We start from the raw sequence: 55,834 nt of genomic DNA, 5'->3' as shown, positions 1-55,834 counted from the left end.
TTGTGTGCCGCTCGGAGCAGCCGATCCCCGAAAAAGAGCGCGAGAAGATCGCATTGTTCTGTAACGTCCGCAAACAAAGTGTGGTCGCGGCCTATGATCTGAAATCCATCTATGAGGCCCCACTGGCCTACCACGATCAAGGCCTTGACCAAGCGGTTCTGGATGCCTTTGACATTGCCCCAGCCCCGCAACCGAAGCTTGAGATGTGGCACGACGTCTATGACCGCATCCATAATCCCGAAGGCAAGGTAAAGGTCGCCATCGTCGGAAAATACACCCAGCTTGAGGATGCCTATAAATCCATCGCCGAGGCGCTGACCCATGGTGGTATGGCCAACCGTGTCAAAGTACAGATCGAATGGGTCGATGCCGAGCTTTTCGATAAAGACGATGCCGCCCCCTATCTGGAAGGGTTCCATGCGATCCTTGTGCCGGGCGGTTTTGGTGAACGCGGGACAGAGGGCAAAATCAAAGCGGCGCAATTCGCCCGCGAAAAGAAGATCCCCTACCTCGGGATATGCCTTGGCATGCAGATGGCCGTGATTGAGGCAGCGCGGAATGTGGCCGGTCTGGCGAAAGCGGGGTCTGAGGAATTCGACCATGAGGCGGGCGGAAAGCGGTTCGAACCGGTCGTCTACCACCTCAAGGAATGGGTACAGGGCAACCATACCGTGGCGCGCAAGACCGATGACGACAAAGGCGGCACGATGCGTCTGGGCGCTTATGACGCCACGCTGACCGAAGGCTCGAAAGTTGCGGGAATTTACGGCACCACGGCGATCGAAGAACGGCACCGCCACCGCTATGAGGTGGATGTGAAATATCGTGATGTGCTGGAAAAGGCCGGCCTGAAATTCTCGGGCATGTCACCGGATGGCAAGCTGCCCGAGATTGTCGAATGGTCCGATCACCCATGGTTTATCGGGGTGCAGTTCCATCCAGAGCTGAAGTCAAAACCCTTCGCGCCACATCCGCTTTTCGCGGATTTTGTGCGGGCGGCTGTCGAGACCTCACGTCTGGTGTAGGAGACCAAATCCTCTCAGAGGATTTGGTCCAGATTTTTTAAAAAATCTGGCGTTTAGAAGCCGAAGGTGATCTTGCGTGTGAGCACGATGCTCCCGCTCAACATATCGTCGTTTTCGCTGATCGGGCTATCGGCGGCATCCTCGCGCAACTGGTTATAATTGATCGTCCCGATCACTTCCCAGTCATCGTTGATCGCATAGGTCGCCTCGGCCATTGCGCCGGCGCTGACCAGCCCGCCTTGGGCGTCAAAATCGGTCAGACTTGTCGCGCCGGAAACACCGAAATAGGTCTGCGCATAGTCATCATCACCGATAAGCACCCGCGGCCCTGCCTTGAAAGTTAGCTGGTCTGTCGGCCTGTAATAGACGTTGCTGCCGATCTCGCTCACGAAAGACCCGTGTCCGATCACGCCGTAACGCAGCACGGCAAACACATCATAGTAGGGGGCCGTGAATTCCAGTCCGCCACCAAGTTCCAGCGAGGCGTCAATATCCTCAAGCCCCGCAAGCTCACTGAAATCATCGGCATTACGCTCGCCGATAAAGCGCAAAGACCCTCTCACCCCCAGCCCGTAGTTATCGCCACCACCGAGCGACACGCCGCCAAGCTGCAGGCTTTCCAGCCTGAATTTCCCACCCACACCGGGCGCGGTTTCGTCGCTGCCAAAGTACTCGGGCGCAAATGACGGCCCAAGACCGAACCGAAAGGTCACACCATCCGACGCATCTTGCGCTATTGCGAACTGCGGTGCGGTGATGGCGAAAGCAGCAAGGATAACCCGTTGTAACATATCAATTCCTAATGTTGTTGAACTCATGGTAGCGCTCATGCACACACAAACAACCCACAAACGCGCGAGCACGGCCACGATGGACAGGCCCACACCGCTGCGCTAAGCCGATGCCAGCCACCCAAGGACCGTCACACGCCCTATGCTTTCATATCAGCACATCTATCACGCCGGAAATCTGGCCGATGTCCACAAACACAGTATGCTGGCCTGGGCGCTGAGCTATATGACGCGCAAGGACAAACCGCTGTCCTATCTCGAAACCCACGCGGGGCGCGGTCTTTATGACCTGCAAGACGCCGCCGCGTTGAAAACCGGCGAAGCGGCCAAAGGGATCGCACTTGCGCAGGACTGGTTTGCGCCTGATCACCCGTATGCACAGGTTCTCGCACGCATCCATGCCAAATACGGGGAAAACGCCTATCCCGGTTCCCCCCTGATCGCGGCTGAAAGCCTGCGTCATCTTGATACGATCCACCTGTCGGAATTGCATCCGCAAGAATTCGCCGCCCTCAAGGACACGATGGCCCCCTATGGCGGAGTCTTCCGTCAGCAGGACGGCTGGGAAATGGCTATGTCGGTCTGTCCGCCCGACCCGAAGCGCGGGTTTTTGCTGATTGACCCCTCTTACGAGGTGAAGTCCGACTACGACACCATCCCGGCGACAATCGCCAAACTGCATCGCAAATGGGGCGTGGGTGTCATTATGCTGTGGTATCCGATCCTGACCGATGCGCCCCATAAACCTATGATCCGTGCTCTGCAGGCGTCTTTGCCCGATGGGTTCACGCACGAAGTGCGCTTTCCCCCCGCGCGGGAAGGCCACAGGATGGTCGGCTCTGGTTTGTTCGTCGTAAACGCCCCATATGGATTGGCAGAGGAAGGGCTGCGCCTTTCTGCCCAGTTTGAAGATAAGCTCAAGGACCCTATGTAAGCGTTATGTTTCAAGATATTCTAAGGCGCCTGACCGCCCCCGCACCCGCTCCCCTGAACGAAATTGACAGCCGCGTCGCGCTTGGCGCGCTTCTGGTTCGCGTCGCGCGCACAGATGGCGATTACGCACAGGTCGAGATCCAGCAGATCGATCAGGCGTTGATGACACGCTACAGTCTTTCGGCCGCTGATGCCGCGGCACTCCGCGCCGAATGCGAGGAACTGGAAGCGCAAGCCCCGGATACCGTACGCTTTACCCGCGCCATCAAAGAGGCAGTCTCCTATGAAAACCGGCTGAGCGTGATCGAAGCGCTCTGGTCGGTCGTGATGGCCGACGGCGTGCGCGATGATGAAGAGGACAGCATGATGCGGATGACCGCCTCTTTGCTGGGGGTCTCCGATCAGGACAGTCACAGCGCACGGATCAAGGTGAGCGGAAAATAACGGCACTCATGGGGAAAACCGCGCCCAAATTACGCTGACGTGGGGTCAGTGCGCGCCAAAGAGTTGCAAATGCCCCTGAAATAGGCACAACTCGTGACCACAACAACGAAAAGCTGCCCCGCCCCGTGAACACGTCTGCCCCAGTCATCGAAATCCGCAACCTTCACAAAGCCTATGGCGATCTGGAGGTATTGAAGGGTGTCGATATCACGGCTCCTGCAGGGCACGTCGTATCCCTGATCGGGTCGTCCGGTTCCGGCAAATCCACACTCCTGCGCTGTGCGAACCTGCTCGAAGACAGCCAGCAAGGCGATGTCCTCTTCTGCGGGGAACCTGTGATCTGGAAAGGTACCGGCGCACGCCGCCATCCGGGGGATCATGCGCAAATGATCCGCATCCGCACGAACCTGTCGATGGTATTCCAGCAGTTCAATCTATGGGCACATATGACGATCCTGCAGAACGTGATGGAAGCCCCCCTGACCGTGCTCAAGCGCGACCGCGCCGAGGTTGAGGCCGCCGCGCGCAAATATCTCGACAAGGTCGGCATTGGCGACAAATGCGATGCCTACCCCGCCATGCTTTCGGGCGGTCAACAACAACGGGCCGCGATTGCGCGCGCCCTTTGCATGGAACCCAAGGCGCTGCTTTTTGATGAGCCGACAAGCGCCCTGGATCCCGAACTTGAACAGGAAGTCGTGAAAGTGATCAAGGATCTGGCCGCCGAAGGGCGCACCATGATCATCGTCACCCATGACATGCGACTGGCCGCTGATGTCAGCGATCACGTCGTTTTCCTGCACCAAGGCAAAATCGAAGAGCAAGGCGCACCCGCCGAACTTTTCGGCAACCCAAAGACCGAACGGCTTCAGGGCTTCCTGTCGGCCACGGTTTCTTAACCTCATCAACCCGGGAGATCATTGATGAAAAACCTTATCCTTACGACGGCCGCACTCGCCGTTGCTGGTTCCATGGCCCTTGCCGACGCGCATTCCGTTGTCCGTCTTGGCACCGAGGGGGCCTACCCTCCGTACAACTTCCTGAACGATGACGGCGAAGTTGACGGGTTCGAGCGCGCTTTGGGCGATGAGCTCTGCCTGCGCGCCGAACTAACCTGTGAGTGGGTCACAAACGAGTGGGACAGCATTATTCCGAACCTCGTATCCGGCAACTATGATGTCATCATCGCAGGCATGTCGATCACGGACGAGCGGGACGAAGTCATCGACTTCTCTGACAACTACACACAGCCCGATCCGTCCGCCTATCTGGTGACCTCCGAAGATGTCGATCTGGCCAATGCGGTTATCGCAGCACAGACAGGCACAATTCAGGCAGCATTCATTGCCAGCACAGGTGCGACTTTGCTGGAATTCGCAACACCTGACGAGACTGTCGCAGCGGTGAAAAGCGGTGAAGCTGACGCCGTTCTTGCCGACAAAGCCTTCCTTGCGCCAATCGCTGAATCCGATGCCGAAGTGATGCTGATGGGTCAGGAAGAGCTGATCGGTGGCGGTGTAGGCCTTGGCCTGCGCGAAAGCGACGGTGAACTGCGTGACAAATTCAACGCAGCGATTGCGTCCATGAAAGCAGACGGCTCGTTGAACGCGTTGATCGCGGAATGGGGCGTGGGCGAGCAATTCTAAGCTGCCTCACAATACACCACAAAGGGTCGCCAGTTTGGCGGCCCTTTTTCGTTCAGCTTTTGGCAAACCGTTGCGGACGGTAAGGCGCGATCATCGCCGCATCCGCGTTATCCAGACGACCCGCAATATCCTTGGCAATCAGCTCTGCGATAATCGGCCCAAGCGTAATGCCGGAATGCAGCACGGCGACATAAACCCCTTCGGCCAACGGCCCCACGACGGGCAAACCATCCTGCGGCACCGGTCGCTCTGCGCGGATAACCTCGGCCCAGCGTGCATCAGCCAATCCATCGCAGAGACCGCGTAGCCGCCCCGTCGCAGCATCGGCGGCATCATCCGGCATCTGCGACAAATTCTCTGTATCATCGCCTTGGTGTCCGACCGAAATAGGCATCAAGATCTGCCCCGAGGGTTCCTGTCTGATCTCACCGTCGGGTGTGGCCAGAATATGCTGCAGGATCTTTTCTTGCCGGTTGGTGCGCAGGATATAGGCGGGGCGCGGCACGAGCGGGATCGTGCAATCAATGCTCTGCGCCAGCGCTGCCGTGCCTGTCCCGGCAGCGATGATCACCTGATCGGCTGCGATCACGCCCTGCGTTGTTACAACCCCCACACCACGTCCATTGCGCAGCGCGATCCCTGTGACCGCCACATTGCTGATCACCCGTGCGCCCGCATCCTGTGCTGCGGCCAGAAACGCCCTTGCCAGATCACCCGAGGAGGCAGCCCCCTCGCTGGGGAAGAAAAGCGCCTGTTTGGGGGTGGTTTTCAGTGCCGGTTCGCGCGCGGACACGGCCGACCCGCTTAACAGTTCCACAGGGTACTCAAATCCGCGCAACTGCGCGTATGTCTCTTCCATCGCAGCCTCGGGCATGTCCCAACACAAACACCCCTGCCACACAACAGGGGCCGCGACGTCTTTCATGACGCGGTGCCATGCCCGAATACCTGCCGCGCGGAGACGATGATGGTCGTCGTTCAGGTAAAAGCTCGCGTTGATCCAGCCAAAGGCGGCTTGTGTCGCGTCCGGTGCGCCGCTTGTGACAACCGTAACGCGTGACCCCGCGCGTGACAGTTGCAGCGCCGTCGCGCCCCCGATGATGCCAGCGCCCACAATAACGACAGACTGTTCCATTTTTAGCATCTCCTGCTGCCGCAAACCCGCATTGCGCCGCGTAAATGCCCGCCGCGCGTTGACTTGGCGCGACAATTGTTGGACGGATTAACAACCCAACGCAATAAGACGATTGATGTTTAGTTACTGTACGGATCCCGCCACCCTTGAAGGCTTCCAATGGCTTAGCTGCTACCTGACGACAGGCAAGCACATGTCCATGTACTACGCCTTTGGTACGGTCCTGCTACTGCTTGCGATCACGGCCCCCACAGCGCTTGCTTTTGGTTTTGCGGGCGCGTCAGCGGCGCGCAGTACTGTGGCCCCGCTGCGCTGGATGGGCAAAACCTATATCGCCATCGTGCGCGGCATCCCCGACATCGCGTTTTTCCTTTTCTTCGTGATCGCGCTTGATCAGGCCTTCGAGTATATCCGCCACCGCATCAAATGCCCCGACTGGACCGAGCCGGTGCGCCAAGGCAACGATTTCGTGGTGTGCACGGCCGCCAAGCTGCCCTTGGGCAATGCCCCACAATGGGTGCATGAGACCTACGGCTTCATGTTGGCCGTGCTCACCTTTGCTATCGTCTTTGGGGCATTTGCCGCAAACGTCCTGTTTGGTGCCATGCGCGCCGTGCCAAAAGGCCAGTTGGAAACCGCTGAAGCCTACGGCATGAACCGCCGCCAGACGTTCTGGCGCGTTCTGGTCCCGCAAATGTGGGTCTATGCACTGCCCGGTCTGTCGAACCTCTGGATGGTGCTGATCAAGGCCACGCCACTGCTGTTTCTGCTGGGCGTAGAGGATATCGTTTACTGGGCCCGTGAACTGGGCGGTGCCAAGCAGCCGCAATTCACCGACTATCCGCACCCTGACTGGCGGATGTGGTATTTCGGGGCGCTGCTGATTTTCTATCTGTGTTTTACGAAAGTCTCCGAAGTCGTGCTTGACCGGATCATGGCCAAACTGACCCATGGACAAGCCACCACTGCCGGTGAACGCCAACGCAAGGCGGCCGCATAATGAGCTGTTGGGAAACGATCGCCGATTACGCGCTGCGCAGCCAAGGTATTGGCGAGCGTTTGTTGCCGCGCAGTGACTTTACGCTTTGCCAGCAGTTCACGCTGATCGGGTCGGGCATGATCTGGAATATCTATTTCGGGGTCGTGGCGCTCTGCTTAGGCTTTTTTCTGGCAACAGCCGTGGCGATGGGCAAGGCCGCACAGAACCCGCTTTTGCGCAAGCCTGCGGAATGGTTCATCTTTGTCTTCCGCGGCTCACCGCTGTTTATCCAGTTCTTCTTTGCCTATTTCGTGTTTCTCAGCCTCAAGAACGTCAGTCCCTTCTTTGATCCGCTTACCTCGGCCTGGGCCGGTGCGCTGGTGGTCCTGTTCCTGAACACCGCCGCCTATTCGGGCGAGATTTTCTATGGTGCGCTGCAATCCATCCCCAAAGGTGATATCGAGGCGGCAGACGCCTATGGACTATCAGGTTGGACGCGCTTTCGCCGCGTCATCTGGCCCACCATGCTGCGGCTCGCATGGCCGGCCTATACCAACGAGGCGATTTTCCTGTTCCACGCCACGACGCTTGTGTTCTTCTCGGGCTTTCCGGCAACGCAACAACGGGGCGACGCGCTTTATTATGCCAATTACTTTGCCGACAAGACCTTTAACCCGTTCGTCCCCTATCCGATCCTCGCAGGATATTTCATCATCCTGACGCTGATCGTCATCGGGCTTTTCGGCTTGGTGAATAGCCGCTTGAATCGGCATCTACCGCAGGATGCGCGCAGGAAAATCAAAGTGAGGCCACAGATTATCCGATGAGTTGGCTTGATGATCACCCCGAAATCCGCAACTTGCGCTGTGGCGCCGCCGATCTCAACGGCCAGCCACGTGGCAAACGCATGCCGCGCAAGTTCGCCCAGAAGCTCGAAAAAGAAGGCACGCGCTTTCCGCTGTCGGTCCTGAACCTTGATATCTGGGGCGAGGACATCGACGACAGCCCGTTGGTGTTTGAGACAGGCGATGCCGACGGCCTGCTGCTGCCGACCGAGCGGGGCTATGTGCCAATGCCTTGGCTGCGCGCGCCAACGGCCATTTTGCCGCTCTGGGCGTTTCATGATGATGGTTCGCCTTTCTCTGGCGATCCGCGCCACGCGCTGGCCCGTGTGTTGAACCGCTACACCGAACACGGTCTGACACCGGTCGCTGCAACCGAGATGGAGTTCTATCTGGTCGACGACAGCGGCAAGGAAATCCAGCAGCCCAAATCGCCGCGCTCTGGCAAACGCCGTGCAGGTGCCGAGATCCTGTCCCTTCGCGCGCTCGACGCGTTCGATGAGTTCTTCAACCAGCTATATGACGCCTGCGGTGCGATGAATATCCCCGCCGAGGCCGCAATTTCCGAAGGCGGGATCGGCCAGTTCGAGGTGAACCTTGAACATGTGCCCGATGCACTAAAGGCCGCAGATGATGCGTGGCTGTTCAAGATGCTGGTGCGCGGCCTTGCCCGCAATCACGGAATGGCGGCCAGTTTCATGGCCAAGCCATATGATGACTACGCGGGCAACGGGCTACACACGCATTTTTCGGTGCAGGACAAGGATGGCAAGAACATCTTTGCCAATGATACATTTGAAGGCACGCCCCTTTTGCAAAACGCGATCGCCGGCTGTCTGGCAGGCATCCCCGATCTGACGCTGATCTTTGCGCCCCATGGCAACAGCTATGAACGGCTGGTGCCTGGCGCACATGCACCGACCAGTATTTGCTGGGCCTATGACAACCGCACCGCCACTGTGCGCGTGCCGGGCGGGAGCTATGGCGCGCGGCGGATCGAACATCGTCTCGCGGGTGGTGACGTGAACCCCTACCTTTTCCTCGCTGCTGTCCTTGGCTCGGCGCTGGTAGGGATCGAGGACGGCATGACACCCCCTGCCCCGATCACCGGTAACGCCTATGACCAGAAACTGCCGCAGGTGCCCAGCACCTGGGCGGACGCGATTGGCCGGTTTGAACAAAGCGCGCTTGCGCGGCGCATCTTTGATCCGCAATTGGTGGATAATCTGGTCCGGACGAAACGGCAGGAAATGCAGTATTTTGCGGAAATGTCGCCCGAAGAACAGCTCGACCATTATCTTGATCTTGTCTAATTCTATCCCCACCTGAAGGTTAGAGGTGCACCAATGAAGATCGGCATTTTGCAAACAGGCCATGCGCCGGATGAGCTGCTGCCAACAAACGGCGATTATGACCGGCTGTTCCAGCGACTGCTGGATGGAAACGGCTTTGCATTCACGACCTATAACGTTGTGGATATGGAGTTTCCCGCCAGCATCACCGATTGCGATGGCTGGCTGATCACAGGCTCCAAACACGGCGCCTATGAGGATCACCCCTTTATTCCACCGCTTGAGGCCTTCATCCGCGATGTCTATGCCGCCGATATTCCCTTGGTGGGCATATGCTTTGGCCATCAGATCATCGCGCAGGCGCTGGGTGGGAAGGTGGAGAAATTCACCGGTGGCTGGGCCGTCGGGCACCAGACATATGATTGGAACGGCGAGACGGTTGCGCTCAACGCTTGGCATCAGGATCAGGTTGTCGCCGTGCCCCAAGATGCGCAGGTGATTGCCAGCAATGATTTTTGTGCCGCTGCAGCCCTCGTTTATGGCAAGCGCGCCTTCACGACACAGCCGCACCCGGAGTTCGGCGCGGATTTCATCGCAGGTCTGGCCCAGCACCGTGGACCAGGCGTTGTGCCTGATACGCAACTGGCGGAAACGCATGCAAATTTGGAAAAGCCCATCGACAATGCACGGATCGCGGCACAGATCGCCAAGTTCTTCAAAGAGCGCACGGTGGCTTAAGGCCCTATGAACCCGCTCTATCGCAACGACCGCCCCGGCATATTGCCCGATAGCTGGTATGTCGCATCAACCGATATCCCGCCCGAACGCCCGCCCCTGAAGGGCGCGGTCGCGACCGACGTATGCGTCATCGGCGCGGGCTATACCGGTTTGTCCGCAGCCCGCCATCTGGCGGCGAAAGGTCTGGATGTCATCGTGCTTGACGCGCATCGCGTGGGCTTTGGTGCCTCGGGGCGCAATGGCGGACAGGTTTGCAGCGGCTATGACAAGGACCAGTCCACGCTGATCAAACATGTGGGCCGCGACCATGCCAAGGCACTCTGGCAGTTGGCCGAAGAGGCCAAGGCGGACCTGCGCAACCTCTGCGCCCAAATTCCCGAGGCGCGTTACACAGCAGGGTTGGTCCACGGCACGGTGACTGCCAAAGAGGCAGCACACGACGCCGCTGAAGTGGAGCTGTTGGCACGCGAATACGGCTATGCAGACGCGCGGATGTGCGACACCGAAGAGATGCGCGCACTGGTGAAATCCCCGCGCTATCATAGCGGTTTGCTCGATATGGGAGCAGGCCATATCCACCCGCTGCGCTATGCTCTGGGCTTGGCACGGTTGGCCGAGGCGGCGGGAGCGCGGATTTACGAACGCTCCGAGGTGCATCAGATCACCAAGGGCGACCCAGCGATAATCGCCACGAACAAAGCCCGCATCAAAGCCCGCCATGTGATCCTTGCGGGCAATGGCTATCTGCCCAATCTGGAACGCAAGGTGGCCGCGCGGGTGATGCCTTTGAACAGCTTTATCAGTGCCACCGAACCGCTGGGCGACCGTGCGGCAGAGATCATGGGGCAGGATCTGGCTGTCAATGACAGCCAATTCGTGGTGAATTATTTCCGCCTGTCCGAAGACGGACGACTGCTTTTTGGCGGGCGTCCAAGCTATCGCATCGGATTTCCGCAAGATATCGCGACCGTCATGCACGAACGGATCGCAGCCGTCTTTCCCCAGTTCAGGGGCGTTAAGATTGACTACGCGTGGGGCGGCACTTTGGGTGTCACGATCCCGCGTTTGCCGGCGGTGGTGCGCGTTGCACCCAATATCGTCTCTGCGGGTGGCTATTCAGGTCATGGTGTCGCATTGTCAGGGCTGGCAGGCAAAGTCATGGCCGAAGCCGTCGCAGGACAGGCGGGCCGGTTTGACACGCTGGCCGGTATCAACGTGCCGCCGTTTCCCGGCGGTACTGCATTCCGCACGCCCCTTCTGGCACTGGCAATGACATGGTATTCCATGCGTGACCGTTTGGGGGTCTGACCCTAGGCTGTGCTGATGGCTTGGCCCTGTAAGAACAGCATCGCCTGCGCGGGCTGATACGCCGGTGCAAATACGTGGTCATGGTAAAGAGCGGCTTCAACAGCCGCCCTCGCTGAAGTGAGGCTACTTGCCCAGCTTCGAAAGCTTTTCCTGCAATGCGGCAAGCTGATCCTTGATCTCGCCCAGATCGTCGCCGTCTTTGTCCTCGGTGCCTTCTTTTTTGCCCGCCCCCGACATCATCCCTCCGGTCATCGCCTTGAAGAATGCTTCTTGCTGGGCGCGCATCGCTTCAAACCCGGGCATATTGGCGATCGGGCTGGCCTTGCCGATATTCTCCATCGCCTTTGTCTGGCCTTCGCGCAGCATGTCAAAGCTTGCCTGCAGGAACTGCGGCACAACGGACGCGGCCTGGCTTGTGTAGCTGCGCACGAGATCGGTCAGCACATCTACCGGCAAAACGCTTTCACCACGGCTTTCGTGTTCCGCAATAATCTGCAACAGATATTGGCGCGTCAGGTCGTCGCCTGATTTCAGATCAACGATCTGCACCTCGCGCCCCTCACGGATAAATGCGGCGATGTCTTCGAGGGTCACATAGTCGCTGGTCTCGGTGTTGTAGAGACGGCGGCTTGCATAGCGTTTGATCAGCAGCGGTTTGTTGGTGTCGGCCAAGAAACGTTCCTCCACAGAGATGTTGCAGTGCAGAGAAGCCTATGCCGCGTCTGCGCAAAAAGAAAGCAAATAGCGCAAAACAAAAAACGGCCCGCCTGTGCGGACCGTTCTTTGAAAATCTAACCCTCAGGGAGGCAAGGGTGATTTTACATTCGCTTACTTCGCAGCAGCAGTTGCCTTCTTGGCAGCAGCTGTCACTTCGTCTGTTGCTTTCTTCGCAGCAGCAGTCATCTCTTCGGACATGTCTTTGCCAGCGGCAAGAACCAGTTCCATTGTCTGTGTCTGAACTTTTTTCGCGATTTCAGCGAAAGCAGACATGTGCTCGGCAGCGGATTCAGCAGACGCAGATGCGAAGTCGGTCATTGCTTTTGCATAGTCAGCAGGCTCGGCCTTTGCTTTGGACATGGCTTCGATTTTTGCCAGTGTGTCCTTTGTCCATTTTGCAGACAGCTCGGCAGATTTGCCAGCAGCGTCAATTGCAACAGCGGACATTTTTTCAGCCAGGGCAGTCTGGTTCTTGAACTGCTCTTCCATTGCTTTTGTGTCGACAGGAAATGCGCCTGTCATGTCTTTGAAGATCGCTGTGAAGTCTTGTGCTTTAGCAGCCATAGTCGTCGCCTTTCGGTTTGTCGGTGCGGTGTATTCCGCGCTAATTCGATGACACCAATATGCATGCTGCGATGCAGCATTTCAAGTATTTTCTCTGCACTGCAGCATATTTTTTCTGCAACTGCATATTCTCGAGAAATTTGAACTACTTATTAACCACGTAGGTTCCTGGTGCGGGCGCTAACACCGGGTGATCGTCGTCTCCAACGCTTCTGGCAGTGACTTTTTTGCCTGATTTTTTTGACAACCACGCATCCCAGCGCGGCCACCAGGACCCTTCATGCTTCTCGGCACTTGCAAGCCAGTCATCCGCCGTCAGCCCGAGCTCGGGGTTGGTGTAATGGCCGTATTTGTTCTTGCTGGGCGGATTGATGATCCCCGCGATATGCCCGCTCTCTGACAGGATGAACATCTTATCCTTGGATCCCATCTGCGTCACACCGGCATAGCTGCTTTTCCACGCGGCGATGTGGTCCGTCTCGCAGGCGATCGCGCATAAGGGGACAGAGACATCTTTGAGATGCACAGTCTCGCCCGCGATCTCGAAGCCTGTGGTCGCGAATTTGTCGCTCTGACACAGCCCGCGCAGATACTCGACCGCCATACAGGCCGGAAGATTGGTACCATCCCCGTTCCAGTAGAGCAGATCAAAGGCCGGTGGTGCTTTGCCCATCATATAGCTCTTGATCGCAGGTCCATAGATCAGGTCGTTTGAGCGCAGGTAGGAAAAGGTGCGCGACATGAAGAACGAGTCGAGTATGCCGTTTTCGCGGACCTCATTCTCGATCCCGTCGACGAAATCATCATCAAGAAACACCCCGACCTCACCCCGATCCGAAAAGTCGGTGAGCGTGGTAAAGAATGTCGCGGCATTCACCGAAGTGTCCTTGCGTTTCTTCATCAATGCCAGCGTGAGGGCCAGCGTGGTCCCTGCAATGCAGTAGCCCACGGCATTCACTTTCTTCACACCGCATATCTCTTTGACCTCTTTGATCGCGGTCATATAGCCTTCGTCGACGTAGTTGGTCATCGAGGTTTCGCGATAGCCCGCATCCGGGTTCACCCAAGAGACGACAAACACGGTATACCCCTGATCCACTGCCCATTTGATCAGGCTGTTTTGGGGTTTGAGGTCAAGAATATAGAATTTGTTGATCCACGGCGGAAAGATGATCAGCGGGGTTTCGTATACTTTTTCCGTCGTTGGCGTATACTGGATCAGCTCGAACATATGGTTGCGATAGACCACCGCACCCGGTGTTGTTGCGAGGTTCTCACCCAGCTTGAACGCTTTCTTGTCGGCCAGGGTGACCACAAGGTCGCCGTCGTTGGCCTCAAGATCCGCGATCAGGTTTTCCAGCCCAGCAACAAGGCTCTCGCCCTCGGTTTCAGCCGCCAGCGCCAGCGCCTCGGGGTTGGTGGGCAGAAAATTTGTCGGGCTGATCATATCGATCAATTGCTGGCTGAAATAGCGCAGCCGCTTCTTTTCCTCAGAATCAAGCGTGTCGATATCATCAACCGCCTGCTGCACCGCAGAAGCGTTCATCAGGTACTGTTGCTTGATGAAATTGAAATAGGGGTTGGTGTCCCAAAGCTCATGCGAAAACCGGCGGTCTTTGGGTGTTTCATCCGTGGGCGGCGCGAGCTTGCCCTGCGCCAGAAGGTGCTGCGCTTCGACGTAGTGCTTGACCGATTTGCCCCAGAATTCGAGCTGGTGCTCGATCAGCTTGGCGGGATTATGCATCATTTCAGTCATATAGGCTGTCGCTGCCTTGACGTAGAGCTCCTGACTTGGCCCTTGCAGCGCAGGGGCCACAGAGCGGCCCTGCGCCATCACCTTCAACAAACGTTGAGTGAGCTCCTCAACCCGCGCAAGATTGGCCTCGAGTTTTGCAACATTCTCGCCAACAAACTCTTGCGCTTCTAAATCGTTTGTTGTCATTTTAACGTCCTTGTGCATATGCTGCAGGTGCAGCATGTGCTGCCCCTACCATCGGAGTTCGAATACATGAAGTATATGATGACCTACGACCTGATGGAAAGCATGCGCAACACCAATCAGTGGTTTGGATCAACGGCGCGCGCTTTTGCATCCTACCCGATGATGTCATGGGGCGCGAACCCTGCGATGGATTGGCTCAAGGCATGGGGCGAAGTCACAGAGCGCACTTTTGCGCGTATGGTCGCCAAGCCTGACTGGAATATTCCGGTACAAACAAATCTGGATGGCACCGATATGGTTGTGACAACCGAAGTGGTTGTTGAACGCGCCTTTGGTGATCTGATCCGTTTCCGTGTCGGCACCCGCCCTGACCGGACCCGCAAAGTTCTCTTGGTGGCCCCTATGTCGGGGCACTACGCCACACTTCTGCGCAAAACCGTTATCAGCCTGCTGCCCGATTGCGATGTCTATATCACCGACTGGCACAATGCCCGCGACATCCCTGTCAGTGAAGGCAAATTCGATATCGAGGATTACACCCTCTATCTGATGGATTTCATGCGCGAGATGGGCCCGGACACGCATGTACTGGCAATCTGCCAGCCTGTGCCGCTTGCACTTGCGGCAACTGCTTATCTGGCAGAGCTTGACCCGGATGCGCAGCCGCGGTCGCTCACCCTGATCGGTGGTCCTGTCGATCCAGATGCAAACCCCACCGAAGTCACCGATTTCGGACGCTCTGTCACCATGGGGCAGTTGGAACAGACCATGATCCAGCGCGTCGGTTTCAAATATTCAGGCGTGGGCCGCATGGTCTACCCCGGATTGCTGCAGCTTGCGTCGTTTATTTCAATGAATGGCGAGACCCACGCCAACGCCTTCCGCGATGAAATTATCCGTGTCGCAAAAGGCGAGGCCTCGGACCACGACCGGCACAACCAGTTCTACGACGAGTATCTTGCTGTCATGGATATGACCGCCGAGTTCTATCTGTCGACGGTCGAGCGCATCTTCAAAGGCCGCGAAATTGCGCGCAATGAATTTGTGGTTGCCGGTCACAAGGTGGACTTCAGCAAGATCACGACCGTCGCGGTCAAGATTGTTGAAGGCGAAGACGATGATATCTCGGCCCCTGGCCAATGTCTGGCGGCACTCGATCTGCTTACCGGTCTGCCCGACAGCAAGAAGGCAGCGCATCTTGAGCCCGGTGCGGGCCATTACGGGATCTTTGCCGGGGGTAGCTGGCGCAACAATATCCGGCCACTGGTTCTGGATTTCATTGATGCCAACGCCGAAGGGCCAAAGGGCAAATCCGGCAACGTCGTCGCGATCAAGTAACCGTGCCTGCCGGCGCTGCCGGTCGCAGCATCATGGGTTGCTTCATCCAGCGCTGTAACGCGTCTGTTGTGGCATCGGGTGCCTCAAGTGTGGGCAGATAGCCCGCGCCTTCGATGATTTCCAACTGGGCGTAGGGGATCAACTCGGCCAGAAACTCATGGCGCTTCAGCTGATACTGCCCGTCATGGCGTCCGCAAATCACCGCCGTTGGCTGCAGGACCTGACGCAATGTGCCCTGTTGGTCCTTGCGGCGCTGCAAGGCGCGCGCCTGCTTGATATAAATCTCGGGGCCCAGCGCATCGCCCATTGCCGTCAGTTCGCGCACCAGTTCAACCTTGTCCGTGGACGGGGCCATCCATGTCGAATTGATCTCATGCTGCAGGACATCTTTCCAACGGCCCGCGCGGGCGGCAATGATGTGCGGCTCGCGCGCGGCAGCGGCCTCGGGTGTGTCGGCTTGCGGGCTTGTGCTGATCAAGGCAATCCGCGTGACGCGGTCTGGCGCCCGCCGGATCACTTCCATTGCGACCATCCCCCCAAAGCCCATGCCACAAAGAGCAAACTTTGGCGGCGACCAGCTGAGGATCTGGCTTGCGATCTCTTCGATCCGCTCGCCACAGGTGGGGGGCGCAATCATGACGGCATGCGCCTGCGACATCACCTGCATTTGCGGCGCAAAAACGCGCGCGTCAGATAACATCGCAGGGATCATCACCAGCGTTTCACGCGGCATTGTGTAAAAGCCCTAACAAACTGCTCAACCTTTATAGGTTTTTTAACACTTTGGCGTGGGAACCGTTGTTCTGCAAGTGTTTCAGCGCGCGCAGAGCCCTTGCACCCAAGCGATAACCTGCCGAGCGAGCGGTTCAGTCTGGGCGGGCGAGAAGATATCTCCTGCCATCACATGCCCCATCGCATCGTCTGCGGGCGTTTGTGCCAACCGTACAACCTCTGTTTCCGCCCCCCAGCGTGCAATAAGCTGACGGGTGTCATCAGGATGCACCACCTGATCGGCTTCGTTGAAGCAAAAGAGCGCGGGCGTCTGGATGATCGCGAGGTCCGCCTTGCGCGCAGCACGCACTGCATCAGCCATGACATGGACCGCCGCGATCGGCACATTCAGCGTCCAGTAGGCAGCGTGGCCTGCGTTGATCGGCTTGATCTTGCGCGAGGCCCCGGCGACATACTTGGCCCAATCCCGTGCGGCGGGCAGATCGAGCAAGCGCTGCACCACACGGTTGCGCAGCCCGAAGTTGGGCGAGACATGCACCATTGCTTTCACCTGTACACCCTCGGCCAGCGCAAGCGTCGCCAAGGTGCATCCGGTGGAACAGCCGATGATTATGACTTCCTCCCCCAGGGTTTGCGCAATCGCAATGGCCTCGGCCACGTCACGGCGCCAATCGGCCAGCGTCGCCTGCCCCATTGCATCGCTATCCTGCCCATGGCCCGTCAGCCGCGTGAAATGCAGGTTTGCGCCCAGCGCTTTGGCCACCAGATCGGGCAGCGGGCGCAACTCCTGCCCTGTTGCCGAAAACCCGTGAACATAAAGAACCGCCATCCGCGTGCGCGTGGCAGGCGCACCCGCCCAGATGATCTGCTTTTCGCAGCCTGCGCGCAGCTTGGGCACCTCCGCCTCTGCCGCGGCGAGTGTGGCCTCTATGGTCGCCAAATCAGGCAAGCGCACGCCCAGCCATGGGGCGGTAGATCACCACCAGTCCAAGGATCGCCACGATTAGGATACCAGCCGGAATGAGCGTGATCGCCATTTGCAATGCCTGCAGCGCATCTGCGGACTGCGGCACCACACCACCCGTGGCCTCTTGCCAGCCCGCCGCCGCCAGTGTCAGACCCAGCACCGCAGGGGCCACTGCATTCGCCAGCTTCTGCCCGAAGAGCCAGACCGCCGAAAATGCCCCTTCGATAGCCACACCGCTGTCGCGGCGGGTGATGTCCATCAGATCAGGGTAAATGGCCCAGGGGATTTGCTGATAGGCCCCGTTTGTCATGCCTGCCAGTACGAACATCCCTGCGATGACGGTCACATTGACCGAAGGCAACATCGTATAAAGTGCATAGAGCAGGACCACGTAGAGACTAAGGCCCAGCACCAGTGCGCCCACTTTGCCAAGCCTGTGAGAAAGAAGCACCCAAACGGCCTGACTGAGGATAGAGCCGACAACGAAAGCCGCGAACATCAAGCTGAGCGTGGTCAATGCGGCGGCTGCCCCCGAAAGCAGCGTGTCACCGCTGTCGATAATCAGATAAAGCGCTGCAAAGGGCAGCCCTGCCGTAATCATCGCAATCGCCAGTGTCATGACACCGTAAAGCAGGACCAGAACCACAAAAGCCTTGTTGGCAAAGACCAGCCCGAACATGCCTGTCAGGTTCACCTGTGCTGCCTGTTCAACCCGTGGTGCCTTGCGGATCGACCAGAGCGACAGCCAGACCGCCCCGATCATCAGCGGTGTGACCAACAGGGCCGCCATGGCATAACCCATCGATCCCGCCAGACTGGGGATCACAGCGCCACCGATCAGAATACCGATGCTCGCAAATGCCATGCGAAACCCTGTCATCGCAGACCGTTCCTTGGGATTTTGCGTGATCTCGCCCGATTGCGCGCCATAGGGAATGGCCACCATCGTAAAGCCGATTGTCGCCACAACAAAGAACGCCACGACCCAGGCCAGATTTGCGCCCATGCCAAGACCTGCAGGCACCGAAAACAACCCCACCATGCCCAAAGACATCACCAAGACGCCAAAAAACATCCATGGCGCGCGCCGTCCAAAACGGCTTTGGGTCCGGTCGCTCAGATAGCCGACAAGCGGATCGGTAATCATGTCAAAAACCAGAACGGCGGTCGTGACAAACCCTGCGATGCCAACAGGCACCCCCAGATAGGCCGTCAAATAGGTCAGAACGAGAAGCTGCTTGACCACAACAAAGACGACCACGCCCATGTCGGCCAGCCCCCAGCCTGCCTTTTGTCCCAAGGTTAACGCCATACTGTTCCCTCCCACGGGTTTGCGGCAGAGTAAGCAGAGCTGTGGTTTTTCCCAAAGCGGAACGTGGCGTCAGTCGTAAGGTGGGTGTTCACCCACCTGCCCCAAAACATCCGCGACCGCGGCAATGATGAGATTGAGACAGGTCTCGTCCGAAAACCTGTGATCAGCCCCTTTCACAAGCGTCAGCCGCATTTCGGGGCCTGTGGCATGGTCCAACAGGCGCAGGGCCACGGACATATCCACATCGGCGTCGGCTGTGCCCTGCAAGAACCGCACCGGAAAAGGCAACGGCAGCGGATCACGCAAGACCAGACGGGTGCGGCCTTCTTCGATCAGACGGCGGGTGATGATGTAGGGCGCGCCGTACTCCGAAGGCAGGGCCAGCTGCCCCGCCATCAGTTCGTCCTTCTGCGCATCCGAAAACCCCGCCCACATGCTGTCTTCGGTGAAATCGGGCGCCGCGGCGATGGTCACCAAACCCGCCACCCGCTCGGGCATCGCCCGTGCGATCAGCAGGGATATCCACCCGCCCATACTGGACCCGACCAGCACAACTTTACCCGCCAGCAACCCGATGGCTGCGCAAGCATCCTCGAACCAGTCACCGATCGCACCGTCGGTAAACGCTTCGCTGCTTTCGCCGTGACCCGAGTAGTCAAACCGCAGGAATGCACGGCCCTGCGCGCGGGCCCATTCCTCCAGAAAGACCGCTTTGGTCCCGCCCATGTCGGACTTGAAGCCGCCAAGGAACACGACAGCAGGGCCGGTCCCGTCGGTCAGGTGATAGGCGATCCTGCGCCCCTGCGGTGTGACAAGTTCTTTAGGCATTCTGCACGTCTTCCAAGCCGGTTGAGATCAGGGCTGCAAGAAAACACATCGCCGCGAAAAGGCCAATCACCAAGGGCACGCTGAAAGCTGCAAGCACTGCAAAAAGCGCCCCTGCCGTCAAAAGCACGACACCGACGATTGTATTTGACACTGCCGTGTAGCTGGCCCTGACGGCTGGATCAGCCATATCCACCAGATGCGTCGAACGTCCCTGCCGCACGCCGTTATGCGCGATCATGACACCAAAAAGCATCACCGGGATCACACCTGTCACCGTGCTGATGCCTATAAGATCAAGGACAACAACAAGCGCCAGTATTGCGCCTCCCGCTTTTCCCGCAAACCGCAGCACCGTCGCAGACGAGCGGTCAGACAGCCGCCCCCAGACATAGGACGACAGCAACGACGCCACCGCCGACGCCAGCACCAATATGCCCAGCTGGCCCAGCGCGCTTTCGGGTTGCAGCATCACCAGATAGGGCGGCGCAAGCGCTGTTCCCACAAGCAGGCTGCGCACGATGATAAAGCGGGTCAGCTGCGGGTCGTCGCGCAACAGCGAAAACTGTGCGACAGCATCTGTACCTTCGCCTTCCATGGATACTTCCCGCAGCGTCGCAAACAGCGCCGCCGCGCCGATCCAAAGACAGGCCGCCAGGCTGATCGCCCCGATCACCAAAGAGTAGCGCCCACCAACGCCCAACACCAAAATCAGCGCAAAAAGGATGACGCCGACGGCAGCGGCAGAACTGGCAAAACCGGTTGCCGTCCCACGGCGCGATTTTGCAACGGTCTTGCCCAGCACATCCTTGTAGCTGGCCGAACAGACCGAACGCGCCAACGCCAGCAACGCCAAGAGCCCCACGATGGTCGCGCCCGCCGCCGCCCCCTCCAGCGTGAGCCCTGCCAAAACGATCAGCGCCGCCGCAATGCCTTGCATAAACGCGCCACCCGCCCAAAACCATTTCCGGATTTTGCGGCGCGCGATGACCGGCGCCGTCCAGAGTTGCGGCAAAAGCGCGCCCGCTTCACGCACGGGGACAAGCAAACCAACCCAGAACGCGCCAGCGCCGAGGTTGGTCAAAAGCCAACTCAGCACCAGTTTCGGGTCAATCAGGCCATCCGCAATCTTGGACGCACTCAGCGAGAGAATATGGCGCAGAAAACTGCCCGCCTCGGCCTTGGCCGCAGCATCAGGCAGGTCCGTGTCGTCGCTGGACCCGTTCGTTAGTGTGGCAAATAGTTTTTGGGATAGTGTCTGTGTCATTGTGCTCTCCGGCCCAATGACCTAGCGCGCCGCGCATGGATTTCACGCAGAATGCCTTTAGCCGGTCAGCTTAGCCGCCGACATAGACAGCTTTTCTCGGACGGTAAAAGATCTTCTGGTCGTGCAGACGGCCCAGCAGTTCTTCGTTTTCGCGCTGGTCCTGTTCAATCACGCGGATTGATTCCAGATGTGCCGGATTTTCTTCGGTCAGGGCCAGACGCATCCGCGATAATTCGCGGCCACGGGCACGCAGCGCCTCTTCGATCATGTCGACATCGCGAATGCTCAGATCAAACGTGCGATTGTAGCTTGGCATGGACTTACCCCCACATCTAGGTTTCGGATCGGAAACTCATGTCGTGTTTACCGCCATTTGTGTCGCAGTCAACGTATATCTCTGCATACAAATCATGAGGCAAACGCAAAGCGCTTGACCTCTGCGCACCGCAACGCCATGAAGCGCGCACACATAACCCGCAACCGGGCGTTTTGTAGGCGCCAAACAGACGAGGAGCTTGCCCTAAGATGGCACAGATTTCCCTGACATTCCCCGATGGTAATAGCCGCTCATATGAGGCAGGCGTCACAGCCGCCGATGTGGCCGCTGATATTTCCTCCAGCCTGCGCAAGAAGGCGATCAGTGCGACCGTGAACGATCAGCACTGGGATTTGCAGTGGCCGATCGAGGCCGACAGCAGCATCGCCATCAACACCATGAAAGACGAAGCGCCCGCGCTGGAACTGGTCCGCCACGACCTCGCCCATATCATGGCGCGCGCCGTGCAGGAAATCTGGCCCGAGACCCAAGTCACCATCGGCCCTGTGATCAAGGACGGCTGGTACTACGACTTTGACCGCAAGGAACCGTTCACGCCCGAAGACCTTGGCGCCATCGAAAAGAAGATGAAAGAGATCATCAACAAGCGTGATGAGGTCCGCACCGAGATTTGGGAGCGGGATGTCGCGATCCAGTATTACAAGGACCGTGGCGAGCCTTACAAAGTCGAGTTGATCGAAAGCATCCCAGGCAATGAACCGCTGCGCATGTACTGGCACGGCGACTGGCAGGATCTGTGCCGTGGCCCGCATTTGCAGAACACAGGCCAGGTGCCGGCCGACGGGTTCAAGCTCATGTCCATTGCCGGTGCCTATTGGCGCGGCGACAGCGACCGCGCGATGCTGCAGCGGATCTATGGCTGCGCCTTTACTAATAAAGAGGGGCTCAAGGCGCATCTGCATATGCTGGAAGAGGCCGCCAAGCGCGACCACCGCAAGCTGGGGCGCGAAATGGACCTGTTCCATATGCAGGAAGAGGCACCGGGTCAGGTGTTCTGGCATCCGAACGGCTGGACTGTCTATACAGAACTGCAGGACTATATGCGCCGCCAGCAACGCAAGGGCGGATATGTCGAGGTGAACACCCCGCAGGTCGTGGACCGCAAGCTTTGGGAAGCCTCTGGTCACTGGGAAAAATATCAGGACCACATGTTTATCGTCGAGGTGGACGAAGAACACGCCCGTGAAAAGGCGGTCAATGCGCTGAAACCGATGAACTGCCCCTGTCACGTGCAGATTTTCAATCAGGGTCTGAAATCGTACCGCGACCTGCCCTTGCGTATGGCCGAATTCGGATCTTGCAACCGCTATGAACCGTCTGGCGCGCTGCACGGGATCATGCGGGTGCGCGGATTTACACAGGATGATGGCCACATCTTCTGCCGTGAAAGCCAGATCGAGGAAGAGACCGCCGCATTCATCGCATTCCTGAGCGGGATCTACAAAGACCTCGGGTTCGAGAAATTCAAAGTGAAGTTCTCTGACCGCCCCGAAAAACGGTCGGGTTCAGATGAGGTCTGGGACAAGGCCGAGGCCGCCCTGCTGGCCGCCACCCGTGCGGCAGGAATCGAGCCGGAACTGAACCCCGGTGAAGGTGCGTTCTACGGGCCAAAGCTGGAATTCGTCCTGACCGACGCGATTGGCCGTGATTGGCAATGCGGAACGCATCAGGTGGACTTTGTGCTGCCAGAGCGGCTGGATGCAACCTATATCGGCGAGGACGGTGCCAAGCACCGCCCCGTCATGCTGCACCGTGCAACGCTGGGATCGTTCGAGCAATTCATCGGCATCCTGATCGAAGAACACGCAGGCAAGCTGCCGTTCTGGCTGGCACCCCGTCAGGTGGTTGTGGCGACGATTGTCTCCGATGCCGATGACTACGCGCTGGAAGTCGTGGCCGCATTGAAGGCCGCAGGCGTGCGCGCCGAGGCGGATCTGCGCAACGAGAAGATCAACTTCAAGGTCCGCGAACACTCGGTCGGCAAGGTGCCGGTCATTCTCGCACTTGGCGCGCGTGAAGTCGAAGAACGCACAGTCACCGCGCGGCGGCTGGGCGAGAACAAAACCTCTGTAACATCTCTGACCGAAATTGTTGCAGAGCTGGGTAAAGCGGCCACGCCACCTGACCTTTTGTAACATTCCAGCGCTGGAAGCTGTAACAAACCCGCCGATACCCCTATCGGCGGGTTCTTTGTTTTTTATAGAAAATTACGGATGCGGCAGGCTGTCGCAGGCAAAAACAGTCTCACGTCACCTCACGCGGGCGCGATGCACAGCCCTGTGAATAGCGCGCAGGCGAGATTGGCCGCTAGGGTTTGGTCATCGCCGAACACTGGCGAGAGATTATTGCTGACCCAACTCAAGGAGATTTTTCATGTCCAACACTACAAAAACACTTTTCCTCGCGAGCGCCGTTGCCACCGCTGTTGCCGGCCTTGCAACAACTGCCGCAGCACAGGAAAACGTAAAATGCTTCGGCGTCTCGCTGGCTGGCGAGAACGACTGCGCCGCAGGTCCGGGCACGACATGTGCGGGCACGTCTACCGTTGACTACCAGGGCAACGCCTGGACGCTGGTCCCTGCCGGCACCTGCGAAACCATGGAACTGCCTGCAGCTGACGACGGCATGGCACGTATGGGTTCACTCGAAGCCCTTGACCGCGATCTGCCTGCATAAGCTGACCAAAGCGTAAGGTGGAACCTGTTCCACCTTACGTCTCCTCCGCCCAAAGGTGCCTTGCCATGTTCGACGCCACACAAAACCCCACCCTGCCCGCACGTCCCGGCGTGGGCTACAAGCCCCAGCATTACAGCGACATCATGGACAACCCCGGGCCGCTCGGTTGGCTGGAAGTTCATGCCGAAAACTATATGGGCGACGGCGGCCGCCCGATTGCGCAACTACGCCACCTCGCCGAACGCTTTCCCATCTCTGTTCACGGCGTGGGTCTGTCGATCGGTGGTGAAGGGGCACTGGATGCCGACCACCTTGCCCGCCTCAAGCACCTGATTTCATGGCTGAACCCTGCCAGTTTCTCTGAACATCTGGCGTGGTCCACGCACGACAGCCATTTCTACAACGACCTGCTACCACTCCCCTACACCCCCCAGACGCTCGACCGTGTCGCCTCTCACATCAACCAAGTCCAAGACACGGTCGGGCGCCCCATGTTGCTGGAAAACCCCTCCAGTTATCTGGCATTTGCCGAAAGCACGATGTCGGAAACCGATTTTCTGCGCGCACTCACACAGCGCACAGGCTGCGGGCTGCTGCTGGACGTCAACAACGTCTTTGTCAGCGCCACCAACCTCAAGACCTCACCACAAGACTATATCGACGCCTTCCCGCTCGCCGCTGTTGGCGAAATCCATCTTGGCGGACATGACGAGGATGAAGACGAAACAGGCGCCCCCCTCTTGATCGACAGCCACGGCAAAGCGGTGGTTGATCCGGTTTGGGCCCTGCTGGATTACACGCTGGCCAAATGCGGGCCCAAACCGCTCTTGATTGAATGGGATACGGATGTGCCGGAATGGGCCGTTCTGTCCGGTGAAATAGCCCGTGCCGACCGCGCGCTGGCTCTGGTGGCAGTATGACCGTCACACAAGCCGCTTTCAGGGCCGCGATGCTTAATCCGGCATCAGCCGTCCCCGCTGGCATCGTCAACCCCGATGGCAAAACCGCCAGCAAACGCTTTGACGTCTATCGCAACAACGTGGCCGTTGGCCTCTCTGACGCGCTCGAGGCCGCATTCCCTGTCGTGCGCAAGCTGGTCGGCGATGAATTCTTTCGGGCGATGGCTGGTGTTTACCTGCGCCAGCATCCGCCCAAGACCCCGCTGATGATGTTCTACGGTGACGCGATGCCCCGGTTTCTGGCCCGCTTCAAACCAACGCAATCCTTTAGCTATTTGCCCGATATCGCCCGCATCGAGCTTTCCATGCGCCATGCCTATCATGCCGCTGATACAGCACCGATTGCAGCCGAGGCGCTGACGGCTCTCGCGCCCGATGCGCTGATGGGTGTGCGGCTCCGCATTGCTCCTGCCATACAGACGATCAGCTCAAACTATCCAATCCACGCAATCTACCGCGCCAACACAGAACCCGACGCGCCCAAACCGGTGATGCGGCCCGAGGCGGTGATGATCGCACGGGCCGGTTTTGATCCGACATTGCATCTGATCAATGCCGCCGCTGCAACCTGCATTGATGCGCTCAAAGCGGGGGAAACCCTAGGCCAGACCATCGCGACCGCAGATGACAGTCTTGATCTGGGTTCTGTTCTCGGGTTGCTTCTGGCGCAGGGCGCTGTGACTGAAATTTACTGAAAGGCCCATTGCAATGACCACTATGCCGCTTTCCCAGTTGGCCCAGCCGATCAACCGCCTTGGCGATGCGATACTACCAATCCTCGCACGGCTGGTTTTTGCCGGTGTCCTGCTGATCTATTATTGGAATTCAGGTTTGACCAAACTGGGCGACGGAATTTTCGGGTTTCTGCAACCTTCGGCCGGGGCCTATGTTCAGATCTTTCCAAGAGCGATGGAAGCGGCAGGCTATGATACATCGCAACTCACAGTCTTTCACTGGGCGGTCGCGACGGGTGGTACAATTGCAGAGTTTCTCTTGCCTCTCCTGATCGTGGTCGGCCTGCTCACACGTCTGGCATCCATCGGCATGATCGGCTTTATCATCATGCAATCCCTGACAGACCTTTTCGGCCATGGCGGGATCGGACACGAAGGCACATTGGGCGCGTGGTTTGACCGGATGTCAGACGCGCTGATCCTTGATCAACGGGCGTTCTGGGTGCTTTGCCTGATGATACTGGTGCTGAAAGGCGCAGGCGCGCTATCCGTGGACCGTCTGATCTTCAGAAATGCGCCTTAGGCTCGTCGGGTTTGCCCGCCGCAATCGCGAGCAAGCCACCGAGTGCCACAAAGCCGATCGGGAACATCGTCCCCACATTGAACCCGAAGGCCGCATAGAAACAAAATGCGCTAACCAGCATCAAAACACCGCCCCACAGGGCGCGGGCCTTGGCCATAGCGCCGCCGGCAATCGCCAGAAGGGGTGCGATAAAGCTGGCAAAACGGATAAAGCCCGGGTTCTCAAGAAAGCCGAAAAGCTCGCCCACCTCGGCATGTCGCTCGGACAATTCGGCATATCCATAACCGAACAGACCGACGAGAATACCGATCAAACCACCGATGAGGCCAAGTACGCTTGCGGCGTTGCGCATTGTTCGTCTCCTTACTGCTCAAATCATCACATAAGCAGTCAAACGTCAGTCGCCAAGGTATTTTGCCTGAACATCCGCTTTCCAGCCGATTGTCCATACACCATCCACGTCAATCACAGGCCGTTTCATCAGTGTCGGATGTGCGGCCAGAAGATCGGCAGGGTCTGCGTCCTTTTCGGCATCTGTCAGACCGCGCCATGTGGTTGAGGCGCGATTGATCGCGGCATCACCGAACTGCGCAACAATGGCGCTGCGATCCGCGTCCGAGACTCCATCGGCGCGTACATCAACAACTTGTGGGGTGTGTCCAGCCGCAGCCAGCGCCTTAAGCGCTTTTCGACATGTATCGCACGACTTTAAACCAAAAAACCGCATTTCGCCTCCATTTTCAGCAATAAATCACCAGATAACGCCGATGCGACCTTGTGTCATTTGCCTTTTGCACAAAACCTATAATTCTAAAAGGACAAGGCGAAGGGAAGTCCGCTGATCGCGGGGCCCAAGACCTGCCCAACCCTACGGGGTGCGATAATTTAAGGAGAGCGGAGCATGCCAAGTGGCACCGTAAAATGGTTTAATACGACAAAAGGCTACGGGTTTATTGCGCCCGACGATGGCGGCGTGGATATATTCGTCCATATTTCAGCAGTGGAACAATCCGGCCTGACGGGGCTTGCCGACGACCAGAAAGTGACCTTCGAGTTGATCGAAGGACGTGACGGGCGCAAGATGGCGGGCAATATCGCCAAGGCCGAGTAAAGCAGCATTCCGCAATGTAACGCAGGCAGGCCGGTTTGGCCTGCTATTCGCGTTTGTTCTGCTGCATGCGGCTGCGGACAAGTTCCATGACATCCGCAGACTGCATCTCTTTCTGCACGCGCGGCGCGGCCTGGGCTGTGGCGGCCAGATGGGCGTCCATGGACATGTCAAAGGCGTTCTGGGCATCGTTTTCGCGGGCGACATGGTTCAGGAAGGCCAGCGCGCCACCGGCGCATTGCAGGCTGAAAGCCCAGAGATAAAACAAGATCAGCAGGGCCAGAAACACGCCCGTTTCGACCCCGAGCAGATCAAGCAGTTCCGCGCCTTCCATCGTCTCGACCTGGCTCGCCGCCATGGCCAGAGCCTCACCAAATCCGAGCGTGAAGCAGATCAAAGCCACAATCGGCACAGCAAGCCCCCAGAGCACGTAGGACAAAATCGTCAAGGGCAGCAACGACCAAAACGCGCTGCCAAATCCGTAGAAGGGCGTATGGGCGCGACCGCTGGGGTCTGCGCCGATGCTGGCACCGGCAAAGGGTGTCAAAAGGGCCGCACGCAGCCCGACGACGAGCAGGGCACCCACCGCGAAAATAGTCACCGTGATGACGGGGCTGACCGACATAAGCTGTTGTAACAAAAGGTCTTCGTCCATTTCGACCAATTGGCCGAGGTCCTGCCATGTCAGCGGTGTTGCCATCACGTAAACCGCACAGCCCAGCGCCACGATCAAGAGCACGCAAAGCGCCTCGAACAGACCATAACCGACGGCCGGAAGCACCAGTCCGGCGGCGGAGTTCCGCACGCTGGCGCCGCGCGCACGCAACCCCAGACGCGTCCCCACCATTGTGGGCAGGACACTGGCGCCAACAGCGAAAAAGCCGATCAGCATGATGGATACAAGCGGTGCGATAAAGGCCGTCACGAAGACCAGAAAGCCTGCAACGATGCCCAGCATGATCAGGGCGATGGTCATGAAAGGAAACACCAGTGCCAGCCGCCACAGGATGTTAAAGGAAAACGGGATCGCACGTAAGAAGGTCAAGGCAATGCTCCTGTCAACCGCTGTTGCCCCGACTATGGCGGCTGTTCCTGCGACATGGAATATAAACTTTTGGACCCGTCCCGATGTGTGGCTTTGCTGCGCCGCGCGGGCGCGGAGGGGGCTGTGACGCGCAGGTGTTCATTAACAGGGGATACGGGGGTTCGGGGCGTATGATTTACGTACACAACCTGTACACAGCCTGTACATACAAATGTCCGCCGGTTTGCGGGTGTTGAGACAGTCTTAACCAAGCCCGTGCGATCGTGGCGCATGTCCAGCTATCGCCGCCCCAGACGCGCGGGGGCCACCGTCTTCTTTACCGTGAATCTGGCGGACCGGTCCTCGGATTTACCGGTGCGCGCAATGGCCATCTTGCGGCAGGCCGCAGCGCAGACGCGGGCGGCGCGGCCGTTCAAGATCGACGCTTGGGTCGTGTTGCCCGATCACATGCATTGTGTGTGGACCTTGCCCGCAGGGGATGCGGATTATTCGGGCCGCATGGGTGAAATCAAAGGGCGCTTCACACGCATGGTCCGTAGGTCGGGGCCCGCCCCGACTCCCACAATCAACAACAGACACGGCGTTGTCGGTGGCAGGACAAGACACGGGTCAGGCCCCGCCCACCGCGCCGAAGCGACCATATGGCAAAAGCGGTTTTGGGAACACCACATCCGCAATGACCGCGATTATGCGGCGCATGTGAATTATTGTTGGATCAATCCGGTCAAGCACGGTTTGGTGACGGACGTGCACGAATGACCGTATGCGTCATGGCATCGCGATAACCCGTAGGTCGGGGCCCGCCCCGACAATCCGGTGGGTGACCTACAACGAAACCGAAAGCCCCGCCAAGTCCAAGCACCGTAGGGCGGGGTTCTCCCAGCCAATCCGGTGGGTGATGGGATGTTGGGGCGGGAGTTGGGGCAGGCCCCGACCTACAGTCAACAACTTTCGACAACTACTGCCGCATCAGAATTTTCAAAACTTGCAACCAATTTCCAGTCTCGGAAGCAGATGGTTGAGCTAATTCTATCGTAGGCCGTGGCCGATTTTAACCCAAAAAAAGTTTCGTCTCGCCACCCATCATCTAGGTAGGCTGTCTTGATCCAGAGTTCGTTTTCTTGGAACCAAAGATTTCCCAAGCCCTCTGGAGCTGAGGGGCTTACACTCGCAACATTGCCAACATGAAAAGACCAACTACACTCAATCTTGATTGTGACAATCGGTTCAATTCCCGAAACAAATGTCGGCTGCTGCCCGTCTGGTAGCATTAGAATGGTATTTGCTTCGCGCTCCGTTCTTTTACCTACAATGCCGTAGCTCATTTGGCCAGACACACCCGTTAGGACCAAATCTCCGGCAGAACACTCAAATAGACTGCTAGCCTGCTGAAAGGCTTCACAAGGAATTAGTCTTTCCAATTGACTACCCTTTACCTCGCTTTGTCGGTTTTCCTGAACCGGACAACGGCGAATTAGCCGATGGTTTGGAGTTACCGTCTTTAATAACCCTAGTGGCAGGCCGCGTTGGCTTCTGCTGCTTTGGTTTTCCTTGTTTTTTATCTGTCATCTTTCAAACCCTACTCTCCATCAAAATCAATACCCAAAATGGTATTTGCGCCCAACTTAGGACTAGTGACCACCAAAGGTGGTTCATTGTCGCCAAAATAACCACTTCGTTTTGGTCAGCGAAAACTTCTGCTTCTTTCGCCAATGCCTGCAACAACTCGAGATCAGATCTGCCTTCATTTGCATGCTGAATCACCCAATCTGCGGACTGCTCAAATGTAACACTAGACCAGCTAACAATTACCAAAATAGAAAAGAAAAGCGATGACGCGAACAGCGCCAATAGTATCCAAATTTCCGCTATTGGCGCTACATCTCCTGCCAAACCTCGAAAGTCTCTAAAGCCTTCACTGCCCAGCAGTGTAGCAAATACTGTCGCTATCAATCCCGTAATAGCGGCACCAAACGATGCCTGATTACGTAGGTTTCGAAGGTCATCTTTCTGAGAGAGTAGTTGTGCTCTGGCCATATCAAAAGTGATCTTGGCCAAATCTAACGAACTATCACTCACCCAATAATCCCCTCAAACTCCCGCCACTCCCCCTTGCTCATCCCAGAGGTCTCTTGCGTGACCTCTTCACCCTTAAGCATACGGCGCACGCAGTCAATCGCCTTTGACGAGAGTGTGGCGCCGCCCATGCGGTAGTCCTCGAAGGCGCCGTAGGCGGCGGGCACCCAGTCGGCGACGACTTTGCAGATTTCCTCGGCATAGACCCGGATTTCGTATTGCGCGTGGCTGTCGGCCCGCAGGCGCAGGAAGTGGAAGAGGTTGTGCAGGTCCACCTTCCAGTACCATTGGGTATAGATGTTCGCAGGCAGGTTCATGCGGGCGAGTTCGCGGGCGAGGCCCTGTTGGCCGTCATCAGAGATCATCTCGGCGTAGTGGTCATAGCAGCGGGCGGCGTCGCCTTTGAGGTATTCCAGCACGCGGGCGGCTTCTTCGCCCGTCAGCGCCTCGCCCCTGCCCTGATTGTTGATCACCGACTGGGCGGCGAGTTTGTCGGGTTCGGGGATATAGAATTCACGGTCGAGGATCGAATAGCGCGCGGAGTATTCGTTGACGTTGGCGGTGCGGTGCCGGATCCACTGGCGGGCGACAAAGACGGGCAGTTTGACGTGCAGCTTGATCTCGCACATTTCGAAGGGGGTCGAGTGCCAGTGGCGCATCAGGTAGCGGATCAGCCCTTCGTCGTTCTGCACCGATTTGGTGCCTTTGCCGTAGGACACCCGCGCCGCCTGACAGATCGCGGCATCATCGCCCATATAGTCGATGACGCGGATGAACCCGTGGTCGAGCACGTCATAGGCTTTGTAAAGGTGCCCTTCCATGCCTTCGGACACGGCGCGCAACGTGGGTTTTGCATTGCTGCGGAGTGTGTCGATTTCGGCCTGTTGGTCTGGGGTGATGGGCATGGCGTGTCTCCGGGCTGGCGGTGAGTCGGGATGAAGTTGGGCCACTATAGAAAATGGCGGCCTGCGACAAAACCATATATAGTGGTTGGGTGAACGATTATATCAACAGATGTGTGTTGACATGGCGGGGCGGGCCGAAGAGCTTGGCGTCATTGATGATGCGGGCGGCCTCGCAAAACAGGTTGACAGGTTGCGTGGACAGAGGACCAGCGTATTGAATTTCAAGGTTTTCGCAGTGGTTTTTGCGCTGGCCGGTTCGGGCCTGGCAGCACAGCAGAGCGTGAATGTGCCGCTTGATCAGGCATCTTCCGTTGCCGCACAGGCCCTCGTCGCAGGAGATGCCGCATTGGCCCTGCAAATCGCAGAGGCCGTTCTGGTCCAGCGTCCCGATGACCGCACCGCCCTGATCGTTATTGCAGCCGCAGCCCCGCGGCTGGGCGATGCCGCCCGAGGCCGTGCCGCAGGTGCGCGCGCCTTTGCCGTGTCCCAAAGCGATGCCCAAAAATACGAGGCCGCCCGCCTGACCGCTTTGGCCGCTGCAAATGACCAGCGCTACACCCTTGCGACCTTCTGGTTGCGCCGCGCCCTGACGGTCGCGCCCAATGAGCAAGAGCGCAACCGTACCCTGAATGATGCCCGTGGCGTGACCCGTCTGAACCCGTGGTCCACAAACCTGTCGTTTTCGCTCGCGCCGTCAAACAACGTGAATGGCGGGGCCGAGGACGAAGCCTCGACCGCACCCGGCAACCCGACTGGCACATTGTCAGCCGATGCGCAGGCCATCGCGGGATGGCGCGCAGTCCTTGCTTTCAACACCAGCTACCGGTTGCACCAATCGCGTGAGAGCCGCACGACCGTCGGCGCACAGTACCGCGCAACCCGCGTGCGCATTACCGACGACATCGACATCCCTGACGAGACATTTACAACTGATTATTACGAGCTCTCCCTGCGCCATGAGCGCGCGTTGGAAAACGGGACACTCACCCTGCGTGCCGCGCGCGCACTTTACAGCTATCGCGACCTTGATGGTCCATCAGGTGCACAGGTTCTCAACGACGAACAATATGACATCTGGCGATTGGGCATCGACCGTCGGGTGCCGTTGAATGCGCAGACCGCGTTGTCGTTTTCAGTTGGTCGGGAATGGCAGGAATACCAGAATAGAGGCATTGGTGAGGTCAACCGCGTGACGCTTGGCACCGGCTTTGTGCACCAGCTTGCAAGCCGCGACCGGATCGGTGGCAACATCACATTGGTCGATAGCAAAGGTGACAGCGTGAACTATACATCGCAGGATCTGACACTGAGCGGCAATTATCGCTGGGCCGAACCCATGGGTCCGATCACCCTTGGCCTGGGTGGGGGATTCCGCTGGAGCGATTATCCTGACTACAACCTGTTGTTTGCCGTGACAGGCGGGCGTCAGGACCGCACGGTGTTCGCCAATGCCGATATCGGATTTCCCGAGATATCCTATGCGGGTTTCACCCCCGGCTTGCGGATCGACGCAAGCCGCACGGACAGCAACGTCAGCCGTTTTGACCGCACATCATTTTCAGCGAGCCTGACGATTTCATCGCAGTTCTAGCATATCTGGGAGGATGGTGCTGTGAGAGAGGATTGAACTCTCGACCTCACCCTTACCAAGGGTGTGCTCTGCCACTGAGCTACCACAGCATCCGTGAGGCGGGGAATTAGCGGCAATCGCCCCTTGGTGCAAGCCCTCTCTGGACGGTTTTTGCGGGTATTGATAAGACCACCCCTATGAGCGACAAACAGACCAAGACCAAAGCCGAAAAGAGCGCCCAAACCCGTGAAGACCGGTTGAAGGCGGCGTTGAAGGCCAATATGGCCAAACGCAAGGCGCAGGCGCGCGCAAGGGCGGCGGCTCCGTCCGGTGAACAGAAAGAGTAGGCAGCATGGATTCTATCGTGGTCACGGGCGGCACTCCGCTGAACGGCAAAATTGCGATTGCGGGGGCCAAGAATGCGGCCCTGACACTGATGCCTGCAACATTGTTGTCAGAAGAGCCATTGACGCTGACCAATGCCCCGCGCCTGTCGGATATCGCGACGATGACAGCCTTGTTGCGGTCTTTGGGTGTAGAAGTGACCTCGATGCAGGATGGCAAGGTGCAGGTTTTGTCCAGCCACGCCATGACATCCACAACAGCGGATTATGAAATCGTGCGCAAAATGCGTGCCTCGAACCTTGTTTTGGGGCCTTTGTTGGCGCGGCATCATCAGGCTGTCGTCTCCTTGCCCGGCGGCTGCGCCATCGGCGCGCGCCCGATGGACATCCATGTCACAGCGCTTGAGGCGATGGGGGCCGAGATTGAATTGAAAGACGGCTATCTGCATGCCAAGGCCCCCGGCGGGTTGAAGGGCGCGCGGGTGCCGTTGCGCTTTGCCTCTGTGGGGGCGACCGAAAACGTGCTGATGGCCGCGACTTTGGCCAAAGGCACCACGGTGATCGAAAATGCCGCGCGCGAGCCCGAGATCGTCGATCTGGCCAAATGCCTGCGCAGCATGGGCGCCCATATCGAGGGGGAAGGCACCAGCACGATTACGATTGAAGGTGTCGACCGTCTTGGGGCTGCGACCCATCCTGTCGTGACGGACCGGATCGAGCTTGGCACCTATATGCTGGCGCCTGTCTTTGCCGGTGGTGAAGTGGAGTGTCTGGGCGGACGCCTTGATCTGGTGGGCTCATTCGTTGAAAAACTGGATGCCGCCGGTGTGGATGTGAGCGAGACGGACCACAGCTTAATAGTCAAACGCCGCACGGATCGTGCGCAGGCGGTGGATGTAACGACCGAAGTGTTCCCCGGCTTCCCAACCGATCTGCAGGCGCAGATGATGGCGATGCTCTGTACCGCTGACGGAACGTCAGTGCTGGAAGAGAAGATCTTCGAGAACCGTTTTATGCATGCGCCCGAGCTGATCCGTATGGGGGCCAATATCGAGGTGCATGGGGGTGTCGCCACGGTGCGTGGTGTGGACCGCCTGAAAGGCGCGCCGGTGATGGCGACGGATTTGCGCGCTTCGGTGTCGCTGATCCTCGCAGGTTTGGCCGCAGAGGGCGAAACAACTGTCAGCCGGATTTATCACCTTGATCGCGGCTATGAGCATATCGAGGAAAAGCTGCGCGCTGTGGGTGCCCGAATTGAGCGGGTGTCGGCATGAGCGAAGATGCACGTTTTGAGGACGGGCGCGAGGCGCCTCTACGCCTGAAGGCACTGGATACCGAGGATCTGGCGGTGATTGCCGCACTGGTGCAGGATGCAGTGTTTCCCGCCGCCGAGATGAATTGGGATCGCAAGGCGCGGCGTTTTGCGATTTTGCTCAACCGTTTTCGCTGGGAAGACGCGCCGAAGGCGGAGAAGCGCAGGCGCAGCTATGAGCGTGTGCAGGCAGTTCTGGCGGTGGAAGACGTGCTGAAGGTCCAGACCCAAGGCGTGGATAAGGCCGATGCGGATATGGTGTATTCGCTGCTCGCGATTGCGTTTCTGCCCGGTGAAGATGGCACCGGCCGTGTGGAGCTGACCCTAGCCGGCGATGGCGCGATTGCCTTGGAGGTTGAGGCCCTCGAGGTGCTGTTGCGCGACGTCACACGACCCTATGTCGCGCCGTCAAAAAAGGCGCCATCGCATCCCGAATAGCGCCACAGAGCCCCGGACCTGATCCGGGGCCTTTTGCACGCGACGCGGTCGAGGTCCCGGATCACGTCCGGGACGGCGCCGTGCTCTATTGATGCCCCCTGCCCTGAACGCTATGTCCTGCGCCAAGGAGAATGCCGATGCCACAGTTTCTATCCACCACTGATCCCGATTTCGAGGCCCGCTTTACCGCGATCCTGAGCGCAAAGCGCGAAGACAGCCCCGATGTGGATCATGTCGTGGCGGATATTATCGCGGATGTACGCAAGCGCGGCGATGCGGCGGTGCTGGAGCTGACGGCAAAATTTGACCGGCTGGATCTGACGCCGCAAACCATGCGTTTCACACCCGAAGAGATTGCGGCGGAATGTGCATTGGTAGATGACGCCGATCGCGCGGCGCTACAGCTGGCCGCTGACCGTATCCGTGCCTATCACAGCCGCCAGATGCCCGAAGACGCGATGTGGACCGATCCAGACGGTGCAACGCTGGGATGGCGCTGGACGCCTGTGTCGGCTGCGGGTCTTTATGTGCCGGGGGGGACGGCATCTTATCCGTCATCGGTCTTGATGAATGCGATCCCCGCCAAGGTGGCGGGTGTGCAGCGTCTGGCCATTGTCGTGCCGACGCCGGACGGCGTGACCAATCCGCTGGTGTTGATGGCGGCGAAAATTGCGGGCGTGGACGAGATTTACCGGATCGGCGGCGCACAGGCGATTGCCGCCCTTGCCTACGGGACCGAGACAATTGCGCCGGTCGACAAGATCACCGGCCCCGGCAACGCCTTTGTGGCCGCGGCCAAGCGGCGGGTGTTTGGCAAGGTGGGCATTGATATGATCGCAGGCCCGTCCGAGATTTTGGTGATTGCCGACAAGGACAATGATCCTGACTGGATCGCGCTTGATCTGCTGTCACAGGCCGAACATGACGAGAGCGCACAGTCGATCCTGATTACCGATGACGCGGGTTTCGGGCAGGCTGTTGCGGCGGCCGTCGACAAGCGGGTTGAAACGCTGGAACGCCGCAAGATTGCCGGTGCAAGCTGGCGTGATTTCGGCGCCATCATCACCGTCAGGGATTTTGACGAGGCCGCCCGCCTGTCGGACCGGATTGCACCAGAGCACCTAGAGCTTTGCACGGCTGACGCCGACGCGCTATCTGCGAAAATCACCCATGCGGGTGCAATTTTCATTGGGGGTTGGACACCCGAGGCGATCGGTGACTACATTGGTGGCCCAAATCACGTATTGCCGACGGCCCGTTCCGCGCGGTTCTCAAGCGGGCTATCGGTCATGGACTTTATCAAACGCACGACCCTTTCACGCATGACCCCAGACGCGCTGGCCGCGATCGGGCCTGCAGCAGAACGTCTGGCAATATCGGAGAGCCTCGAAGCGCATGGCCTGTCCGTGCGCGCACGTCTCGACCGCCTGAACAGAGGTGAGCCATGAGCAAGATCATCCATATCAATATCGACGACCGTAATCTGCCACCGCCAACGCCCGAGATAGATCAGGAACGTAAAGTGGCGATGTTCGATCTGCTGGAAGACAACAGCTTTGCCCTGCCCGCCCGTGACGGGCGCAAGGTGCCGCCCGGCCCCTACAAGCTGGAACTTTCGATCAAGGAACGCAGGCTTGTCTTTGATATCAAACAAGAAGATGACAGCGTGGCCGGTGAATTCCATCTGTCGCTCGGGCCGTTCCGGCAGGTCGTGAAGGATTATTTCCAGATTTGCGAAAGCTATTTTGACGCGGTCAAAACCCTGCCCCCCAGCCAGATCGAGACGATTGATATGGCCCGTCGCGGCATCCACAACGAAGGCGCGCGGGTGTTGCAAGAACGTCTGGAGGGCAAGGCCGACGTTGATATCGATACCGCCCGCCGGCTCTTTACGTTGATTTGCGTGCTGCACTTTGGGGGCTAGGTAATGGCGCAAGACAGCACATACGCACCCCTTCCCCAGTCGGTGCTGTTTTGCTGTGACCACAATTCTGTCCGCTCGCCCATGGCCGAGGGGATCATGAAAAAGCTCTATGGCAAACAGTGCTATATCCAGTCGGTTGGCGTAAAGAATGATCTGGAGATTGACGGGTTTGCCGTGGCTGTCTGTGCCGAAATGGGTGTCGAGCTGTCACGCCACCGGTCCCGCTCATTTGATGAAATGGAAGATTGGGGCGATGATCTGTCGTCGTTCGATCTGGTGCTGGCGCTGTCGCCCGCAAGTCAGCGGCGCGCGCTTGACCTGACCCGGTTCTATCATCTCGACGTCGAGTACTGGCCGATCCTTGACCCCACAGGCCTTGGCGAGAGCCGCGAGGCGCGGCTGGACAGCTATCGCAAGACCCGCGATCAAATCATGAACAAGCTTGTGTCGCGGTTCGGCCCGGCATCCGTGTGACTTTTACCAAAGCTTAATTGCACCTTTGTATGGGTTGAAGAAATTCTTCCCGAGGTGATGAGATTATGTTTTGGACTAGGTCACTTGCACGAAATGCTGATGACGACGCCGTTCTCGCGGCCGCTTATCAGTCGCAAGCGATTATCTTCTTTGAGCCCGATGGCACGATCGTCAATGCTAACGCGGCTTTTGTCGCGACGATGGGTTATGAAGACGCGTCAGAGATTATTGGCAAACACCACCGTATCTTTCTCTCAGAGGCCGACAGAAATTCGGACGCATATAACGATTTCTGGCCCAGCCTTGCGCGCGGTGAAATCTCATCGGGCGAATTCAAGCGGATTTCGAAATCCGGGGATGAGGTGTGGATTTCCGCATCCTATGCGCCCGTTCGCGATGCGCAAGGCAATGTCAGACAAGTCGTGAAATTGGCCAGTGACGTCACCGCCTCGCACCGGATTATGCAGTTGCTGGTCGACGGGCTTGCCGCACTGCGTGAAGGTGACCTTACGGCGCGCATTTCCGATCCTGTCGCGCCACAACACCAATCCGTCAAATCAAGCTTCAACGAAACGCTCGCGGGGCTGGAGGATCTAATGAATACGATCCGGTCCGGATCAGAACGGCTCCACGATGTCGGCAGGGCTGTGCAAAACGGGGCGCGGCAGTTGCAGCAAAAGGCGCAAGCGCAAAAGGATATGCTGGCGGAAACCACAAGCTCTCTCAGCCAGATATCGCACGCGGTCGCAGGCACGAGCAATTCAACCCGTGAACTTGATCAAGAGGCCGCGCTAACGGCGGACAAGTCGCGCGAGGGCAGCCGAATCGTCGCGGACACGATCACAGCGATCAAACGTATCGAAACCCTCTCGAAAGAGGTTTCAAAAACCACAGAAGTCATTGAGGGGTTTGCATTTCAAACAAATCTGCTTTCATTGAATGCCGCGGTCGAGGCCGCACGTGCCGGCGCGGCCGGCAGCGGATTTGCGGTGGTCGCAAGCGAGGTGCGCAATTTGTCGAATCGGTCTGCAGAGGCCTCGAAAGAGATCGCGAAACTGACCCGCAGTTGTGAAACCGAAGTCATGAAGGGCCGCACTTTGATTGAGACTGCCGGTGCCTCGCTGGATGCGATCAATCACGGCGCGGCGACTGTGGCAGAGGCCGTTGACCGGATCGCCCGCACGGCGACGCAACAATCACAAAGCGTTTTGGACATCGAATCCGCAATTCGCGCCATCGACATTGGCGTGCAGAATGTGGCCACCCTTTCAGATGACAGCGCGGAGCAAGTCAAACGGCTTTCGGATGAATTGGCTATCCTGGACAACCTGCTGTCACGCTTCCAAACCAGGCAAGCCCTGCCGCAAATACCTGCGCAGATGAACCTTCGACAAGCAGGATAGCACCTGATGTGGCGGGCATGACGGGCCGTGGCGACACTGCTTGCGCACGTCACGGCCAGCGCATCGCCGAGATATTCACGATTCACCCTTGAAAAATACTGTATTCAGGCGCATCTAGGCGGCGCCCGCTTGTTGATGCGGGTGTGAAACATAGGAGATCACATGGCCAAGGAAGAACTGCTCGAATTCCCAGGTGTCGTGAAAGAACTTCTGCCAAACGCGACGTTTCGGGTCGAGCTGGAAAACGGCCATGAGATTATCGCGCATACGGCAGGAAAGATGCGCAAGAACCGCATTCGTGTTCTGGCAGGCGACAAGGTACAGGTGGAAATGACACCTTACGATCTGACCAAAGGTCGGATTAACTATCGCTTTAAGTAGCGTGAAGCACAGCTTCGCGCGGCGCGGGGAAGGGACTTGCCAATGGCAAATCACGGCCGCGCCGGTGGATGTTGATAAATGACCACCCTCCCCCCAAATCCCACTTTGAAGCTTGTTCTTGGCTCCGGTTCTCCACGGAGGCTGGAGCTGTTGGCGCAGCTTGGGCTGGTGCCCAGTGCGGTGCGCCCACCCGATATTGATGAAGACGTGCGCAAGGGTGAATTGCCCCGCGATTACGTCAAACGGATTGCTGCGGAAAAGGTGGCGGCTGTGCCTGCTGGCGCGGATGAAGTCGTCCTCTGTGCCGATACCACGGTGGCATTGGGGAGGCGGATCATGGGCAAACCCGCAGATGCCGCCGAGGCTGCGCAGTTTCTTTTTGCCCTGTCAGGGCGGCGCCATAAGGTGATCACCGCACTCGCGGTAAAACGTGAAGGGCAGATCTGGACGAAGGATGTGCAAAGCACGGTCGCATTCAAGCAATTGTCGGACGCGGAGGTGAACGCCTACCTCGCGTCGGACGACTGGCGCGGCAAGGCCGGAGGTTATGCGATCCAGGGGCCGGCTGGTGCATTCATTCCCTGGATCAACGGGTCGTACACCGGCATCGTTGGCCTGCCGCTTACCGAAACCGCCGGTCTGCTGACAGCGGCGGGCGTTGTGCTTTATGGAGGTGGCGCATGAAGGGCCGCATGATTGTTCTGGACCATATCGGCGAAATAGAGGCGGCTGCCTATCTGGTGGATGGCAAGCTGGATGATCTCCTGATTGAACACGAAGACGCCCCCCGCCCGGGTGCGATCTTCCGTGCAATCTGTGACCGGCCGATCAAGGGCCAGGGGGGCATGATGCTGCGCCTGCCCGCGGGTGAAACGGCATTTCTGCGCCACGGAAAGGGCCTGAAACCCGGTCAGGCGATGCTGGTGCAGGTCACGGGTATTGCCGAGGACGGCAAAGCTGTGCCGGTCACGGACCGCGTGTTGTTCAAGAGCCGCTATGCGATTGTAACGCCGGGCAAACCAGGATTGAATATTTCGCGCCAGATCACCGATGAAGATGTGCGCGATGCGCTTTTGGCGGTTGCACATGAGGTGTTTGACAGCCCGCATGGTTTGATCCTGCGCTCCTCCTGCGAAGGCGCCGATGAAGCCGAGATTGCCGATGATATCCTCGCCATGGTCGCTTTGGCCGACGCGGTGCTGGCAGATGCTGACGGCAATGAGCCCGAGGCCCTGACCGAAGGCGACGGCCCGCACTTGGTGGCGTGGCGCGAATGGACGGGTGCGGCAGAGGTGATTACGCGCGCAGGGTCTTTTGCCGATCTTGGCGTGCTGGATCAGGTGGGTGCACTCAGCCAGCCACAGGTCGTCTTGGGCGAAGGGTATATGTATGTGGAGCCCACGCGCGCACTGGTCGCGGTTGATGTGAACACCGGCAACGATACCTCGCCTGCGGCTGCGCTGAAGGCGAATTTGGCGGCAGCGCGCGCTTTGCCGCGTGCCTTGCGTTTGCGGGGGCTCGCTGGGCAGATTTCGGTGGATTTCGTGTCCATGTCAAAGGCGCACCGCAAGCAGGTGGAACAATCGCTGCGCGCCTCATTCAAGGCCGATCCGATCGAGACGTCTTTGGTCGGCTGGACCCCTATGGGCCTGTTTGAATTGCAGCGCAAACGCGAGCGCCCGCCTTTTCCCAAACACCTGTTTAAGGACATCTGATGCCCTGCCCGATCTGTGACAAACCCACCGAAACCGATTTCCGTCCGTTCTGTTCAAAGCGCTGCGCGGACATTGATTTGGCGAAATGGTTTTCGGGGGCATACGCCATTCCTGCGGACAATCCCGAGGATCTGGAAGAGCTTGAACAGGAGTTGGACGCGGCACAAAGGCAGAAACCGCATTAGCGATCTGCTTTTCCAACAAATCCCTCTGGACACCCCCCTTTCCCACGTCTAAAACGCCGCTACCCGATGCGGGCGCACAGCGCCAACATCCCGGTGCCCGGGTAGCTCAGGGGTAGAGCAGTGGATTGAAAATCCTCGTGTCGGTGGTTCGATTCCGCCCCTGGGCACCACTCCCTTCGCCAACCTATTGATATCACTCAGTTTACTGTGGAAACTGCGCGGGCGTAGGACATGACGAAGGACATTTCGGTCCCCTTTTCGTTCACCAAGAACGGGATCTACTACTTCGAGCGGAGGGTCCCCAGAGACCTTCGAAAGCATTACTCGGCCAGCAAAATTTCGTACTCACTCAGAACTCGGTCAACTTTGGTAGCTGCCTCAAGGGCCACGAGAGCTGCACAAAAGCTCGACGAGTACTGGTATCACCTTCGCATCCGTGACCTTGACCTGCCGGGAAAGCACCTTTTACGGATGGCACAGAACGGTAACGCGGTTGCTGCGGGAGTTGCTGTCGCAGCTTCTGAGACTGTCAGCGTCAAGCTCTCGGAGGCTGTAGCGATCTACCTCAAGCTCAAAGGACAAGGACGTCCTGTCACTTTCCACCGGACTGCGGAGCGTTCTTGCGGTTACGTGATCGACGTTTGTGGCGACAAGGACATTACTTCCTACACAAAGGCTGACGCCAATGCTTTCCGCGACAACTTGATTGACCGGGGCCTGGCGGGCAGCAGCATAACCCAAGTCTTTGGCACGGTCCGTTCGGTCATCAGCTTCTCTGCCAGCGAAATTGGCATTGAGTTCACAAACCCCTTCGGCAAGGTCTACTATGACCGAAACGCTGGCGTAGAAGGGCGTGTTCCAGTGCCTATCGATGCCATCCGAACTATTCAGACAGAGTGCCGCAAGCTCGACGATGATCTTCGTTGGCTGGTCGCGCTGGTGTCCGACACGGGGATGCGTCTTGCAGAAGCTGCCGGTCTCATGAAGGACGACATCAAGCTCGACGATCCGATCCCGCATGTGGTCGTCCAAGAGCATCCATGGCGACGCTTGAAGACCTCAGGGAGTTCGCGCATCGTTCCCCTAGTTGGGGCGTCTCTTTGGGCCGCACAGAGGCTGCATGAGAGCGTCACAGACAGCCAGTTTGCCTTCCCTAGGTACAACAAGGGAGATCAAACCAACGCAAACTCAGCGAGTGCCACACTTAACAAGTGGCTCAAACCGCACGTGCCTCAGAAGGGTACAATGCACAGCTTTCGCCACTCCATACGAGACCGTCTGAGAGCGATCGAGTGCCCCGCCGACATCGTGGATCAGATCGGAGGTTGGCAAACTGAAGGCGTCGGGCAGAGCTACGGAAGTGGATATCCGCTCGAAGTCCTTGAGCGGTGGATGTCCAAGATTTCCTAGCGACCGGTCAATCGCCAGATGCTGAAGCGTCAAACAAAAGGACGGGTGTGACCTTAAGCAACTCCAACTGGCTTTTGTCGTGAAAGCTGATATGGCGCGAGCGCTTCTTTAGGTGCCTGAGCACTTCTTGTGTCGGATACGCGAGCCGGTCCAAGATACAACGCAGTTGGCGACCACTGTTTGCTATGTAGTCGGCGAGAACTTCATTCCTATCACCAAGCTCAGCTTTAAACCTATCTTCGACAACTAGGTCCAGGTCTCCTAGGTCGGGGGCTTCTGTGGTGTAGCTCCCGAACACCCAAATCTTCTCTACTCGATGAATAAAGCTATCGCTAAGATTGACCTCTTCAGCTCTCGCACAGATGTCCTTCACTAGACTATCTGCCTTCGCCCGGCTCATACGAGGTCCGAAACTTACATTCGCAATTGCGTTGCCCTTAGTTGTCTTTACGTAGACTGTTGGAGTGTTCCCTTGGCCCTTTTCTGGCTCAATCAAGCCCTCCGAGACTAACTGCGTCAGACGGTCCTTCGCAGCACTTTCATTCAGCCCGAAGTGCCTCGTCAATTCTTGGCTGGTGACACAATCGCTTCGACGGAAGAAGTCCCGCAGTTCCTTGGCAGCGAAACCACATACTTGATCGTTGGCATCGAGTTTCATTTGGGTATTGCTCCGTCCTTTCTCCATCGCAAAAATGACGCCCCAAAGGCAGCGTCATGTCCTACGCCCGCGCAGTTTCCACAGTAAACTGAGTGATATCAATAGGTTGGCGAAGGGAGTGGTGCCCAGGGGCGGAGGGATGTCCCTCGTTCAGCTCCCGTTACAGGCACTTTCGCCGTTGATGTTCTCAGCAAAGCAAGGCTAACAAACAGGGACTCAGGAGGTCAATAGGCACATAATGTCCTACATTTTGTCCTACGGGTGCTCTGCTAGATCTTCGACGAAAGCCCGCGACAGGGATCGGATGGCGAACTTTTGATTGGGGCTATCGCGCAGAAACCAAGCCGAAGGCGCAGTTTTCTGGGCGCTGCCGGGTGCGTCCCCAATCAAATTTATTCTTAAGTGACCATCCGTTACATGTCGTTCTGTCAACCAATGCCCCTCTACAAGGCGTGTGGGATACAGATTGACCCGCGACAAGAGCAATTTGTGGACTAAGGGGCTACCGAAGCCCCCCTAAGGGGGCGTAGCGAATGTCCTTCGTCTCTGTTCGTGGCTGTAAATCATCGCCAAGTTTTCGCATTCGGTTTCAGCAATCAGAGCATACTTCCACCATTTAGCCTTCCCTGCAGTTGGCTCCGCAGAAAGTTGAAGGTGTGAATAAAAAGGGGGGCCTCGGAGACGCAAACAGAAATGAGCCGAAGGCGACTTTCTGGTGCGTTGCCCCCCTCTTTTGCTCACGCGGGCACTATTGCAGGTTCGCCGTATAGTCTGGGAGAAGACAGATTGTAGTCCCTGTTTTTTCTCCGTGTTTGTCCGCACCCTCAGCCCCCGATGGCAGCACTAAAAAGTAGCATAGGGCCACAAGCCCTTCAGGAAACCAGAGCCCCAAGTAAGAAGTCCGCCTAAGTCTACTCTGGGACCTCATGCCGCTTCTCTTCTTTCAGTCCTGACGACGCTAACTGCTGACGACCCTAGAGCAGCTTCGTAAGCTCGAAGGGCAAGGCCAGCAAGCGACTTACCTTGGCCAATAACCATCGCAAGGGATTGGGAGAGAATAGGTCATACCATGCAGAGCCTTCCGGTGCTGAGTGGCAATGCGGACGGGAAGGAGACATTCGCTGCAGGTACGGAATCGTTATGGCGCGTCATCGAAAGCTGTCATTCATCGGGGAGCTAGCCTCGGCCAAGCTTTGATCCGAGATTGGGCTAGTCGCCGCGGTCCGGGAACTTGTTGCAGTTCGGCAAGTTGGGAAAGCAGATAACAAGTGGTTCCTCACTCAGGCTCAGCGCCAAATCAGTTGCCTCACCGAACTATTACTTTCATTGAAGCTCGCTTAGTGCGTGCAGCGCTTTTTGAACTTCAGGGCTTTCCGATTCACCAGTGAGAAAGTCTTGGGCGCTTTTTAAATGAACAAATTCGCCCGGTCCACCACCTGCACCAATGTTCCGGGTCTCCAGAACGCCATGCTTTGTGAGCAATTTAGAGATCGTTGGCCAATCCTGTCTTTCCACAAGTCGCTTCCCGCGATGATCATCCTGCTCTAGGCGAACCCAGTGTCCTTTGAGCATGAGGCGAACCAATATTTCTACGGTCTTTGGAAGGACGTGCACAGCTTCCTTTATCTCATTTGGGCCAAGTATAGAAAGCTCCCTTTCAATTGCCTCTTCTTCATGCATCTTCGTTTCCGTGCCGTCAAAAGCTTTGCCAACCAGCTTGAATGCCTTAGGCGTCGTTTTGCCAAATCTAGTAGCCTTACTGACTATAAGCTCGCCTATTTCGCAGGACAGAAACTCGCAAGACCTGAGATCAGAGTCTGAGACGTCGAAGCGATTGATGTAAACGTCACGAAACGTTATTGCAGTCTGATCAGAAGTCGTGGCGTCAATTATCGAAATATTTGTCATGAAACTTGGGTCCACGCCCGAAGGGCAAGGACACGATATCTCCAACGCTGCGAGGTTGGATGCTAATAAGCTTCCCTTGGTTTCGTTCTTCGACTTTTCTCTAATTCTAGCTAAAAATTCAGCAATTAGCACATTTTCAGAACCCGTAATAAGTGCTGAAAAGATCGACAAATCCGATAAGGTCAGTTGATTTCGGCGAAGACCGGTGGGTAAGGGGCCCTCCCGCATCATTTCGTCCAACAAGTGTCTCGAATAGAAAAAGGCTTTTATTTTTTCGTGAGCAAACATTCTATTATCACGTTTGCCACTCCCGTGTGCTGGCTCCAACAGGGTTAGCGTTCTGGCCCGAGCTGACAGCGCTTGGCTTAGTTGCTTAGCGTCAGGCAGAATTTCCTCACATGCTATTTCAACGGCAAGCTCTAACAAGGAAGAGTCAACATAACCGACTTCGTAGTCCATCATAGTTCGAGCCGCTTCCGTAAGGATTGAATAGACTAGCTCCTTACCTTCTTTGGGAGAAACTTCGGCTGGCAGCCCGAGCTTTTGTACTTCTCTTTCAACGATCGAGTCGCATAGAGCAACAATAGGTTCATCGCCAGTTTCAAGGAAACGCTCGGGAGGCATCGCAGCGATTTGAGATACAAAAAAGGGACGGCGCAGCCAATAATATTCACCAAAACGCGCTTCGAGTTCATTTTTCCGCGCTTGCCATTCAAGGTTCTTTGTAGAAACCCAGTTACTTGCCTCTTTCACTCCAGGGAAATCAATGCGAATGGAATGGAGTTCAGACCCCAATAAATTGACCGACGGTCCGATGAGTTCTTTAAGCTCTTTTGCACTAATGAAGGAATCGCGCCCCGATAAGATGACTAACCCTGTGCCGCCGACATCTTGGAATAAATCTCGAAGGGCAGACCAAGAGTTGTCATAGCCGCGACTATCTGAAAGTTCATCAAAGCCATCAATCGCCAGCGAAATTAATCCATACCTCATCAACACGGGCATTTCAGACCTGTTGAAGCTGGCTCTAAGTGCTGAAAACGCACCATCAATCCGGTCATCTACGGCAGACAATACCTTCCCTGCGCTTGTGACTGGAATCAGGATTGGGGCTACCCCATCCCTTTTTAGGAATTGCGTTGCCCTAAGAGCTGCAAAGCGCTCAATGAAATGAGTCTTTCCAGCTCCAGCAGGACCTTCTAGTCCTACGACACCGCCGCTCGATAGGCTGGTTATGAATTCCGTTACTTCAACAAACGATGAAGTGCCGTCTTCCTGTTTATCTATGGTGAAGGGAACTTCCATCCAATTCGTAAGGGCACTTTCGTATTCATGCACCAGTGCGCGGGCTAGGTAGTCAAGGTTTGCAAACTGCTCTCCAGCAAGTAATGCCCTAAAGTTGCCAGCAATTACGTTGCCAGACCTGTTGCAGAATATCCGCCCATTTTCATCTTTTCGGATAGAAACTGGAACACCTTGCCGCTCGAATTCTGCAAACCAGCCTCCCTTTTCAAGAACTCGAAACTCGGCTTCCGAAAATGGGTCGTGAAATAGTTTAAGGTCGGAAAGTTCTGTTTCATCGGTGTTCATAACGAAGCTTCCTCTGGTCCATGGATCAAGTCGCGCAAATGCTGCGCGTGAGTATGCCGTTTTCGTACCGTATTGATCAACGAAATATCCCCCCCAAGCGACTCACCGGCGATTAGCGCAGGCATCATGTCATCGTCATTGCTGACTATCAGAATTTTGGACTTTTCGCTGTCAATGGACAGTGAAATCGCATCGGCCACAAGGGCCGTGTCGACTTGCTTCTCCATGAATCGTTCGCAAACAAAGCCGTCTGGTGCTTTCTTACCCATATGCTCGCATAGCGGACAACCGCACTCTACTCTCGCAGTGAAGGGAAAATGGGTGCTGGATCTTTTTTCTAGTCGTTTTCCCGACTTATCTGCCAAAAGTCTGTCTCCTCGGTCCAAACCAATCGTGGCTGGCAAGAACAACGCTGACTTTAGCAGCGAGCCGATCCGACGCCGCTTGGCATACCCATCTTTGAGACTTTGATAGTCATTTAGGATTGACGTTGGTTTAGTGCCGCTCATCCATCCAGCATAGAGTCTGAAAGAAACGTCCCATCTTTCGGGTTGCACTTTCTCCAAGTTAAGTGCTGTCTCGACGACAGCCTCCACATTACGTAATGTTGTCTCACTACAGTGTCCTGGCGAGGCGTTCCGGTTAGCAAAAAACACCGATCTTGCCTGTCCCCACCAATCGACTAGAACGTGGCAGCGGCGAGTTTTCATTATTCGTCCTCAAGCTCGTTATTTTCAGCCTATCGATCCGAGCCTGAAGAACAACCCGTATTTGAGCGGTCCGCCTTAGAAGCTCCAGTTTTATCGAAAGACTGTTACATCGGCAGTCGTGTCGCTAGCGTTATTTTGCTATTTTTCAGGTTTAGCTGACAATCCCTCAGTCAACTCAACGTCGTTGTTGGCGAAGTCGGCTTTCGGGATGCCCGCACCGATACCAAATCGATTAGAGCTATGTCCGCTTTGTTGAAGCTGCTCTGTGGCATGGCGATCGCTTGCGAATGGCACTTTTGGGCCGCTCTCGCCCGCTAAGAGATAGATATTTCCTTTTCCGCTAACTTAGACCCATTGTCCCAAAGATCGTTTTAGGGCACTCAGCCTGAACTCGGCAGCGGCACGCCCGTGGAGACAGACCGTTCTCCAGCGGAATTACTCTTCGTTCATCTTCTGGATCATTTGCGACTTCCCGCATCTCTTCTGGCGCTGCTCGTTGGGCTGACAAACCTTGACCGATCCTTTGTTTGAATGAATGGAAAGCGATCCTATTCGCTTCAGCAACGGGCCATGCAGGAAGACCGTTCCCTTGTGTTGCCAAGCTATCGCGACGCCGGTTCTCAAATGCTACGCTATTATATGGGTGCTAGTTATGCTCGCAGCGCACAGCCCACACCTCTGCTTGGTCATCGGTTCCTTCATACTGACAGCCGCTGTATCATTCAGAGGCAGTGGTTCCAGTCCATATCGGCCTCAAAGTAACAAGCATCGTCGCGACTAACCGCTCTGCCGACAATCTGCCCGCCCAATGGTGCTGACCCATTCATTATTCCGGCTTGAAAACTCATTCAATGCCCGCCCCAGCCCCATCCGCATCGCGCCGAGCAAAGAGCTTTGATTTCCCCTTCGATCCAAAACGCACTGAAAGTGTGAGCGAGTGTAGTTCAAGCGATCGGCTAGCCTAGATTTTTGCCTAGGTTTTTCTGTGCGTATTACGAGGAAAGGTCTCGCTGCTACGATCCGCAGCGGGCTTCCCGCATACCCCAACCTCAATCAAGTCGACGCAACACAGACCTCCATAGGGCTCTGTTTCATTGCGATTACCTTTGGAGAAGTGATGGCTCTTTGTAAATGTGATCATTGCGGTTGCGAGTTCACCGCCAAACGAACAACTGCTAAATACTGTTCAGACAAGTGCAGGAAAGACAAGCATCAAAAAGCAAAGCGGAATAAAACTCCCGTCAGCGCTGCCAACTCGCCGACTGAACGCCGAGCCCAGATGGAACTGTTCGAACTAAACATGCGGCTAGCTGAAAGCTACTACAGCCACCCCCCAGCTGATAGACCGAAGTACCTTGTGAATCTCATTGTCTTGGCTCGGCAAGGCAACAACGAAATAAAACGAGTGCTAACCAACCGTTTGTTTCTTCGCGCTTTCCCGGCGGAAGAACGTCACAAGTGCTGGCGGGGGAACCCTACGGTAGCCCAAGAAGCGCACCGACTCTGCAAGACAGTAGTAGGCGTGGGGGTCCTAGCGGTAATTGAGGGTGGGGATCGTAGACTGACTCAATTGACCGAAGCAAGTTGCGAGGCATTGGAAGTCGCGCTCTACGATCCCCATTCAGCTCCGCTGCCCGCCAATCGTATTGTCAGGTTGCCAAAGGACCGTGTTCTTTCGTCCCTTGCCCTTCGAGCTTACGAAGCTGCTCTAGGGTCGTCAGCAGTTAGCGTCGTCAGGACTGAAAGAAGAGAAGCGGCATGAGGTCCCAGAGTAGACTTAGGCGGACTTCTTACTTGGGGCTCTGGTTTCCTGAAGGGCTTGTGGCCCTATGCTACTTTTTAGTGCTGCCATCGGGGGCTGAGGGTGCGGACAAACACGGAGAAAAAACAGGGACTACAATCTGTCTTCTCCCAGACTATACGGCGAACCTGCAATAGTGCCCGCGTGAGCAAAAGAGGGGGGCAACGCACCAGAAAGTCGCCTTCGGCTCATTTCTGTTTGCGTCTCCGAGGCCCCCCTTTTTATTCACACCTTCAACTTTCTGCGGAGCCAACTGCAGGGAAGGCTAAATGGTGGAAGTATGCTCTGATTGCTGAAACCGAATGCGAAAACTTGGCGATGATTTACAGCCACGAACAGAGACGAAGGACATTCGCTACGCCCCCTTAGGGGGGCTTCGGTAGCCCCTTAGTCCACAAATTGCTCTTGTCGCGGGTCAATCTGTATCCCACACGCCTTGTAGAGGGGCATTGGTTGACAGAACGACATGTAACGGATGGTCACTTAAGAATAAATTTGATTGGGGACGCACCCGGCAGCGCCCAGAAAACTGCGCCTTCGGCTTGGTTTCTGCGCGATAGCCCCAATCAAAAGTTCGCCATCCGATCCCTGTCGCGGGCTTTCGTCGAAGATCTAGCAGAGCACCCGTAGGACAAAATGTAGGACATTATGTGCCTATTGACCTCCTGAGTCCCTGTTTGTTAGCCTTGCTTTGCTGAGAACATCAACGGCGAAAGTGCCTGTAACGGGAGCTGATCGAGGGACATCCCTCCGCCCCTGGGCACCATTTTTAGCCTTCACCGAACGCTGCACTTCTTGGATTGCTTGCGCGGAAAGCCGCAGACAGGCTTGTCCTGCGCTGGCAATCGCTACGCCCCACATAGGGTTCCAGATGTGGCCGTTTTCACCCCATCACGTTTGCGCTTGTACGCCAAAAAATGCGCGAATTATCTCCGAACAGCGCCCATTGGGTCATGCGTATCAGATCTAGACGACCTTCACTGACAGGTCGTCCAACCCCGCGATCGTGACCACCATGGTGTCGCCCTTTTCAACCGGACCGACGCCGGCAGGCGTGCCTGACATGATCACGTCACCTGCCGCGAGTGCAAAGTAGTCTGACAGATAGGAAATCATTTCCGGGACTTTCCAGATCATCTGGTTCAGATCACCGGTCTGGCGGATCTCACCGTTCACGGCCAATGCGATTGTCCCGTGATCAAGATGGCCCACATCCGCGACTGGCTGTAATGGACCCACAGGCGCAGAGCGTTCAAAGGCTTTGCCAATCTCCCAAGGGCGCCCCATCTTCTTGGCAATGCCCTGCAGATCGCGCCGCGTCATATCGAGCGCGGGTGCATAGCCCCAGACATGCCCAAGCGCGTCTCCAACCGCGATATTGGTGCCACCTGATTTGAGCGCGACCAGCAATTCGACCTCGTGGTGCACGTCGTTCGTCTGGCTTGGGTAAGGAAACGTCCCGCTTGCATCAAGATTGTCGGGGTTCTTTTGAAAAAAGAATGGTGGATCACGATCGGGATCATGGCCCATTTCAACGGCATGGGCTGCGTAGTTGCGCCCGATGCAATAGACACGGCGGACAGGAAAGGCCCCACCACCCGCGACAGGAATGGTGACAACGGGCGGGCTTGGGATAACAAAGTCGGTCACTTATTGCTCCAGATTGTTTGCGGGCCTGCGGTGTGATTGAGCCGCACATATATCGCTTAATCCTGCGCTATTTTGCCTGCGATGGAAATAGAACACCGCGCGGCAGCTGTGCATATCACGTGGTCCGGCTGCGCGCAGGCGAGAACCTGACAACCTCCTGGAATGCATCGCCGTCTCAAGGCGCACGCGACGGGGCTTTATCCTTGACCAAAGACCTGCCAGATTGCGCAGGTACAGGTGTATAGGGGAGGCTTCGCGATGAAATGGGCACGTGGAAAAACGGGTGACGGCACGGAACTTACAGGCGTGATCATGGATGACATGCTGCATCCGCGTGTGGCACTTGGATCGGAGCAGAGTGCAGGCGACCCGATCCCGCTGGCTGATGTCAGTTTGCTGGCGCCGGTAACCCCGGGCAAATTCATCGGGCTTTGGAACAACTTCAAGGCCGCCGCTGAAAAGGGCGGGATGGCACACCCCGCGCATCCTTTGTATTTCTTCAAGGCTGATACGTCTCTGACCGGTCCGGGCGGCACAGTCGTTCTGCCGACGTCCGCAGGCCGCGTTCTGTTCGAAGGGGAACTCGGGATTGTGATCGGCAAGACGTGCAAAGACGTCAGCATCGCAGACGCCGAAGACGCGATTTTGGGCTATACCTGCATCAATGACTTTACCTCGCTCGACATTCTGAACGCGGATCCGTCTTTTCCGCAGTGGACCCGCGCCAAGAGCTTTGACGGGTTCGGCGTGGTTGGCCCCGTGATCGAGACCGACATCGACTGGCGCGACTTGACGATCAAGGTACTCGTCGATGGCCGTGAGCGGCAGTCCTATCCGGCGGCTGATATGATCCTGCCGCCTGCGCAAATTGTCAGCGCCCTATCACAAGATATGACGCTCAACTCCGGTGATGTGATTGCCTGCGGCACTTCAATCGGTGCGCGCCCCGTGAAACCCGGCATGGTGGTCGAAGTCGTGATCGAAGGGATCGGCACCGTCGGTGTGACGACCAGCGCCCCGGCGGACTAAGGGCACCCCTGCCCCGCCGAGGATGCCAGCGCGTGAATTCAGCTGCCTTGTGGTCCAAAATCACCCGCGGTGATTTCACCGTCACCGTCACGATCGACTTGCGCGACCCAGGCGGCGGATTGGGAGATGAATTCTTCCATTGAGACCGCGCCGTCTTGATTGGTGTCATTGAATGCAAGCGTCAGGCCAACCTGCATGCGGTCACCGCCTTTGCCGTGCCCGCCTGCATTCATTTCCATATCCGCAGCGCGTGTTTCGTCAAACATGACGTATTCCTCCGCGTCCAGCATGCCGTTCTGGTCATTGTCGAACATGTTGAACACCATCTCACGACGTTCGGTGATTTCCGCGACACTCACAGCGCCGCTTGCATCGAGATCCCAATTAGCAATGAAATGCGATCCGGGCGTTTCTTGGGCCAGAACGGCGCAGGGGGCGAGAGCAGCCACTGCGGCGATAGCGAGCAAGTGTTTCATGTCTTTTCCTATATTTGAAATAGTGGTTTATGGACAGGCGATAGCTCAAACTATTTACAAATGCAATACTTTGAATGTATGTTTTGTCTACGGCAACAGGATGCACCATGAAACTGACCAGTTATACGAACTACGCGCTGCGCTCTCTCCAGCTTGCAGCACTGAAAGCGCCCGACCTTGTGCGCGTCGATGATGTTGCCAAAATTCACGGGCTTTCGCGTCCGCATATTATGAAGGTCGTGCATGAGCTGGGCAAAGCGGACTATCTGGAAACCGTGCGCGGACGCGGCGGCGGCTTTCGTCTCTCCCGCCCGCCGGAAGAGATGATCGTCGGCGATATAGTGCGGATTACGGAAGGCCCGCTTGATGTCGTGGAATGCTTCAATCCCGAAAAGAATACCTGCCCGCTGATGGGCATCTGCGTATTGTCCCGCAAAATGCAGGAGGCCACTGCGGCCTTTATGGCTGTGCTTGACGATCTGACAATCGCGGATATTTCCGCAAACCGCGGCCAACTGATGGAGCGGATCGCCCCGCTGGAAACACCCAGAACTGCGGCGACAGCCCGATGACCGATACACAGGAATGGGTCGAACGGTTCCCCGGGCTTTCGCGGCTGGAACCCCATATCAAACAACTTTTGTTGTCGCGCAGCGCAATCATTGAGGTGCCCAGCGGTGTCACACTCTTTGGGCCCGGAAACTCGCCCGAGAATATGCTGTTCTTGTTGGACGGAACCGTCAGGGTCCAGCAGGTATCGGATACGGGGCATGAAATTGTGCTCTATCGCATCCATGCCGGCGAAAGTTGCGTTCTGACAACCGCCTGCCTGCTGGCTTATGAGAACTACGCGGCCGAAGGGATATCGGAAACTGCCGTGCAAGCTGCTGCCGTTCCGCGCGAAGTCTTCGATGATCTTGTGGCCCAGTCCAAATCGTTTCGGGATTTTGTCTTCGCGGCATTTTCCAAACGCATCACAGACCTGTTTTTGATGATCGACGAAGTTGCCTTTCAGCGGATCGACGTCCGGCTTGCAGATAAATTGCTCAAACTCTGTGACGGGCAGGATGTCGTCGCAACAACACACCAGAAGCTTTCGGTCGAATTGGGGACGGCACGCGAAGTCATCTCGCGCCAGCTTCAGGAATTCCAGCGCCGCGGCTGGATCGAGCAGGCGCGCGGCAGCGTGACGATCCTTGACCGCGCGCACCTCGAAAGACTGGCCGACCATTCCGCGTAACTGATTTGCGCGCTTGGTGACAATATCACCGAAGTCTGCGTCGCTAAGGTCTATGAAGAATATATCTTTCATAGGAGACAGCAAAATGACTAAGAATATTGGCACTATTGACCGTATTTTCCGCCTTGTGCTTGGCATCGTCCTGCTTGCCGCACCGTTCGTCAGCGGCATGGCCGTGTTTCAGTCCAGCACCGCAACGATCATTTCCGTTGTTGTTGGCCTTGTAATGCTGGGCACTTCAACACTGAAGTTCTGCCCGCTTTACCGCATCTTTGGCATCCAGACCTGCAAGATCTGATTGCGCCGCACAGGCACGCCTCATCAAAACAAGGAACGCACATGACCTATCCCGTCGATATGTCCATTACACCCGAGGTGTCCGCCCATTTTGATGAGGCGACAAACACCATCACCTATATGGTCAAAGACCCTAACAGCGATCATTGCGCCATCATCGATAGCGTGATGGACATCGACTATGCTGCAGGCCGGATCACCTATGATGCGGCTGACGCGCTGATCAAGGAAATCACGGACCGCGGACTGGTCCTTGATTGGATCATCGAAACGCACGTCCATGCGGATCACCTGAGCGCGGCACCTTACCTTCAGCAAAAGCTGGGGGGCAAAATCGGTGTCGGCGAAAAGATCATGGTCGTCCAGGAAACCTTTGGGAAAGTCTTTAACGAGGGAACGGAGTTCCAGCGGGACGGGTCGCAGTTTGATGAGCTATTCAAGGATGGCGACACCTATATGATCGGCACCATGCCTGCCTTTGCGATGTACACGCCGGGACATACGCCCGCCTGTATGGTGCATGTTGTCGGCGACGCAGCCTTCGCAGGCGATACGTTGTTCATGCCCGACGGTGGCTCGGCCCGCGCCGATTTCCCCGGGGGGGATGCAGGCGTGCTTTATGACAGTATCCAGAAGGTTCTGTCCCTGCCTGACGAAATGCGCCTCTTTATGTGCCACGACTACGGCCCCAACGGCCGGGCAATCGAGTGGGAGACCACCGTGGCAGAGCAGAAAGCCAACAACATCCACGTAGGCGGCGGCAAGACGCGCGATGAATTCATCAAGTTCCGCACCGCACGTGATGCCCAACTGGCCATGCCAAAGCTGATCATCCCGTCGCTGCAAGTGAACATGCGCGCCGGAGAGATTCCTGCCGATCAAGACGGCAACCCGATGCTGAAAGTACCGATCAACGCCCTTTGATCAGAGAGAGTTATTATGGATATCAAGCCACTGACCGCCGGTCTATGTGTTAGCCCACAGATTTTGCCCGACGATATGCAAGCCATCAAAGACACGGGTTTTCGCGCCATTATCTGCAACCGCCCCGACGGTGAAGGCGCCGATCAGCCGACGTTCGAAGAAATTGCGACTGCGGCCAAGAAAGCAGGCCTTGAGGCGACCTATCTGCCGATTGTCGCCGGCAAGGTGACGGACGAAGACGCAAGCGCATTCGGCAAGGCACTGACCGAATTGCCCGGTCCGGTGCTGGCCTATTGTCGCACTGGCACGCGCTCGGCGACCCTGTGGTCGCTTGCGCAGGCGGGCCAGCGCAGCCTTGCTGATATCCTCGCGGCGACCAAGGCCGCAGGCTATGACATGGCGGGCGTCGTGCGCCGGATCGTCAACGGGGGCAAGACGCCCACCGACACCGGCGACGCCACTTACGAAGTCGTCATCGTCGGTGCGGGCGCCGGTGGTATTGCGGCGGCAGCCAGCCTGAAAGCCCGTAAACCCGGCCTTGAAATCGCGATCATTGATCCGGCCGATATCCACTATTACCAGCCGGGCTGGACAATGGTGGGCGGTGGCGTATTTGACGCCGAAGAGACCGCGCGCACGATGGCGTCGCTGATCCCCAAGGGCGTACACTGGATCAAATCGGCCGTTGCCGCCTTCGAGCCAGAGAACAATGCGGTCATCCTCGACGGGTGCCGTGTCGTGAAATACACCCGCCTGATTGTCTGCCCCGGTATCAAGCTGGACTGGAACAAGATCGAAGGTCTGGTTCAGACGCTGGGCCAGAACGGGGTGACCTCGAACTATCGCTATGACCTTGCGCCTTACACGTGGGAACTGGTGAACGGCATGAAAGAGGGCCGCGCGATTTTCACGCAGCCCCCCATGCCCATCAAATGCGCCGGCGCGCCGCAAAAGGCGATGTATCTGTCAGGTGACGCGTGGCTGCGCCGCGGTGTCCTGAAAAACATTGATATCCAGTTCAACAACGCAGGCGGTGTGCTTTTCGGTGTCAAGGAATATGTCCCTGCCCTGATGGAGTACGTCAAGAAATACGACGCGCATCTGAATTTCTTCCATAACCTTGTTGCGGTCGACGGTCCTGCCAAAAAGGCATGGTTTGACGTGGCCAAGCCAGACACGCCGGTGGAACGGGTCGAGATGGACTTTGACATGATACATGTCTGCCCGCCACAGAC

General features: G+C 57.2%; 59 protein-coding genes, 2 tRNA genes and 1 pseudogene (2 of these 62 running past the window's edge). 39 read left to right on the top strand and 23 right to left on the bottom strand.

Annotation, left to right across the window (positions count from 1 at the left end):
* Positions 1–1,025, top strand: partial view of a CTP synthase gene (locus tag SJY29_RS04415; protein ID WP_400087275.1) — the 3' portion only. The gene continues 619 nt to the left of window position 1, outside the view; only the last 1,025 of its 1,644 coding nucleotides appear in the window; its start codon lies off the left edge, out of view; the stop codon is at positions 1,023–1,025.
* Positions 1,026–1,078: 53 nt separating this feature from the next.
* On the opposite strand, the gene SJY29_RS04410 is transcribed toward SJY29_RS04415, so the two are convergent.
* On the bottom strand, positions 1,079–1,816 hold the full coding sequence (locus SJY29_RS04410) for a MipA/OmpV family protein (RefSeq protein ID WP_400087272.1): 738 nt from the start codon (positions 1,814–1,816) through the stop codon (positions 1,079–1,081).
* Between the two features lie 142 nt (positions 1,817–1,958).
* On the opposite strand from SJY29_RS04410, the gene rlmJ reads away from it, so the two are divergent.
* The 4 genes from rlmJ (at position 1,959) to SJY29_RS04390 (ending at position 4,839) form a co-directional block, all read left to right on the top strand.
* The gene (gene rlmJ, locus SJY29_RS04405; RefSeq protein WP_400087269.1) at positions 1,959–2,750 is read left to right on the top strand and encodes a 23S rRNA (adenine(2030)-N(6))-methyltransferase RlmJ; all 792 of its coding nucleotides are present in this window, start codon (positions 1,959–1,961) and stop codon (positions 2,748–2,750) included.
* 5 nt (positions 2,751–2,755) lie between these two features.
* The gene (locus tag SJY29_RS04400) at positions 2,756–3,193 is read left to right on the top strand and encodes a TerB family tellurite resistance protein (RefSeq protein ID WP_400087266.1); all 438 of its coding nucleotides are present in this window, start codon (positions 2,756–2,758) and stop codon (positions 3,191–3,193) included.
* Between the two features lie 125 nt (positions 3,194–3,318).
* Positions 3,319–4,092, top strand: coding sequence for an ABC transporter ATP-binding protein (locus tag SJY29_RS04395; RefSeq protein ID WP_400087263.1), 774 nt, complete (start codon positions 3,319–3,321; stop codon positions 4,090–4,092).
* A gap of 24 nt (positions 4,093–4,116) precedes the next feature.
* On the top strand, positions 4,117–4,839 hold the full coding sequence (locus tag SJY29_RS04390; protein WP_400087260.1) for a transporter substrate-binding domain-containing protein: 723 nt from the start codon (positions 4,117–4,119) through the stop codon (positions 4,837–4,839).
* A gap of 52 nt (positions 4,840–4,891) precedes the next feature.
* Here the strand turns inward: SJY29_RS04390 and SJY29_RS04385 are convergent, their stop codons facing one another.
* Positions 4,892–5,974: an NAD(P)/FAD-dependent oxidoreductase gene (locus SJY29_RS04385; protein WP_400087257.1), complete on the bottom strand. Its 1,083-nt coding sequence runs from the start codon at positions 5,972–5,974 to the stop codon at positions 4,892–4,894.
* A gap of 115 nt (positions 5,975–6,089) precedes the next feature.
* On the opposite strand from SJY29_RS04385, the gene SJY29_RS04380 reads away from it, so the two are divergent.
* The 5 genes from SJY29_RS04380 to SJY29_RS04360 are packed head-to-tail and all read left to right on the top strand — an operon-like array spanning position 6,090 to position 11,133.
* Positions 6,090–6,974 carry an ABC transporter permease gene (locus tag SJY29_RS04380; protein ID WP_400087254.1) on the top strand — a complete coding sequence of 295 codons (885 nt, stop codon included), beginning with the start codon at positions 6,090–6,092 and terminating at the stop codon, positions 6,972–6,974.
* Positions 6,974–7,780: an ABC transporter permease gene (locus SJY29_RS04375; protein ID WP_400087251.1), complete on the top strand. Its 807-nt coding sequence runs from the start codon at positions 6,974–6,976 to the stop codon at positions 7,778–7,780. Before SJY29_RS04380 ends, SJY29_RS04375 begins: the two co-directional genes overlap by 1 nt.
* Complete coding sequence (locus SJY29_RS04370; RefSeq protein ID WP_400087248.1) at positions 7,777–9,108, top strand: glutamine synthetase family protein; 1,332 nt, start codon at positions 7,777–7,779, stop codon at positions 9,106–9,108. Before SJY29_RS04375 ends, SJY29_RS04370 begins: the two co-directional genes overlap by 4 nt.
* A gap of 33 nt (positions 9,109–9,141) precedes the next feature.
* Complete coding sequence (locus tag SJY29_RS04365; RefSeq protein ID WP_400087245.1) at positions 9,142–9,825, top strand: type 1 glutamine amidotransferase; 684 nt, start codon at positions 9,142–9,144, stop codon at positions 9,823–9,825.
* 6 nt (positions 9,826–9,831) lie between these two features.
* Complete coding sequence (locus SJY29_RS04360; protein ID WP_400087242.1) at positions 9,832–11,133, top strand: NAD(P)/FAD-dependent oxidoreductase; 1,302 nt, start codon at positions 9,832–9,834, stop codon at positions 11,131–11,133.
* Between the two features lie 123 nt (positions 11,134–11,256).
* Here the strand turns inward: SJY29_RS04360 and phaR are convergent, their stop codons facing one another.
* The 3 genes from phaR to SJY29_RS04345 all read right to left on the bottom strand — a co-directional run bounded on the left by phaR (position 11,257) and on the right by SJY29_RS04345 (position 14,356).
* Positions 11,257–11,805, bottom strand: a complete 549-nt coding sequence (gene phaR / locus SJY29_RS04355; protein ID WP_110280357.1) for a polyhydroxyalkanoate synthesis repressor PhaR — start codon at positions 11,803–11,805, stop codon at positions 11,257–11,259.
* 156 nt (positions 11,806–11,961) lie between these two features.
* Positions 11,962–12,414 carry a phasin family protein gene (locus tag SJY29_RS04350; RefSeq protein ID WP_055296594.1) on the bottom strand — a complete coding sequence of 151 codons (453 nt, stop codon included), beginning with the start codon at positions 12,412–12,414 and terminating at the stop codon, positions 11,962–11,964.
* A 145-nt stretch (positions 12,415–12,559) separates the two neighbouring features.
* On the bottom strand, positions 12,560–14,356 hold the full coding sequence (locus tag SJY29_RS04345) for a PHA/PHB synthase family protein (RefSeq protein ID WP_400087239.1): 1,797 nt from the start codon (positions 14,354–14,356) through the stop codon (positions 12,560–12,562).
* A 66-nt stretch (positions 14,357–14,422) separates the two neighbouring features.
* Between SJY29_RS04345 and phaZ the strand changes: the two genes are divergently transcribed.
* Positions 14,423–15,694 (top strand): polyhydroxyalkanoate depolymerase, encoded by a 1,272-nt coding sequence (gene phaZ, locus SJY29_RS04340; RefSeq protein ID WP_110280434.1) that lies wholly within the window; start codon positions 14,423–14,425, stop codon positions 15,692–15,694.
* Here phaZ and SJY29_RS04335 read toward each other — a convergent pair.
* The 6 genes from SJY29_RS04335 to SJY29_RS04310 form a co-directional block, all read right to left on the bottom strand.
* Positions 15,687–16,427: an alpha/beta fold hydrolase gene (locus SJY29_RS04335; protein WP_110280359.1), complete on the bottom strand. Its 741-nt coding sequence runs from the start codon at positions 16,425–16,427 to the stop codon at positions 15,687–15,689. The two genes, phaZ and SJY29_RS04335, sit on opposite strands and share 8 nt — an antisense overlap.
* 81 nt (positions 16,428–16,508) lie before the next feature.
* The gene (locus SJY29_RS04330) at positions 16,509–17,375 is read right to left on the bottom strand and encodes an alpha/beta hydrolase (RefSeq protein WP_400087235.1); all 867 of its coding nucleotides are present in this window, start codon (positions 17,373–17,375) and stop codon (positions 16,509–16,511) included.
* Positions 17,368–18,705, bottom strand: a complete 1,338-nt coding sequence (locus SJY29_RS04325) for an MFS transporter (RefSeq protein WP_400087232.1) — start codon at positions 18,703–18,705, stop codon at positions 17,368–17,370. Before SJY29_RS04325 ends, SJY29_RS04330 begins: the two co-directional genes overlap by 8 nt.
* A gap of 69 nt (positions 18,706–18,774) precedes the next feature.
* Positions 18,775–19,533 (bottom strand): alpha/beta hydrolase, encoded by a 759-nt coding sequence (locus tag SJY29_RS04320; protein WP_400087229.1) that lies wholly within the window; start codon positions 19,531–19,533, stop codon positions 18,775–18,777.
* The gene (locus SJY29_RS04315; protein ID WP_400087227.1) at positions 19,526–20,797 is read right to left on the bottom strand and encodes an MFS transporter; all 1,272 of its coding nucleotides are present in this window, start codon (positions 20,795–20,797) and stop codon (positions 19,526–19,528) included. The genes SJY29_RS04320 and SJY29_RS04315 overlap by 8 nt, the downstream gene beginning before the upstream one ends.
* A gap of 70 nt (positions 20,798–20,867) precedes the next feature.
* A complete protein-coding gene (locus SJY29_RS04310) occupies positions 20,868–21,113 on the bottom strand; it encodes a hypothetical protein (protein ID WP_400087225.1) in 246 nt (81 codons plus the stop codon).
* 209 nt (positions 21,114–21,322) lie between these two features.
* Here SJY29_RS04310 and thrS point away from each other — a divergent pair, with 209 nt between their 5' ends.
* From thrS to SJY29_RS04285, 5 genes are all read left to right on the top strand, one after another.
* Positions 21,323–23,269: a threonine--tRNA ligase gene (gene thrS / locus SJY29_RS04305; protein ID WP_400087222.1), complete on the top strand. Its 1,947-nt coding sequence runs from the start codon at positions 21,323–21,325 to the stop codon at positions 23,267–23,269.
* 238 nt (positions 23,270–23,507) lie between these two features.
* The gene (locus SJY29_RS04300) at positions 23,508–23,810 is read left to right on the top strand and encodes a DUF2282 domain-containing protein (RefSeq protein WP_110280366.1); all 303 of its coding nucleotides are present in this window, start codon (positions 23,508–23,510) and stop codon (positions 23,808–23,810) included.
* Between the two features lie 65 nt (positions 23,811–23,875).
* Entirely contained in the window at positions 23,876–24,730 is an 855-nt protein-coding gene (locus SJY29_RS04295; RefSeq protein WP_400087220.1) for a DUF692 family multinuclear iron-containing protein, read from the top strand.
* Complete coding sequence (locus SJY29_RS04290; RefSeq protein ID WP_400087217.1) at positions 24,727–25,464, top strand: DUF2063 domain-containing protein; 738 nt, start codon at positions 24,727–24,729, stop codon at positions 25,462–25,464. Before SJY29_RS04295 ends, SJY29_RS04290 begins: the two co-directional genes overlap by 4 nt.
* 13 nt (positions 25,465–25,477) lie before the next feature.
* A complete protein-coding gene (locus SJY29_RS04285) occupies positions 25,478–26,026 on the top strand; it encodes a DoxX family protein (protein WP_400087214.1) in 549 nt (182 codons plus the stop codon).
* Here the strand turns inward: SJY29_RS04285 and SJY29_RS04280 are convergent.
* Positions 26,010–26,378, bottom strand: a complete 369-nt coding sequence (locus SJY29_RS04280) for a hypothetical protein (protein WP_400087211.1) — start codon at positions 26,376–26,378, stop codon at positions 26,010–26,012. The two genes, SJY29_RS04285 and SJY29_RS04280, sit on opposite strands and share 17 nt — an antisense overlap.
* A gap of 45 nt (positions 26,379–26,423) precedes the next feature.
* Complete coding sequence (locus SJY29_RS04275; RefSeq protein WP_110280371.1) at positions 26,424–26,753, bottom strand: arsenate reductase family protein; 330 nt, start codon at positions 26,751–26,753, stop codon at positions 26,424–26,426.
* 174 nt (positions 26,754–26,927) lie between these two features.
* On the opposite strand from SJY29_RS04275, the gene SJY29_RS04270 reads away from it, so the two are divergent.
* Positions 26,928–27,137 (top strand): cold-shock protein, encoded by a 210-nt coding sequence (locus SJY29_RS04270; RefSeq protein ID WP_110280372.1) that lies wholly within the window; start codon positions 26,928–26,930, stop codon positions 27,135–27,137.
* A 43-nt stretch (positions 27,138–27,180) separates the two neighbouring features.
* Here SJY29_RS04270 and SJY29_RS04265 read toward each other — a convergent pair whose 3' ends face one another.
* A complete protein-coding gene (locus SJY29_RS04265) occupies positions 27,181–28,179 on the bottom strand; it encodes a hypothetical protein (protein ID WP_400087208.1) in 999 nt (332 codons plus the stop codon).
* Positions 28,180–28,449: 270 nt separating this feature from the next.
* Between SJY29_RS04265 and SJY29_RS04260 the strand changes: the two genes are divergently transcribed.
* The gene (locus SJY29_RS04260) at positions 28,450–28,938 is read left to right on the top strand and encodes an REP-associated tyrosine transposase (protein WP_400087205.1); all 489 of its coding nucleotides are present in this window, start codon (positions 28,450–28,452) and stop codon (positions 28,936–28,938) included.
* A 182-nt stretch (positions 28,939–29,120) separates the two neighbouring features.
* Here SJY29_RS04260 and SJY29_RS04255 read toward each other — a convergent pair whose 3' ends face one another.
* The 3 genes from SJY29_RS04255 to thyX form a co-directional block, all read right to left on the bottom strand.
* Positions 29,121–29,600, bottom strand: coding sequence for a hypothetical protein (locus tag SJY29_RS04255; RefSeq protein WP_400087203.1), 480 nt, complete (start codon positions 29,598–29,600; stop codon positions 29,121–29,123).
* A gap of 151 nt (positions 29,601–29,751) precedes the next feature.
* Positions 29,752–30,258, bottom strand: a complete 507-nt coding sequence (locus SJY29_RS04250; RefSeq protein ID WP_400087200.1) for a hypothetical protein — start codon at positions 30,256–30,258, stop codon at positions 29,752–29,754.
* A complete protein-coding gene (gene thyX, locus SJY29_RS04245) occupies positions 30,255–31,160 on the bottom strand; it encodes an FAD-dependent thymidylate synthase (protein WP_076658949.1) in 906 nt (301 codons plus the stop codon). Before thyX ends, SJY29_RS04250 begins: the two co-directional genes overlap by 4 nt.
* Before the next feature lie 109 nt (positions 31,161–31,269).
* Between thyX and SJY29_RS04240 the strand changes: the two genes are divergently transcribed.
* Complete coding sequence (locus tag SJY29_RS04240) at positions 31,270–32,751, top strand: hypothetical protein (protein WP_400087196.1); 1,482 nt, start codon at positions 31,270–31,272, stop codon at positions 32,749–32,751.
* Positions 32,752–32,765: 14 nt separating this feature from the next.
* On the opposite strand, the gene SJY29_RS04235 is transcribed toward SJY29_RS04240, so the two are convergent.
* A tRNA-Thr gene (locus SJY29_RS04235) sits at positions 32,766–32,840 on the bottom strand.
* An 87-nt stretch (positions 32,841–32,927) separates the two neighbouring features.
* Between SJY29_RS04235 and SJY29_RS04230 the strand changes: the two genes are divergently transcribed.
* The 14 genes and pseudogenes from SJY29_RS04230 to xerC all read left to right on the top strand — a co-directional run bounded on the left by SJY29_RS04230 (position 32,928) and on the right by xerC (position 42,316).
* A complete protein-coding gene (locus tag SJY29_RS04230; RefSeq protein WP_181417182.1) occupies positions 32,928–33,077 on the top strand; it encodes a hypothetical protein in 150 nt (49 codons plus the stop codon).
* A 5-nt stretch (positions 33,078–33,082) separates the two neighbouring features.
* The gene (gene murA / locus SJY29_RS04225) at positions 33,083–34,348 is read left to right on the top strand and encodes a UDP-N-acetylglucosamine 1-carboxyvinyltransferase (RefSeq protein WP_110280205.1); all 1,266 of its coding nucleotides are present in this window, start codon (positions 33,083–33,085) and stop codon (positions 34,346–34,348) included.
* Complete coding sequence (locus SJY29_RS04220) at positions 34,345–34,824, top strand: DUF2948 family protein (protein WP_400087192.1); 480 nt, start codon at positions 34,345–34,347, stop codon at positions 34,822–34,824. The genes murA and SJY29_RS04220 overlap by 4 nt, the downstream gene beginning before the upstream one ends.
* A gap of 137 nt (positions 34,825–34,961) precedes the next feature.
* Complete coding sequence (gene hisD, locus SJY29_RS04215; protein ID WP_400087189.1) at positions 34,962–36,272, top strand: histidinol dehydrogenase; 1,311 nt, start codon at positions 34,962–34,964, stop codon at positions 36,270–36,272.
* Entirely contained in the window at positions 36,269–36,748 is a 480-nt protein-coding gene (locus SJY29_RS04210) for a UPF0262 family protein (protein ID WP_110280202.1), read from the top strand. The genes hisD and SJY29_RS04210 overlap by 4 nt, the downstream gene beginning before the upstream one ends.
* Before the next feature lie 3 nt (positions 36,749–36,751).
* Complete coding sequence (locus SJY29_RS04205) at positions 36,752–37,222, top strand: low molecular weight phosphatase family protein (RefSeq protein WP_400087186.1); 471 nt, start codon at positions 36,752–36,754, stop codon at positions 37,220–37,222.
* A 65-nt stretch (positions 37,223–37,287) separates the two neighbouring features.
* Positions 37,288–38,625: a methyl-accepting chemotaxis protein gene (locus SJY29_RS04200; RefSeq protein ID WP_400087184.1), complete on the top strand. Its 1,338-nt coding sequence runs from the start codon at positions 37,288–37,290 to the stop codon at positions 38,623–38,625.
* Between the two features lie 162 nt (positions 38,626–38,787).
* Complete coding sequence (infA, locus tag SJY29_RS04195; protein WP_007205486.1) at positions 38,788–39,006, top strand: translation initiation factor IF-1; 219 nt, start codon at positions 38,788–38,790, stop codon at positions 39,004–39,006.
* 78 nt (positions 39,007–39,084) lie between these two features.
* Positions 39,085–39,690: a Maf family protein gene (locus SJY29_RS04190; protein WP_400087181.1), complete on the top strand. Its 606-nt coding sequence runs from the start codon at positions 39,085–39,087 to the stop codon at positions 39,688–39,690.
* Positions 39,687–40,721: a ribonuclease E/G gene (locus tag SJY29_RS04185; RefSeq protein ID WP_400087178.1), complete on the top strand. Its 1,035-nt coding sequence runs from the start codon at positions 39,687–39,689 to the stop codon at positions 40,719–40,721. The genes SJY29_RS04190 and SJY29_RS04185 overlap by 4 nt, the downstream gene beginning before the upstream one ends.
* Complete coding sequence (locus tag SJY29_RS04180; RefSeq protein WP_110280197.1) at positions 40,721–40,906, top strand: DNA gyrase inhibitor YacG; 186 nt, start codon at positions 40,721–40,723, stop codon at positions 40,904–40,906. Before SJY29_RS04185 ends, SJY29_RS04180 begins: the two co-directional genes overlap by 1 nt.
* A 95-nt stretch (positions 40,907–41,001) precedes the next feature.
* Positions 41,002–41,076 (top strand) — tRNA-Phe (locus SJY29_RS04175).
* 61 nt (positions 41,077–41,137) lie between these two features.
* A pseudogene (locus SJY29_RS04170) lies at positions 41,138–41,326 on the top strand (DUF6538 domain-containing protein); the annotation flags it as partial.
* 51 nt (positions 41,327–41,377) lie between these two features.
* Positions 41,378–42,316: a tyrosine recombinase XerC gene (gene xerC, locus SJY29_RS04165; protein ID WP_400088831.1), complete on the top strand. Its 939-nt coding sequence runs from the start codon at positions 41,378–41,380 to the stop codon at positions 42,314–42,316.
* Between the two features lie 7 nt (positions 42,317–42,323).
* Here xerC and SJY29_RS04160 read toward each other — a convergent pair whose 3' ends face one another.
* From SJY29_RS04160 to SJY29_RS04145, 4 genes are all read right to left on the bottom strand, one after another.
* Positions 42,324–42,974, bottom strand: coding sequence for a hypothetical protein (locus SJY29_RS04160; protein ID WP_400087175.1), 651 nt, complete (start codon positions 42,972–42,974; stop codon positions 42,324–42,326).
* Between the two features lie 1,323 nt (positions 42,975–44,297).
* Positions 44,298–46,472, bottom strand: a complete 2,175-nt coding sequence (locus SJY29_RS04155; RefSeq protein WP_400087172.1) for a hypothetical protein — start codon at positions 46,470–46,472, stop codon at positions 44,298–44,300.
* Positions 46,469–47,182, bottom strand: coding sequence for a hypothetical protein (locus SJY29_RS04150; RefSeq protein WP_400087169.1), 714 nt, complete (start codon positions 47,180–47,182; stop codon positions 46,469–46,471). The genes SJY29_RS04155 and SJY29_RS04150 overlap by 4 nt, the downstream gene beginning before the upstream one ends.
* 2,767 nt (positions 47,183–49,949) lie before the next feature.
* The gene (locus SJY29_RS04145) at positions 49,950–50,633 is read right to left on the bottom strand and encodes a fumarylacetoacetate hydrolase family protein (RefSeq protein WP_400087166.1); all 684 of its coding nucleotides are present in this window, start codon (positions 50,631–50,633) and stop codon (positions 49,950–49,952) included.
* Positions 50,634–50,891: 258 nt separating this feature from the next.
* Here SJY29_RS04145 and SJY29_RS04140 point away from each other — a divergent pair, with 258 nt between their 5' ends.
* Complete coding sequence (locus SJY29_RS04140) at positions 50,892–51,662, top strand: fumarylacetoacetate hydrolase family protein (protein WP_400087163.1); 771 nt, start codon at positions 50,892–50,894, stop codon at positions 51,660–51,662.
* 38 nt (positions 51,663–51,700) lie between these two features.
* Here the strand turns inward: SJY29_RS04140 and SJY29_RS04135 are convergent, their stop codons facing one another.
* On the bottom strand, positions 51,701–52,138 hold the full coding sequence (locus SJY29_RS04135; protein WP_400087160.1) for an EF-hand domain-containing protein: 438 nt from the start codon (positions 52,136–52,138) through the stop codon (positions 51,701–51,703).
* Between the two features lie 107 nt (positions 52,139–52,245).
* Between SJY29_RS04135 and SJY29_RS04130 the strand changes: the two genes are divergently transcribed.
* The 5 genes from SJY29_RS04130 to SJY29_RS04110 form a co-directional block, all read left to right on the top strand.
* Positions 52,246–52,710, top strand: coding sequence for an RrF2 family transcriptional regulator (locus tag SJY29_RS04130; protein ID WP_400087157.1), 465 nt, complete (start codon positions 52,246–52,248; stop codon positions 52,708–52,710).
* Positions 52,707–53,378, top strand: a complete 672-nt coding sequence (locus tag SJY29_RS04125) for a Crp/Fnr family transcriptional regulator (RefSeq protein WP_400087155.1) — start codon at positions 52,707–52,709, stop codon at positions 53,376–53,378. The genes SJY29_RS04130 and SJY29_RS04125 overlap by 4 nt, the downstream gene beginning before the upstream one ends.
* Positions 53,379–53,463: 85 nt before the next feature.
* On the top strand, positions 53,464–53,676 hold the full coding sequence (locus tag SJY29_RS04120) for a DUF2892 domain-containing protein (protein ID WP_400087152.1): 213 nt from the start codon (positions 53,464–53,466) through the stop codon (positions 53,674–53,676).
* 41 nt (positions 53,677–53,717) lie between these two features.
* Complete coding sequence (locus SJY29_RS04115; RefSeq protein ID WP_400087149.1) at positions 53,718–54,599, top strand: MBL fold metallo-hydrolase; 882 nt, start codon at positions 53,718–53,720, stop codon at positions 54,597–54,599.
* 15 nt (positions 54,600–54,614) lie between these two features.
* Positions 54,615–55,834 carry the 5' portion of a TIGR01244 family sulfur transferase gene (locus SJY29_RS04110; protein ID WP_400087146.1) on the top strand. 454 nt of this gene lie beyond the right edge of the window, so the window shows 1,220 of its 1,674 coding nt (coding positions 1–1,220); its start codon is at positions 54,615–54,617; its stop codon lies off the right edge, out of view.

The sequence above is a fragment of the Yoonia sp. R78084 genome, from assembly GCF_044595625.1.
Lineage (GTDB): Bacteria > Pseudomonadota > Alphaproteobacteria > Rhodobacterales > Rhodobacteraceae > Yoonia.
The sequence above is the reverse complement of the archived record's forward strand: the minus strand, read 5'-3'. Positions and strand labels throughout refer to the sequence as shown.

Coding starts and splice junctions, on each gene's coding strand:
- SJY29_RS04410 (WP_400087272.1), bottom strand. CDS start 1,816: ATGTTACAACGGGTTATCCTTGCTGCTTTCGCCATCACCGCACCGCAG.
- rlmJ (WP_400087269.1), top strand. CDS start 1,959: ATGCTTTCATATCAGCACATCTATCACGCCGGAAATCTGGCCGATGTC.
- SJY29_RS04400 (WP_400087266.1), top strand. CDS start 2,756: ATGTTTCAAGATATTCTAAGGCGCCTGACCGCCCCCGCACCCGCTCCC.
- SJY29_RS04390 (WP_400087260.1), top strand. CDS start 4,117: ATGAAAAACCTTATCCTTACGACGGCCGCACTCGCCGTTGCTGGTTCC.
- SJY29_RS04385 (WP_400087257.1), bottom strand. CDS start 5,974: ATGGAACAGTCTGTCGTTATTGTGGGCGCTGGCATCATCGGGGGCGCG.
- SJY29_RS04380 (WP_400087254.1), top strand. CDS start 6,090: ATGTTTAGTTACTGTACGGATCCCGCCACCCTTGAAGGCTTCCAATGG.
- SJY29_RS04375 (WP_400087251.1), top strand. CDS start 6,974: ATGAGCTGTTGGGAAACGATCGCCGATTACGCGCTGCGCAGCCAAGGT.
- SJY29_RS04370 (WP_400087248.1), top strand. CDS start 7,777: ATGAGTTGGCTTGATGATCACCCCGAAATCCGCAACTTGCGCTGTGGC.
- SJY29_RS04365 (WP_400087245.1), top strand. CDS start 9,142: ATGAAGATCGGCATTTTGCAAACAGGCCATGCGCCGGATGAGCTGCTG.
- SJY29_RS04360 (WP_400087242.1), top strand. CDS start 9,832: ATGAACCCGCTCTATCGCAACGACCGCCCCGGCATATTGCCCGATAGC.
- SJY29_RS04350 (WP_055296594.1), bottom strand. CDS start 12,414: ATGGCTGCTAAAGCACAAGACTTCACAGCGATCTTCAAAGACATGACA.
- SJY29_RS04345 (WP_400087239.1), bottom strand. CDS start 14,356: ATGACAACAAACGATTTAGAAGCGCAAGAGTTTGTTGGCGAGAATGTT.
- phaZ (WP_110280434.1), top strand. CDS start 14,423: ATGAAGTATATGATGACCTACGACCTGATGGAAAGCATGCGCAACACC.
- SJY29_RS04335 (WP_110280359.1), bottom strand. CDS start 16,427: ATGCCGCGTGAAACGCTGGTGATGATCCCTGCGATGTTATCTGACGCG.
- SJY29_RS04325 (WP_400087232.1), bottom strand. CDS start 18,705: ATGGCGTTAACCTTGGGACAAAAGGCAGGCTGGGGGCTGGCCGACATG.
- SJY29_RS04320 (WP_400087229.1), bottom strand. CDS start 19,533: ATGCCTAAAGAACTTGTCACACCGCAGGGGCGCAGGATCGCCTATCAC.
- SJY29_RS04315 (WP_400087227.1), bottom strand. CDS start 20,797: ATGACACAGACACTATCCCAAAAACTATTTGCCACACTAACGAACGGG.
- SJY29_RS04310 (WP_400087225.1), bottom strand. CDS start 21,113: ATGCCAAGCTACAATCGCACGTTTGATCTGAGCATTCGCGATGTCGAC.
- thrS (WP_400087222.1), top strand. CDS start 21,323: ATGGCACAGATTTCCCTGACATTCCCCGATGGTAATAGCCGCTCATAT.
- SJY29_RS04300 (WP_110280366.1), top strand. CDS start 23,508: ATGTCCAACACTACAAAAACACTTTTCCTCGCGAGCGCCGTTGCCACC.
- SJY29_RS04295 (WP_400087220.1), top strand. CDS start 23,876: ATGTTCGACGCCACACAAAACCCCACCCTGCCCGCACGTCCCGGCGTG.
- SJY29_RS04290 (WP_400087217.1), top strand. CDS start 24,727: ATGACCGTCACACAAGCCGCTTTCAGGGCCGCGATGCTTAATCCGGCA.
- SJY29_RS04285 (WP_400087214.1), top strand. CDS start 25,478: ATGACCACTATGCCGCTTTCCCAGTTGGCCCAGCCGATCAACCGCCTT.
- SJY29_RS04280 (WP_400087211.1), bottom strand. CDS start 26,378: ATGCGCAACGCCGCAAGCGTACTTGGCCTCATCGGTGGTTTGATCGGT.
- SJY29_RS04275 (WP_110280371.1), bottom strand. CDS start 26,753: ATGCGGTTTTTTGGTTTAAAGTCGTGCGATACATGTCGAAAAGCGCTT.
- SJY29_RS04270 (WP_110280372.1), top strand. CDS start 26,928: ATGCCAAGTGGCACCGTAAAATGGTTTAATACGACAAAAGGCTACGGG.
- SJY29_RS04260 (WP_400087205.1), top strand. CDS start 28,450: ATGTCCAGCTATCGCCGCCCCAGACGCGCGGGGGCCACCGTCTTCTTT.
- thyX (WP_076658949.1), bottom strand. CDS start 31,160: ATGCCCATCACCCCAGACCAACAGGCCGAAATCGACACACTCCGCAGC.
- SJY29_RS04240 (WP_400087196.1), top strand. CDS start 31,270: ATGTGTGTTGACATGGCGGGGCGGGCCGAAGAGCTTGGCGTCATTGAT.
- SJY29_RS04230 (WP_181417182.1), top strand. CDS start 32,928: ATGAGCGACAAACAGACCAAGACCAAAGCCGAAAAGAGCGCCCAAACC.
- murA (WP_110280205.1), top strand. CDS start 33,083: ATGGATTCTATCGTGGTCACGGGCGGCACTCCGCTGAACGGCAAAATT.
- SJY29_RS04220 (WP_400087192.1), top strand. CDS start 34,345: ATGAGCGAAGATGCACGTTTTGAGGACGGGCGCGAGGCGCCTCTACGC.
- hisD (WP_400087189.1), top strand. CDS start 34,962: ATGCCACAGTTTCTATCCACCACTGATCCCGATTTCGAGGCCCGCTTT.
- SJY29_RS04210 (WP_110280202.1), top strand. CDS start 36,269: ATGAGCAAGATCATCCATATCAATATCGACGACCGTAATCTGCCACCG.
- SJY29_RS04205 (WP_400087186.1), top strand. CDS start 36,752: ATGGCGCAAGACAGCACATACGCACCCCTTCCCCAGTCGGTGCTGTTT.
- SJY29_RS04200 (WP_400087184.1), top strand. CDS start 37,288: ATGTTTTGGACTAGGTCACTTGCACGAAATGCTGATGACGACGCCGTT.
- infA (WP_007205486.1), top strand. CDS start 38,788: ATGGCCAAGGAAGAACTGCTCGAATTCCCAGGTGTCGTGAAAGAACTT.
- SJY29_RS04190 (WP_400087181.1), top strand. CDS start 39,085: ATGACCACCCTCCCCCCAAATCCCACTTTGAAGCTTGTTCTTGGCTCC.
- SJY29_RS04185 (WP_400087178.1), top strand. CDS start 39,687: ATGAAGGGCCGCATGATTGTTCTGGACCATATCGGCGAAATAGAGGCG.
- SJY29_RS04180 (WP_110280197.1), top strand. CDS start 40,721: ATGCCCTGCCCGATCTGTGACAAACCCACCGAAACCGATTTCCGTCCG.
- xerC (WP_400088831.1), top strand. CDS start 41,378: ATGGCACAGAACGGTAACGCGGTTGCTGCGGGAGTTGCTGTCGCAGCT.
- SJY29_RS04160 (WP_400087175.1), bottom strand. CDS start 42,974: ATGAAACTCGATGCCAACGATCAAGTATGTGGTTTCGCTGCCAAGGAA.
- SJY29_RS04155 (WP_400087172.1), bottom strand. CDS start 46,472: ATGAACACCGATGAAACAGAACTTTCCGACCTTAAACTATTTCACGAC.
- SJY29_RS04150 (WP_400087169.1), bottom strand. CDS start 47,182: ATGAAAACTCGCCGCTGCCACGTTCTAGTCGATTGGTGGGGACAGGCA.
- SJY29_RS04140 (WP_400087163.1), top strand. CDS start 50,892: ATGAAATGGGCACGTGGAAAAACGGGTGACGGCACGGAACTTACAGGC.
- SJY29_RS04135 (WP_400087160.1), bottom strand. CDS start 52,138: ATGAAACACTTGCTCGCTATCGCCGCAGTGGCTGCTCTCGCCCCCTGC.
- SJY29_RS04130 (WP_400087157.1), top strand. CDS start 52,246: ATGAAACTGACCAGTTATACGAACTACGCGCTGCGCTCTCTCCAGCTT.
- SJY29_RS04125 (WP_400087155.1), top strand. CDS start 52,707: ATGACCGATACACAGGAATGGGTCGAACGGTTCCCCGGGCTTTCGCGG.
- SJY29_RS04120 (WP_400087152.1), top strand. CDS start 53,464: ATGACTAAGAATATTGGCACTATTGACCGTATTTTCCGCCTTGTGCTT.
- SJY29_RS04115 (WP_400087149.1), top strand. CDS start 53,718: ATGACCTATCCCGTCGATATGTCCATTACACCCGAGGTGTCCGCCCAT.